At 73.1% G+C, this 56,393-nt stretch carries 49 protein-coding genes (2 of these 49 only partly in view); 19 read left to right on the forward strand and 30 right to left on the reverse strand.

Annotated features, from left to right (window positions below; all coding sequences use genetic code 11):
• The 5 genes from CNQ36_RS02095 to CNQ36_RS02115 all read right to left on the reverse strand — a co-directional run.
• Positions 1-139, reverse strand: partial view of a glycoside hydrolase family 64 protein gene (locus CNQ36_RS02095; RefSeq protein WP_121544692.1) — the start only. It extends 1,067 nt beyond the left edge of the window; only the first 139 of its 1,206 coding nucleotides appear in the window; it begins with the start codon at positions 137-139; the stop codon falls past the left edge of the window.
• 201 nt (positions 140-340) lie between these two features.
• Complete coding sequence (locus tag CNQ36_RS02100) at positions 341-1,720, reverse strand: GH1 family beta-glucosidase (RefSeq protein ID WP_121544693.1); 1,380 nt, start codon at positions 1,718-1,720, stop codon at positions 341-343.
• A 31-nt stretch (positions 1,721-1,751) separates the two neighbouring features.
• Complete coding sequence (locus CNQ36_RS02105) at positions 1,752-2,579, reverse strand: carbohydrate ABC transporter permease (protein ID WP_040908908.1); 828 nt, start codon at positions 2,577-2,579, stop codon at positions 1,752-1,754.
• A gap of 5 nt (positions 2,580-2,584) precedes the next feature.
• The gene (locus tag CNQ36_RS02110; protein ID WP_121544694.1) at positions 2,585-3,538 is read right to left on the reverse strand and encodes a carbohydrate ABC transporter permease; all 954 of its coding nucleotides are present in this window, start codon (positions 3,536-3,538) and stop codon (positions 2,585-2,587) included.
• An 11-nt stretch (positions 3,539-3,549) separates the two neighbouring features.
• Complete coding sequence (locus CNQ36_RS02115) at positions 3,550-4,809, reverse strand: ABC transporter substrate-binding protein (RefSeq protein WP_121544695.1); 1,260 nt, start codon at positions 4,807-4,809, stop codon at positions 3,550-3,552.
• Positions 4,810-5,103: 294 nt separating this feature from the next.
• Here CNQ36_RS02115 and yicI point away from each other — a divergent pair, with 294 nt between their 5' ends.
• Positions 5,104-7,374, forward strand: coding sequence for an alpha-xylosidase (yicI, locus tag CNQ36_RS02120; RefSeq protein WP_121544696.1), 2,271 nt, complete (start codon positions 5,104-5,106; stop codon positions 7,372-7,374).
• A gap of 6 nt (positions 7,375-7,380) precedes the next feature.
• Here yicI and ppk2 read toward each other — a convergent pair whose 3' ends face one another.
• Complete coding sequence (gene ppk2, locus CNQ36_RS02125) at positions 7,381-8,379, reverse strand: polyphosphate kinase 2 (protein ID WP_004935930.1); 999 nt, start codon at positions 8,377-8,379, stop codon at positions 7,381-7,383.
• A 173-nt stretch (positions 8,380-8,552) separates the two neighbouring features.
• Here ppk2 and CNQ36_RS02130 point away from each other — a divergent pair, with 173 nt between their 5' ends.
• A complete protein-coding gene (locus CNQ36_RS02130) occupies positions 8,553-9,347 on the forward strand; it encodes an SDR family NAD(P)-dependent oxidoreductase (RefSeq protein WP_121548331.1) in 795 nt (264 codons plus the stop codon).
• A gap of 28 nt (positions 9,348-9,375) precedes the next feature.
• On the opposite strand, the gene CNQ36_RS02135 is transcribed toward CNQ36_RS02130, so the two are convergent.
• On the reverse strand, positions 9,376-10,137 hold the full coding sequence (locus CNQ36_RS02135; RefSeq protein ID WP_121544697.1) for a sulfite exporter TauE/SafE family protein: 762 nt from the start codon (positions 10,135-10,137) through the stop codon (positions 9,376-9,378).
• 222 nt (positions 10,138-10,359) lie between these two features.
• Positions 10,360-11,352, reverse strand: a complete 993-nt coding sequence (locus CNQ36_RS02140; protein WP_040908005.1) for a LacI family DNA-binding transcriptional regulator — start codon at positions 11,350-11,352, stop codon at positions 10,360-10,362.
• A gap of 364 nt (positions 11,353-11,716) precedes the next feature.
• Between CNQ36_RS02140 and CNQ36_RS02145 the strand changes: the two genes are divergently transcribed.
• From CNQ36_RS02145 to CNQ36_RS02170, 6 genes are all read left to right on the forward strand, one after another.
• Positions 11,717-12,643: a carbohydrate ABC transporter permease gene (locus CNQ36_RS02145; protein WP_121544698.1), complete on the forward strand. Its 927-nt coding sequence runs from the start codon at positions 11,717-11,719 to the stop codon at positions 12,641-12,643.
• A gap of 4 nt (positions 12,644-12,647) precedes the next feature.
• The gene (locus tag CNQ36_RS02150; RefSeq protein ID WP_004935916.1) at positions 12,648-13,595 is read left to right on the forward strand and encodes a carbohydrate ABC transporter permease; all 948 of its coding nucleotides are present in this window, start codon (positions 12,648-12,650) and stop codon (positions 13,593-13,595) included.
• Between the two features lie 76 nt (positions 13,596-13,671).
• Complete coding sequence (locus tag CNQ36_RS02155; RefSeq protein ID WP_121544699.1) at positions 13,672-15,009, forward strand: ABC transporter substrate-binding protein; 1,338 nt, start codon at positions 13,672-13,674, stop codon at positions 15,007-15,009.
• A 73-nt stretch (positions 15,010-15,082) separates the two neighbouring features.
• Complete coding sequence (locus CNQ36_RS02160) at positions 15,083-17,125, forward strand: beta-galactosidase (RefSeq protein WP_121544700.1); 2,043 nt, start codon at positions 15,083-15,085, stop codon at positions 17,123-17,125.
• A 122-nt stretch (positions 17,126-17,247) separates the two neighbouring features.
• A complete protein-coding gene (locus CNQ36_RS02165) occupies positions 17,248-19,287 on the forward strand; it encodes an RICIN domain-containing protein (RefSeq protein WP_121544701.1) in 2,040 nt (679 codons plus the stop codon).
• Between the two features lie 117 nt (positions 19,288-19,404).
• Entirely contained in the window at positions 19,405-19,998 is a 594-nt protein-coding gene (locus CNQ36_RS02170) for a sugar O-acetyltransferase (RefSeq protein ID WP_121548332.1), read from the forward strand.
• Positions 19,999-20,015: 17 nt separating this feature from the next.
• On the opposite strand, the gene CNQ36_RS02175 is transcribed toward CNQ36_RS02170, so the two are convergent.
• The 3 genes from CNQ36_RS02175 to CNQ36_RS02185 all read right to left on the reverse strand — a co-directional run bounded on the left by CNQ36_RS02175 (position 20,016) and on the right by CNQ36_RS02185 (position 24,001).
• Positions 20,016-21,302, reverse strand: a complete 1,287-nt coding sequence (locus CNQ36_RS02175; protein WP_121544702.1) for a vWA domain-containing protein — start codon at positions 21,300-21,302, stop codon at positions 20,016-20,018.
• Positions 21,299-22,522 (reverse strand): AAA family ATPase, encoded by a 1,224-nt coding sequence (locus CNQ36_RS02180; RefSeq protein WP_121544703.1) that lies wholly within the window; start codon positions 22,520-22,522, stop codon positions 21,299-21,301. Before CNQ36_RS02180 ends, CNQ36_RS02175 begins: the two co-directional genes overlap by 4 nt.
• Positions 22,523-22,633: 111 nt before the next feature.
• Positions 22,634-24,001: a hypothetical protein gene (locus CNQ36_RS02185; protein WP_121544704.1), complete on the reverse strand. Its 1,368-nt coding sequence runs from the start codon at positions 23,999-24,001 to the stop codon at positions 22,634-22,636.
• 242 nt (positions 24,002-24,243) lie between these two features.
• Between CNQ36_RS02185 and CNQ36_RS02190 the strand changes: the two genes are divergently transcribed.
• On the forward strand, positions 24,244-24,696 hold the full coding sequence (locus CNQ36_RS02190; RefSeq protein ID WP_121544705.1) for a phospholipase: 453 nt from the start codon (positions 24,244-24,246) through the stop codon (positions 24,694-24,696).
• Between the two features lie 74 nt (positions 24,697-24,770).
• Here the strand turns inward: CNQ36_RS02190 and CNQ36_RS02195 are convergent, their stop codons facing one another.
• From CNQ36_RS02195 to CNQ36_RS02215, 5 genes are all read right to left on the reverse strand, one after another.
• Positions 24,771-26,837, reverse strand: a complete 2,067-nt coding sequence (locus CNQ36_RS02195; RefSeq protein ID WP_121544706.1) for an iron ABC transporter permease — start codon at positions 26,835-26,837, stop codon at positions 24,771-24,773.
• Positions 26,838-26,841: 4 nt separating this feature from the next.
• Positions 26,842-27,819, reverse strand: coding sequence for an ABC transporter substrate-binding protein (locus CNQ36_RS02200; protein ID WP_121544707.1), 978 nt, complete (start codon positions 27,817-27,819; stop codon positions 26,842-26,844).
• The gene (locus CNQ36_RS02205) at positions 27,816-28,670 is read right to left on the reverse strand and encodes an ABC transporter ATP-binding protein (RefSeq protein ID WP_121544708.1); all 855 of its coding nucleotides are present in this window, start codon (positions 28,668-28,670) and stop codon (positions 27,816-27,818) included. The genes CNQ36_RS02200 and CNQ36_RS02205 overlap by 4 nt, the downstream gene beginning before the upstream one ends.
• An 80-nt stretch (positions 28,671-28,750) precedes the next feature.
• Complete coding sequence (locus tag CNQ36_RS02210) at positions 28,751-29,929, reverse strand: spore photoproduct lyase family protein (protein WP_121544709.1); 1,179 nt, start codon at positions 29,927-29,929, stop codon at positions 28,751-28,753.
• A 323-nt stretch (positions 29,930-30,252) separates the two neighbouring features.
• Positions 30,253-30,477 carry a hypothetical protein gene (locus CNQ36_RS02215; protein ID WP_004935889.1) on the reverse strand — a complete coding sequence of 75 codons (225 nt, stop codon included), beginning with the start codon at positions 30,475-30,477 and terminating at the stop codon, positions 30,253-30,255.
• Positions 30,478-30,653: 176 nt separating this feature from the next.
• On the opposite strand from CNQ36_RS02215, the gene CNQ36_RS02220 reads away from it, so the two are divergent.
• Positions 30,654-31,127: a carboxymuconolactone decarboxylase family protein gene (locus CNQ36_RS02220; protein ID WP_121544710.1), complete on the forward strand. Its 474-nt coding sequence runs from the start codon at positions 30,654-30,656 to the stop codon at positions 31,125-31,127.
• 42 nt (positions 31,128-31,169) lie between these two features.
• Here the strand turns inward: CNQ36_RS02220 and msrA are convergent, their stop codons facing one another.
• Positions 31,170-31,682: a peptide-methionine (S)-S-oxide reductase MsrA gene (gene msrA / locus CNQ36_RS02225; RefSeq protein WP_004935880.1), complete on the reverse strand. Its 513-nt coding sequence runs from the start codon at positions 31,680-31,682 to the stop codon at positions 31,170-31,172.
• A 118-nt stretch (positions 31,683-31,800) separates the two neighbouring features.
• On the opposite strand from msrA, the gene CNQ36_RS02230 reads away from it, so the two are divergent.
• Together CNQ36_RS02230 and CNQ36_RS02235 are read left to right on the forward strand one after the other, a co-directional pair.
• Positions 31,801-32,739 (forward strand): phosphotransferase family protein, encoded by a 939-nt coding sequence (locus CNQ36_RS02230; protein WP_121544711.1) that lies wholly within the window; start codon positions 31,801-31,803, stop codon positions 32,737-32,739.
• A gap of 81 nt (positions 32,740-32,820) precedes the next feature.
• Positions 32,821-35,505 (forward strand): SpoIIE family protein phosphatase, encoded by a 2,685-nt coding sequence (locus CNQ36_RS02235; protein ID WP_121544712.1) that lies wholly within the window; start codon positions 32,821-32,823, stop codon positions 35,503-35,505.
• 30 nt (positions 35,506-35,535) lie between these two features.
• Here the strand turns inward: CNQ36_RS02235 and CNQ36_RS02240 are convergent, their stop codons facing one another.
• Complete coding sequence (locus tag CNQ36_RS02240) at positions 35,536-35,979, reverse strand: ATP-binding protein (RefSeq protein ID WP_004935873.1); 444 nt, start codon at positions 35,977-35,979, stop codon at positions 35,536-35,538.
• Positions 35,980-36,301: 322 nt separating this feature from the next.
• On the opposite strand from CNQ36_RS02240, the gene htpG reads away from it, so the two are divergent.
• Positions 36,302-38,200 (forward strand): molecular chaperone HtpG, encoded by a 1,899-nt coding sequence (gene htpG, locus CNQ36_RS02245; RefSeq protein WP_121544713.1) that lies wholly within the window; start codon positions 36,302-36,304, stop codon positions 38,198-38,200.
• Between the two features lie 17 nt (positions 38,201-38,217).
• On the opposite strand, the gene CNQ36_RS02250 is transcribed toward htpG, so the two are convergent.
• A complete protein-coding gene (locus CNQ36_RS02250) occupies positions 38,218-38,748 on the reverse strand; it encodes a DUF2269 domain-containing protein (RefSeq protein WP_121548333.1) in 531 nt (176 codons plus the stop codon).
• A gap of 276 nt (positions 38,749-39,024) precedes the next feature.
• Here CNQ36_RS02250 and CNQ36_RS35690 point away from each other — a divergent pair, with 276 nt between their 5' ends.
• The 3 genes from CNQ36_RS35690 to CNQ36_RS02260 all read left to right on the forward strand — a co-directional run bounded on the left by CNQ36_RS35690 (position 39,025) and on the right by CNQ36_RS02260 (position 41,278).
• The gene (locus tag CNQ36_RS35690; RefSeq protein ID WP_323135671.1) at positions 39,025-39,357 is read left to right on the forward strand and encodes a hypothetical protein; all 333 of its coding nucleotides are present in this window, start codon (positions 39,025-39,027) and stop codon (positions 39,355-39,357) included.
• A 57-nt stretch (positions 39,358-39,414) separates the two neighbouring features.
• The gene (locus CNQ36_RS35695; protein ID WP_323135672.1) at positions 39,415-39,933 is read left to right on the forward strand and encodes a hypothetical protein; all 519 of its coding nucleotides are present in this window, start codon (positions 39,415-39,417) and stop codon (positions 39,931-39,933) included.
• A 169-nt stretch (positions 39,934-40,102) separates the two neighbouring features.
• Positions 40,103-41,278 (forward strand): S1 family peptidase, encoded by a 1,176-nt coding sequence (locus CNQ36_RS02260; protein WP_121544714.1) that lies wholly within the window; start codon positions 40,103-40,105, stop codon positions 41,276-41,278.
• A gap of 265 nt (positions 41,279-41,543) precedes the next feature.
• On the opposite strand, the gene CNQ36_RS02265 is transcribed toward CNQ36_RS02260, so the two are convergent.
• Positions 41,544-42,077, reverse strand: coding sequence for a snapalysin family zinc-dependent metalloprotease (locus tag CNQ36_RS02265; RefSeq protein WP_121544715.1), 534 nt, complete (start codon positions 42,075-42,077; stop codon positions 41,544-41,546).
• Between the two features lie 224 nt (positions 42,078-42,301).
• Between CNQ36_RS02265 and mgrA the strand changes: the two genes are divergently transcribed.
• Both mgrA and CNQ36_RS02275 read left to right on the forward strand, forming a co-directional pair.
• On the forward strand, positions 42,302-43,345 hold the full coding sequence (gene mgrA, locus CNQ36_RS02270) for an L-glyceraldehyde 3-phosphate reductase (RefSeq protein ID WP_121544716.1): 1,044 nt from the start codon (positions 42,302-42,304) through the stop codon (positions 43,343-43,345).
• A gap of 92 nt (positions 43,346-43,437) precedes the next feature.
• Positions 43,438-43,920 (forward strand): MSMEG_6728 family protein, encoded by a 483-nt coding sequence (locus tag CNQ36_RS02275; protein WP_121544717.1) that lies wholly within the window; start codon positions 43,438-43,440, stop codon positions 43,918-43,920.
• Positions 43,921-43,984: 64 nt separating this feature from the next.
• Here CNQ36_RS02275 and CNQ36_RS02280 read toward each other — a convergent pair whose 3' ends face one another.
• The 9 genes from CNQ36_RS02280 to CNQ36_RS02320 all read right to left on the reverse strand — a co-directional run bounded on the left by CNQ36_RS02280 (position 43,985) and on the right by CNQ36_RS02320 (position 54,932).
• Complete coding sequence (locus tag CNQ36_RS02280) at positions 43,985-45,271, reverse strand: ABC transporter substrate-binding protein (protein WP_004935855.1); 1,287 nt, start codon at positions 45,269-45,271, stop codon at positions 43,985-43,987.
• The gene (locus tag CNQ36_RS02285) at positions 45,268-46,407 is read right to left on the reverse strand and encodes a branched-chain amino acid ABC transporter permease (protein ID WP_121544718.1); all 1,140 of its coding nucleotides are present in this window, start codon (positions 46,405-46,407) and stop codon (positions 45,268-45,270) included. Before CNQ36_RS02285 ends, CNQ36_RS02280 begins: the two co-directional genes overlap by 4 nt.
• The gene (locus tag CNQ36_RS02290) at positions 46,400-47,296 is read right to left on the reverse strand and encodes a branched-chain amino acid ABC transporter permease (protein WP_121544719.1); all 897 of its coding nucleotides are present in this window, start codon (positions 47,294-47,296) and stop codon (positions 46,400-46,402) included. The genes CNQ36_RS02285 and CNQ36_RS02290 overlap by 8 nt, the downstream gene beginning before the upstream one ends.
• Positions 47,293-48,093, reverse strand: a complete 801-nt coding sequence (locus CNQ36_RS02295) for an ABC transporter ATP-binding protein (protein WP_121544720.1) — start codon at positions 48,091-48,093, stop codon at positions 47,293-47,295. The genes CNQ36_RS02290 and CNQ36_RS02295 overlap by 4 nt, the downstream gene beginning before the upstream one ends.
• Complete coding sequence (locus CNQ36_RS02300) at positions 48,090-48,872, reverse strand: ABC transporter ATP-binding protein (protein WP_121544721.1); 783 nt, start codon at positions 48,870-48,872, stop codon at positions 48,090-48,092. Before CNQ36_RS02300 ends, CNQ36_RS02295 begins: the two co-directional genes overlap by 4 nt.
• A 313-nt stretch (positions 48,873-49,185) precedes the next feature.
• Positions 49,186-50,457, reverse strand: coding sequence for an RsbRD N-terminal domain-containing protein (locus CNQ36_RS02305; RefSeq protein WP_121544722.1), 1,272 nt, complete (start codon positions 50,455-50,457; stop codon positions 49,186-49,188).
• A gap of 146 nt (positions 50,458-50,603) precedes the next feature.
• Positions 50,604-53,309 carry a helix-turn-helix transcriptional regulator gene (locus CNQ36_RS02310; protein ID WP_121544723.1) on the reverse strand — a complete coding sequence of 902 codons (2,706 nt, stop codon included), beginning with the start codon at positions 53,307-53,309 and terminating at the stop codon, positions 50,604-50,606.
• A 160-nt stretch (positions 53,310-53,469) separates the two neighbouring features.
• Positions 53,470-54,372, reverse strand: coding sequence for a bis(hydroxyethyl) terephthalate hydrolase (gene bdeA / locus CNQ36_RS02315; protein WP_121544724.1), 903 nt, complete (start codon positions 54,370-54,372; stop codon positions 53,470-53,472).
• 350 nt (positions 54,373-54,722) lie between these two features.
• Positions 54,723-54,932: a hypothetical protein gene (locus CNQ36_RS02320; RefSeq protein ID WP_004935836.1), complete on the reverse strand. Its 210-nt coding sequence runs from the start codon at positions 54,930-54,932 to the stop codon at positions 54,723-54,725.
• Between the two features lie 139 nt (positions 54,933-55,071).
• Between CNQ36_RS02320 and CNQ36_RS02325 the strand changes: the two genes are divergently transcribed.
• The gene (locus tag CNQ36_RS02325) at positions 55,072-55,254 is read left to right on the forward strand and encodes a hypothetical protein (RefSeq protein ID WP_228312901.1); all 183 of its coding nucleotides are present in this window, start codon (positions 55,072-55,074) and stop codon (positions 55,252-55,254) included.
• 21 nt (positions 55,255-55,275) lie between these two features.
• On the opposite strand, the gene CNQ36_RS02330 is transcribed toward CNQ36_RS02325, so the two are convergent.
• Positions 55,276-56,393 carry the 3' portion of a hypothetical protein gene (locus CNQ36_RS02330; RefSeq protein ID WP_121544725.1) on the reverse strand. It continues 568 nt past the right edge of the window, so the window shows 1,118 of its 1,686 coding nt (coding positions 569-1,686); the start codon falls outside the window, past its right edge; its stop codon occupies positions 55,276-55,278.

Below are 56,393 nucleotides of genomic sequence, written 5' to 3' on the forward strand. Positions count from 1 at the left end.
TGGTGATCTGCAGGGGGATGGTGTCCGGGACCGCGGCGTGGGCCGGGGACGGGACGCCGGTGGCGAGCAGTGAGCCGCCCAGCACCGTGGCGATGCTCAACCCGATCGCCGTGGCCCGGCGTTTGAGTGTGCGCAGCATGCTCCTTCTCCGTTCAGCTGTGGGGGGAGTCGTTCTGAGAGCGCTCTCAGCGTCCCGCCCTGGTATGGACCTGTCAACGGTTGGGAGCATGCGATTCCGCGGGGCGCCGTCGAGCGGCCCCCGGCGCCTCAGCCGGACGGGGCGTCCGGGCGGTGCCTTCCACGACCGCGGAGGCACCGCCCGGACCGACGGCCCCGCCCCTCAGGGACGCTGGGCGGCGATCAGGCGCCGGTACCAGTGGTAGCTGTCCTTCGGGACGCGCCGCTGGGTGTCGTAGTCGACCCGGACGATGCCGAAGCGCTTGTCGTAGCCGAAGGCCCATTCGAAGTTGTCGAGCAGGGACCACACGTAGTAGCCGCGCACGTCCACGCCCGCGTCGACGGCGGCCCGCAGCGCGGCGAGGTGATCGCGCAGGTACGCCACCCGGCCGGTGTCGTGCACGGCGCCGTCCGCGCTCACCTCGTCGTCCTCGGCGGAGCCGTTCTCGGTGATGTACACCGGCGGCAGGGCGTCGCCGTACTGCTCCTTGAGGTCCACCAGGAGGTCGGTGAAGGTCTCCGGGGCGACCGGCCAGCCCATCGCGGTGCGCCGGACACCGGGCATCGCCGTCTCGGCGTAGCGGTTGTCGGTCGCCACCCGCAGCGCGGGGTCGCTCTCGCGGTGCGGGGCGCCGGCGACGACGATCGGGCGGTAGTAGTTGATGCCGAGGAAGTCCAGGGGCTGGGAGATCACCTCGAGGTCGCCGTCGCGGCGGAAGTCCTCCCCGGTGATCAGCTCCCCCCAGGTGTCCTCCTCGGTGTCCGGGTAGCGCCCGGCGAGGATCGGCTCCGTCCACACCAGGTTGTGCAGGGTGTCGGCGCGCACCACGGCCTCCCGGTCGGCGGCGGAGCCGGTGGCGGGCAGGTGGTGGTCGAGGTTGAGGGTGATGCCGGCCTCCCGGACCCCGGCGGACCGGAGCGCCTGGACGGCCAGTCCGTGGCCCACCAGCAGGTGGTGGGCGGCGGCCAGCGCGCCCCGGCCCTCGCGGGCGCCCGGGGCGTGACGGCCGACGGAGTAGCCGAGGAAGGCGCTGCACCAGGGCTCGTTGAGGGTGATCCAGCGCGGCACCCGGTCGCCCAGGTGCCCGGCGACGACGGCCGCGTACTCGGCGAACCGCTCGGCGGTCTCCCGCACCCGCCAGCCGCCGCGGTCCTCCAGGGCCTGCGGGAGGTCCCAGTGGTAGAGGGTGACGGCGGGTTCGATGCCGGCGGCGAGGAGTTCGTCGACCAGACGGGAGTAGAAGTCCAGGCCCTTGGGGTTCACCGGGCCGGTGCCGTCGGGCACGACGCGCGGCCAGGCGACGGAGAAGCGGTACGAGCCGACGCCGAGGTCGCGCAGCAGGGCCACGTCCTCGGGGTAGCGGTGGTAGTGGTCGCAGGCCACGTCACCGGTGTCGCCGTTCACGACCAGGCCGGGGGTGTGGCTGTAGGTGTCCCAGATCGACGGGCCGCGGCCGTCCTCGTAGGCCGCGCCCTCGATCTGGTACGAGGCGGTCGCCGCGCCGAAGACGAAGCCGGGCGGGAAACCGGGGAACTCACTCATGCGTATCGGTCCATCTCGAGACGTGCGGTGTTCACTTGACGGAGCCGCCGGCGATGCCGGCGGCGATGTACTTCTGGGCGAGGACGAGCAGGATCGCCGCCGGGACGGCGGAGAGCACGGACGCGGCCATGACCGAGCCCCAGTCGCCGACGTGGGCGCCGATGTACTGGTAGATGCCCAGCGTGACCGGCTTGACGTCGTCGGTGGTGTTCAGGGTGAGCGCGAACATGAAGTCGCTCCACGCGAACAGGAACGCGAACAGTCCGGAGGTGATCAGCGAGTTGCGGCTCATCGGGAGCACCACCCGCAGGAAGACCCGCACCGGCCCCGCGCCGTCGATCTCGGCGGCCTCGAGGACCTCGCCCGGGATGGACACCATGAAGGAGCGCATCAGGACGATGGAGAACGGGATGCCGAGCGAGGCGTCCGCGAGCATCAGGCCGAAGTAGGAGTTCACCAGGCCCAGGTCGACGTACGAGTTGTAGAGGGCGTTGGCGATCACGATGCCGGGCACCATCTGGGTGATCAGGGTCCCGAAGACCATGGTGCGCGAGCCGCGCAGACCGAACCGGGCCAGTCCGTACGCCGCCGGGGCCGAGACGGCCAGGCAGATGGCGACGGCGCCGAACGAGACCAGCAGCGAGGTCAGCAGGTGACCGCCCTGGTCGCTGAGGGCCTTGGAGAACCCGGACAGGTCGAGTCCGCCGGGCACCGGGTCGACCTGGAGCAGGCCGGACTCGGGCTGGAGTGCCGTGTTGAGCATCCAGTACAGCGGGAACAGCATCACGCCCAGGACGAGCACACCGGCGACGGTGGAGCCCCAGCGGCGCCGGGACGCGGTGGGAGTGTCGGCGGCCATGTCGGTCACTTCCCCTCGGTGCGGTTGGCCCGCAGGTAGAACACCGCGAACACCGCGGAGATGACGATGAGTACGTTGCCGACGACCGCGCCGGCGCCGAAGTCCAGCTCCACGAAGGAGTTCTGGTAGGTGAGCGTGCCCAGGGTCTGGGTGGCGTCGGCGGGGCCGCCGTCGGTGAGCGCGAGGATCAGGTCGAGGATCTTGACCGTCGACATGAAGCCCAGCACCAGGACGACCGTGATCACCGGCTTGAGCAGCGGCAGGGTGACGGAGCGGAAGGTCCGCCAGGCCGAGGCGCCGTCCAGGGCGGACGCCTCGTACAGCTCCTTGGGGATCTCCTGGAGGCCGCCGTAGAGGATGACCATGTTGAACGGGATGCCGATCCAGATGTTGACCAGGATCACCGACAGCAGCGCCATGTCGGGGCTGGTCAGCCACGGGGTCTGACCGCCCAGGCCCACGGTGTCGAGGAAGGTGTTCAGTACGCCGGTGTCCTGGTCCAGAATGCGGCGCCACACGATGCCGGACACCACCATGGGCACCAGCCAGGGCAGCAGGATCAGCGACCGCAGGACACCGTTCAGGGGGAACCTGCGGTTGAAGAAGACGGCGAGGGCGAGGCCGATGCAGAACTGGCCGAGCAGGGAGCCGGCGGTGAAGACGAGGGTGTGCCACAGGGCCTTGCCGAACAGGACGTCCTGGAAGACGGACGACCAGTTGTCGGCGCCGTTGAACGGGGCCTCGCCGGTGAAGAACGTCTTCGGCGTGTAGTGCTGGAAGCTCATCACGATGTTGCGGACGAGCGGGTAGCCGAAGAACAGCAGCATGAAGACGACGGCGGGGGCGACGAAGCCCCACTGGGCGAGCCGGCGGCGCAGGCGCCGGCGGGCCGGGTCCGGCGCGGCGGCCTTCCGGGCGGTCTTCGCGGACGCCGGAGCGGTGACGGTGGACGTGGTCATGGGCGCGTACCTCAGTTCCCGCTCGTGGCCCGCTGCTGGGCGCGCTTCAGGGCGGCCTCGCTGGACTGGCCGGTCAGGGCGGACTGGAAGGCGCTCTGCAGGGCGAGCGAGACACCGGACCAGCCGGCGCCGAGCTTGGCGGTGCGGGACCGGGCGGCGGCGACCTGGTCGGCCAGCGCGTCCAGTTCGGGCACCTCCGCGCGCCACTTCGCGGCGGCCTTCTCGTTGGCGGGGACCATCCAGCTGTTCAGGGCGTAGGTGAGCTGCTCCTTCTCGCCCGCCAGGCAGCCGACGATCCGGCCGGCGGTCTTCTCGCGCTCGGCGTCCCCGGTGTTGGGCACGGTGAGCACGGCGCCGCCGAGCGGTCCCACCGACTCGGCGCCGGTCTCGGGCACGGGGATCTGAGCGATCTCCCAGTGCAGCGACTTCTTGGTGTTGAGGGTCTCGACCTGCCACGGGCCGTTGATCATCATGGCCGCGTTGCCCGCCATGAACTGGTCGTTCACATCGGCCTGTGTCCAGTTGACCGTGGACTTGGACAGCGAGCCGTCCTGGAGCAGCGCCTTCCAGTAGTCGAGCGCGCCGACGACCTGGGGGCTGTCGAGGTCCGTCTCGTCGCCGCCGTTGGACCACATGAAGGGCGTGAACTGGAAGACGCCGTCCTCGGCGCCGCCGGCGCTCAGCGCCAGGCCGTACCGCTTGCCCTGGGTGAGCTTCTTCGCCGTCTCCCGCAGCTCGTCCCAGGTGGTGGGCACCTGCACGCCCGCCTCGTCGAGGACGTCCTTGTTGTAGAAGAGCGCGAGGGTGTTCACGGAGCGGGCCGCGCCGTAGTAGGTGCCCTTGTAGGAGCCGAAGCCGACGATGCCCTCGGGGACGTCCTCGGTGGTCAGTCCCAGGGTGCGCAGGTCGACGAGCCCGCCGGCGTCGGCGAAGGTCGGCATCTCGGAGGCGTCGAACTGCACGATGTCCGGCAGCGACTTCGACGAGGCCATGCGCAGCGCCTTCGTCATCACCTGCGCCGCGGGGACGCTCTGCTGCTCGATGGTGACGCCCAGCCGCTTGCCGCAGCGGGCCATCGCCTCGGCGTCCCAGCGGTGGTAGGTCTCGTCGGTCGAGGAGTTCATCACGGTGTACACGTCGCTGTCTCGCTGTTCCGCACAGCCGGTCAGCGCCGCTCCGGAGACGAGGACGGAGACGGCGGCGAACGACGTGACGGCTCTGCGCGAGCGTCCGCGCGGACGAGGTGCGGCAACCGGAGGATGTGCTGTCACGGTGGGTGCCCTTGCGTGGGGACCGGCCCAGCCTGCGCTGAGCTGGTGACTCTTTCGGGAGGCAGGTGAAGCGCTTCGACTTGTGGCGGCTCTTGCCAAGGTGTTGCCTGACGCTGCACCGGGTGTAATTTGTTTTGCCTGATTACTAATACGCCAGCGGAACCGGGTCGCGCTAGACCCCGAGCGATACGATCTGCTCGCACCAGGGCGTGACAGGCTTCGCGTCTCCTGTCATAGTTCCTGGTCAGAGCCTCCCCCTCACCTCCCCGCCGCCCTCCCCCTCCGAGGAAGATCATGAAATTCACTGACGGGTTCTGGCGCATCCGCGACGGTGTCCAGATCGCGTACGCCACCGAAGTGCGTGATGTGCGTCCGGAATCGAAGCGCTTCACCGGGTATGCCGCCGTGAAGAAAGTGACACGCAGGGGCGACACCCTCAACGCTCCGCTGATCACGGTCGAGTGCTTCTCCCCCGCCGAGGGCGTCGTCGGCGTCCGGGTCACCCACCACGCCGGCAAGTACCGGCCGGGCCCCGACTTCGCCCTCACCGGCGACGCGGACGGCGCCGGGTCGGTGCGCCGGGACGGCACCGTCACCGAGCTGACCAGCGGTCCCCTGACCGTCCGGCTGGACGGGTCGGGCCCCTTCGGTCTCGGCTTCCACGACGCGGACGGACGCGAGCTGACCCGCGCCGGCGTCAAGAGCACCGCCTTCGCCACCACCGGCGAGGGGGCCCACCACGTGCTGAGCCGGCTGTCGCTCGGCGTCGGCGAGCAGATCTACGGCCTGGGCGAGCGGTTCACGCCGTTCGTGAAGAACGGCCAGACCGTCGACGTGTGGCAGGCCGACGGCGGCACCAGCAGCGAGCAGGCGTACAAGAACGTCCCGTTCTACCTGTCCTCCCGCGGCTACGGCGTCTTCGTCAACCACCCCGGCGCCGTCTCCTTTGAGGTCGGCTCCGAGTCCGTCGGACAGGTGCAGTTCAGCGTCGAGGACCAGGCGCTGGAGTACTACGTCATCGCCGGGCCCACCCCCAAGGAGGTGCTGGGCCGCTACACGGCACTGACCGGACGCCCGGCCCTGCCGCCGGCCTGGTCCTTCGGCCTGTGGCTCAGCACCTCGTTCACCACCTCGTACGACGAGGGGACGGTGACGTCGTTCGTCGACGGCATGGCCGAACGCGGCATTCCGCTGTCGGTGTTCCACTTCGACTGCTTCTGGATGCGCGAGTACCAGTGGTGCGACTTCCAGTGGGACCCGGAGGTCTTCCCGGACCCGGAGGGCATGCTGGCCCGGCTCAAGGAGAAGGGCCTGCGGATCAGCGCCTGGATCAATCCGTACATCGCGCAGAAGTCCCCGCTCTTCGACGAGGCCGCCGCGCTCGGGCACCTGGTGCGCCGGGCGAACGGCGACGTGTGGCAGTGGGACCTGTGGCAGGCCGGCATGGGCCTGGTCGACTTCACCAGCCCCGACGCGCGCGCCTGGTTCCAGTCGAAGCTCAAGGCGCTGCTCGACCAGGGGGTGGACTCGTTCAAGACGGACTTCGGCGAGCGCATCCCCACCGATGTCGTCTGGCACGACGGCTCCGACCCCGAGCGGATGCACAACTACTACACGCACCTGTACAACCGGACCGTGTTCGAGCTCCTGGAGAAGGAGCGCGGACAGGGCGAGGCGGTGGTCTTCGCCCGGTCCGCGACCGCGGGCGGCCAGCAGTACCCGGTGCACTGGGGCGGCGACTGCTGGTCGTCCTTCGAGGCGATGGCCGAGTCGCTCCGGGGCGGTCTGTCCCTGTCGCTGAGCGGGTTCGGCTTCTGGAGCCACGACATCGGCGGCTTCGAGGGCACGCCCGGCCCCGAGGTGTTCAAGCGCTGGCTCGCCTTCGGGCTGCTGTCCTCGCACAGCCGGCTGCACGGCTCCACGTCGTACCGGGTGCCGTGGGAGTTCGGCGAGGAGGCCGTCGACGTCGCCCGGCAGTTCACCCTGCTCAAGCACCGCCTCATGCCGTATCTGTACGGCGCGGCCGCCGAGGCCCACCGCACGGGCGTGCCGGTGATGCGGCCGATGCTGCTGGAGTTCCCGCGGGACCCCGCGTGCCGCACGCTCGACCGCCAGTACATGCTCGGCGGTGATCTCCTCGTCGCCCCCGTGTTCGACGCGGACGGCGAGGTGGAGGTGTACCTCCCGGAGGGCACCTGGACCCACCTGCTGAGCGGCGAGCGGGTCACCGGCCCCGGCTGGCGCACCGAACGGCACGGCTACGACAGCCTTCCGCTCTACGTCCGCGAGGGCGCCGTGCTGCCGCTCTCCGGGGACGACTCCCGGCCGGACGCCGACTGGCTGGACGGTCCGGTCCTGCTGGTGCACCCGGCCGCCGCGCCCGACTACACGGCCGAGGTCACGGTGCCGGACGCGGCGGGACTGCCGGCCGCGACGTTCCGGGTCCGGCGGGACGGCGACGTCCTGCGGGTCACGGCGTCCGGGACCGACCGGCCGTTCACCGTCCGGGTGCCGGGCGGGGCGGAGGCCCGGGGCGCGGGCGAGGTGACGCTGCCGCTGGGGTGACCAGGGTCAGGCGCCCGGGTGACTGCCCGGGCCGTGGCCGGGACCCGCGAGCGGGGTCGGTGAGAGGACCGCTGGTTCCTCACCGGCCTCCAGCAGGGTGTCCGCCGAGCCCACGATCAACGGGTCCGGCTTGCCGAGGGCCTCGTGGTCCTTCGCGGGGTAGTCACAGCGGTCGAGGAGGCTGCGCATGGCCTCCAGACGTCCCCGGCGCTTGTCGTTGTTCTTCACGACCGTCCACGGGGCGTGGGGAGTGTCGGTCGCCCGGAACATCTCGATCTTGGCCTTGGTGTAGTCGTCCCAGCGGTCCAGCGAGGCGAGGTCCATCGGCGACAGCTTCCAGCGCCGCACCGGGTCGACCTGGCGGATGGCGAACCGGGTCCGCTGCTCGGCCCGCGAGACGGAGAACCAGAACTTCACCAGCATGATGCCGTCGTCGGTGAGCAGCCGTTCGAACATCGGCGTCTGCGCCAGGAACTGGCGGTACTCGTCCTCCGTGCAGAACCCCATGACCCGCTCGACGCCCGCGCGGTTGTACCAGGAGCGGTCGAAGAAGACGATCTCGCCGCGGGCCGGCAGGTGGGCCACATAGCGCTGGAAGTACCACTGCCCCGCCTCCCGCTCGGACGGCTTCTCCAGGGCGACGACGCGGGCGCCACGGGGGTTGAGGCGTTCCATGAACCGCTGGATGGTGCCGCCCTTGCCGGCCGCGTCGCGGCCCTCGCAGACCACCACGATCCGCTGGCCGGTGTCCTTCACCCAGCGCTGCATCTTCAGCAGCTCGATCTGCAGGATGCGCTTGGTCCTGTCGTACTCCGCCCGCTTGATCCTGCGGTCATAGGGGTGGTTCTCGCGCCAGGTCTCGATGGGGGTGCCGTCGGCGTCGAGCAGCACGGGACGCTCCGGGCGCCGGTCGTCCACCTCCAGCCCGTCCAGCAGACCGTCGCCGGTCCCGTCGCCCGTGCTCCCCGTCCGGCCGTCCGGCGCGTCCGCGTTCTCGGCGGTCACATCGCCTCCCGTCTCTCCGACTGCGCTACACCGAGCGTATGCCCACAGGACGCGTCACGATGATTCGAGAAGGGAGGGTCCGGGGAAGTGGCAGGACCGGGCGGACGGCGTGCGTGTGCGACCGGTGCACGGGCCGCGCCTTCCGCCGTCGCATCCGGTCGGAGGAGCACGACGTGCACATCGATCTCACGGGCCGCACCGCGCTGGTCACCGGCTCCACCCAGGGAATCGGCGCGGCCATCGCCGCCGGGCTCGCGCGGGCGGGCGCCCGGGTCGCCGTCAACGGACGCTCCGCCGAGCGGGTGCGGGCGCACGCGGCCGCCCTCGAGCGGGAGGTGCCGGGCGCCGACGTGGTGCCGGTGGCCGCCGACGTGACCACGGAGGCGGGCGCCGAGCAGGTCGCCGGGGCGCTGCCCCGGGTGGACGTCCTGGTCAACAATCTCGGTGTCTTCGGCTCCGCGGACCCGCTGGAGATCACCGACGACGAGTGGCGGCGCTACTTCGAGGTCAACGTCCTGGCCGCCGTGCGGCTGACCCGGCTCTTCCTGCCGGGGATGACCGGACGCGGCTGGGGCCGGATCCAGTACATCGCCAGTGACTCGGCGGTCGTCACTCCCGCCGAGATGATCCACTACGGGATGTCGAAGACGGCGCTGCTCGCCGTGAGCCGGGGGTTCGCCAAACAGGCCGCGGGCACCGGCGTCACGGTGAACTCGGTCATCGCCGGCCCCACCCGCACGGGCGGGGTGGAGGAGTTCGTCTACGAACTGGTGGACCGCGAGCTCCCCTGGGAGGAGGCGCAGCGCGCGTTCATGCGCGCGCACCGGCCGCAGTCGCTGCTGCGACGGCTGATCGAGCCCGAGGAGATCGCCAACATGGTCGTCTACCTCAGCTCCCGCCAGGCGTCCGCCACGACGGGCGGGGCGCTGCGCGTCGACGGCGGCTACGTCGACGCGATCCTGCCCTGAGACGTGTGCCCGGCGGGAGCGGAAGCGGTCAGCGGACCAGCTGGACGAGGGCGAGGGTGCCGATCGTGACGATCAGGGCGCGGAGCACGGCGGGGCTGAACCTGCGGCCGGTCTTCGCCCCGAGCTGGCCGCCGAGGGCGGAACCGGTCGCGATGAGCGCGACGGCCGTCCAGTCGAAGTCGGCGACGAAGAGGAAGAAGGCCGCGGCGACCGTGTTGACGATCGCCGCGAGCACGTTCTTGACGGCGTTGAGGCGTTGCAGCGGCTCGTCGAGGAGCAGTCCCATCAGGGAGATGTAGATGATGCCCTGGGCCGCGGCGAAGTAGCCGCCGTAGACGCTGGCCAGGGACAGGCCGGCGGAGAGCGGCCATCCGCCGTCGGGACGGGACGAGTGGCCCTTCGCGCGGCGGCTGCGCACCTTCTTGGCGATCAGCGGCTGGAACGCCACCAGGACGAGGGCGAGTCCGACGAGGGTCGGCACGATGGTCTCGAACGCCCTGGCGGGCAGGGCGAGCAGGAGCGTCGCGCCGCAGAGCCCGCCCAGCGCGGCGCCGATCGCGAACTTCCGGACGCGCCGGCCCTGACCGGCGAGTTCCCTGCGGTAGCCGATGGCGCCGGTGACGGAACCGGGGATCAGGCCGAGCGCGTTGGAGACCGTGGCGGTGACGGGGGGCAGCCCGGTGGCGAGCAGCACGGGGAAGGTGATCAGGGTTCCCGAGCCGACGACCGCGTTCATGGCGCCGGCCCCGGCGCCCGCCGCGAACACGCCGGCCATCTCCAGGGGCGTCACGCGACGGCTCCGGTCGTGTCGTCGCCGTCCGGTGACGCCGGGTGCCGGCCGCGGTCCGAGGAAACGTTCATGTGAGGACGCTAGCCTGCGCTCGGTCCGACGCTCACCGAAGGGTGCGCGCGCGACGGCACGGCACGGCACGCCGGATCCCCGGCCGGATGTGCCTGAAGAACGTCAGGGGTCGCAGACCGGCTCCCGCGCGGCAGGCACGGCGCCCTCCCGTCAGCCGGGTTCCGGGGGCGGCGCCGTGCTGGCGCGCGGCACCAGCCGGGTGGGAACCAGGGTGGTGCCCCGTTCCGGGCGGCCCTGGCGCACCTTGCTCAGCACCGCCCGGACGCAGAGCCGGCCCACCTCGGCGAAGTCCTGGTGGACGGTGGTCAGCGGGGGCAGGAAGGACGACGCCTCGGGGATGTCGTCGAAGCCGATGACGCTGACGTCCTCGGGGACGCGCCGGCCGTGCTCGTGCAGGGCGCGCAACAGCCCCAGCGCCATCTGGTCGTTGGCGGCGAAGACGGCCGTGCACTCCCGCCTCGCCGCGAGTTCGAGGCCGGCCCGGTAGCCCGAGTCCGCCGACCAGTCGCCGCGGACCAGCGGCGGCGGCACCCGGCCGGCCTCGGTGAGCGCGGCGCGCCAGGCGTCCGTACGGCGCTGGGCGGCGAAGGAGCCCTCGGGGCCGCCCAGGTGCCACACCGTGCGGTGGCCGAGGCCGAGCAGGTGCCGCACCGCGGTGCGGGTGCCCCCGCCCTGGTCGGTGTCGACGACCGTGTAGTGGTCGCCGGCGTCGGAGTCGACGACCACCACCTGGACGTGCGGGGGGAGTTGGATCATCGCCGCGTCCAGCAGGTGGACCTCCATGATGACGATGACGGCGTCGACGGCGAGTTCCTCCAGCCGGGAGAAGGCACCGCGCACCTCGTCCTGGGTCGGCACGGCGACCGGCAGCAGGGTCACGGCGTAGCCCTCGTGCGCGGCGGAGGTGGCGATCGCCTCCAGGGTGCGCACATTGCCGGTGGTGGACAGCGTGAAGGTGATGACGCCGATGGTGCGGAACTCGCCGCGTTTGAGGGCGCGGGCCGCGCTGTTGGGCCGGTAGCCGAGCTCCTTCATGGCGGCCAGGACCTGGCGGCGGGTCTCCTCGTTCACCCCGGCGTAGCCGTTGGAGACGCGGGAGACGGTCTGCGAGGAGACTCCCGCGAGCCGGGCGACGTCGGCCATCGACGCCGTGGTGCGGGCACGGGCACGGGCACGCTTCCTGACGGGGGCGCCGGCGGGTGTGCCCCGCGCCGTTCCGGCCGTCCCCGGGCCGGTGCCGGGCACCGGCGCTCTGTCAACCGTGTCCACTCGCCGTCAGCCGCCTTCCTGTCGCCGCTCGCGTCACGGTTTCCCCCTGGGACCCTTGACCCTCGTCCTCGGGGCAGTGTAAACATGCCGCCATCGGATGTTTACGTAAACATAACAGCTCACCCGAGCTTCCGCGGTGCGTGATGTTTGCGTAAACATCACGCATCGGAGGCCGGCCGCCGGCTCCGCGCCGGGGGCAGGGTCACCGGTTCCGGAATGTTGACGAACGAGGAACGACATGACGACGCTGCAACCGCCGGTGGCCGCCGGGCCGCGGCCGGCCCCTCCCCCGGTGAGACGGGACCGCCGGTCCTGGAGGGGGTGGGGCTTCATCGGACCCTTCGTGGCCGTGTTCGCCCTGGTCTTCCTGGCGCCGATCGCGTACTCGCTCTATCTGAGCCTCTTCCGCGACCAGCTCATCGGCGGGACCACCTTCGTCGGCCTCGACAACTACGAACAGGCGCTGGGGGACGACCGGTTCTGGGCGGCCCTCGGCCGGGTCTCGCTCTTCCTGTGCGTCCAGGTGCCGATCATGCTCGGCATCGCGCTGCTGGTGGCACTGGCCCTGGACAGCGGCCGGCTCTACGGCAAGAGCTTCTTCCGGATCACCATCTTCCTGCCGTACGCGGTGCCCGCCGTGGTCGCCACCCTCATGTGGGGCTTCATGTACGGCACGAAGTACGGCCTGGTCGGCGACATCAACGGGGCGTTCGGCGTCTCGCTGCCCGACCCGCTCTCCCCCGACCTGGTGCTGGCGTCCATCGGCAACATCGTCACCTGGGAGTTCGTCGGCTACAACATGCTGATCTTCTACTCGGCGCTGCGCGTCATCCCGCACTCGCTGTACGAGGCGGCGGAGATCGACGGCGCCGGACAGATACGCGTGATCACCGCGATCAAGCTGCCCGCGATCCGGGGCGCCCTGGTCATCGCGACGATCTTCTCCATCATCGGCAGCTTCCAGCTCTTCAACGAGCCGAACATCCTGCGTCCGCTCGCCCGCAACGCCCTCACCACCGACTACACGCCGAACTTCTACACGTACTCGCTGTCCTTCAACGGCCAGCAGCACAACTACTCCGCGACGGTGGCCATCATCATGGGCCTGATCACGATGGTGATCGCCTACGCCGTGCAGCTGCGCGGCATGCGCAAGGGAGCGTGACCCGATGAGCAGCCCCCTCACCACCGCCTCCCCGGCCGCGCCCGCCAGCACCTCCGGCGCCGGCCGCGGCGCGCCGCGGCTGCGCGGGACGCGTCGGCACTCCCCCGACAGGCCCAGGCGCAGCCTGCTGCTGACCGTGCTGACCTCGCTGATCGTCCTCTACACCGTCGTACCGCTGGTCTGGCTGGTCATCAACGCCACCAAGACCCAGGCGGGCCTGGCCGACTCGTCCGGGATGTGGTTCGCCGACGACTTCGCGCTGTGGGACAACATCCGCGACACGTTCACCTACCACGACGGCGTGTTCACGCGCTGGCTGCTGAACACCCTGCTGTACGTGGTGCTGGGCGCCGGCGGGGCCACCTTGCTCGCGGTCCTCGGCGGCTACGCGCTGGCGAAGTTCGACTTCCCCGGCAAGCGCGGCGTCTTCGCCACGGTCATCGGCGCGGTGGCGGTGCCCGGCACGGCCCTCGCGGTGCCCACCTTCCTGATGTTCAGCAAGATGGGCCTCACCGACACCCCGTGGGCGGTGATCATCCCCTCGCTGGTCTCGCCGTTCGGCCTGTACCTGATGTGGGTGTTCGCCACCGAGGCCATCCCCGCCGAACTCCTCGAGGCCGCCCGCATCGACGGCGCCGGCGAGGCGCGCACCTTCTTCACCGTCGCCCTCCCGCTGCTCGCCCCCGGCATCGTGACCGTGCTGCTGTTCACCACGGTCGCCACCTGGAACAACTACTTCCTGCCGCTGATCATGCTCAAGGACCCGGACTGGTACCCGCTGACGCTCGGTCTGAGCGCGTGGAACTCCCAGGCCGAGACCGTCGGCGGCGAGGTCATCTTCAACCTGGTGATCACCGGTTCGCTGGTCACCATCCTGCCGCTGATCGCCGCGTTCCTGCTGCTCCAGAAGTACTGGCAGTCGGGTCTCGCCGCGGGCAGCGTCAAGGAGTGACCGCGCGGCTCACCGGCCCCGCACCCCGTACCACCACCTCATCCCGTCCCGCCCACGAAGAAGTGGAAGCACCCTCATGCGCAGAAACACCGGCCGCCTGCTGCGCGGCATCGCCCTGCTGTCCGCCGTGGCCCTGGGCGCCACCGCCTGCGGCGGCTCCGACGACGACTCCACCGACAAGGCGGTCTCCGCCTCGGACGTCGAGGCGGCCCTGAAGAAGGGCGGCACGGTGACGGTGTGGTCCTGGGAGCCCACGCTGAAGACGGTCGCCGCCGACTTCGAGAAGAAGTACCCGAAGGTCAAGATCAACCTCGTCAGCGAGCGGTCGGGCGACAAGCACTACACCGCGCTGTCGAACGCGATATCGGCCGAGAAGGGCGTCCCGGACGTCGCGCAGATCGAGTACTTCGCGGTGAACCAGTACGCGCTCGGCAAGGGCCTCACCGACCTGGCCCCCTTCGGCGCCGACAAGCTGGCCTCCCGGTACACGCCCGGTCCGTGGAACGCCGTGAGCGAGGACAAGGCGGTCTACGGCCTGCCGATGGACTCCGGCCCGATGGCGATGTTCTACAACAAGAAGGTCTTCGACAAGTACGAGATCGCCGTCCCGACCACCTGGGACGAGTACGTCGACGCGGCGCGCAAGCTGCACAAGGCCGACCCCAAGGTCTTCATCGCCAACGACGCGGGCGACGCCGGTTTCACCACCAGCCTGCTGTGGCAGGCCGGTTCGCGCCCGTACAAGGTCGACGGCACCAATGTGAAGATCGACTTCAGTGACGCGAACGCCAAGAAGTACACGGACACCTGGCAGAAGCTCATCGACGAGAAGCTCCTCGCCCCGGTCAACGGCTGGACCGACGAGTGGTACAAGGGCCTGGGCGACGGAACCATCGCCACCCTGACCACCGGTGCCTGGATGCCCGCCAACTTCGTCAGCGGCGTGCCGAACGCGGCCGGCGACTGGCGGGCGGCCCCGATGCCGGCCTGGACCAAGGGCGACAAGGCCAGCGCGGAGAACGGCGGCAGCTCGCTGACCCTGCCCTCGCTCGGCAGGAACAAGGAACTCGCCTACGCCTTCGTGGAGTACGCGAACTCCGGTGACGGCGTCGGGACCCGCGTCGAGCAGGGCGCCTTCCCCGCCACCAAGGCGGAACTGCAGTCCGCCGACTTCCAGAGCACCAAGTTCGACTACCTCGGCGGCCAGGAGGCCAACAAGATCTTCGCCGAGTCCGCCGCGAACGTCGCCAGCGACTGGTCGTACCTGCCCTTCCAGCAGTACGCCCACTCGATCTTCAACGACACGGTCGGCAAGGCCTACGTCTCGGGCACCAAGCTCGCGGACGGTCTGAAGGCCTGGCAGGACGCCTCGGTGAAGTACGCCGAGGAGCAGGGCTTCACCGTCGAGAAGTAGGACGGCACCAGACGCAGGGCGGCGCGGACGGACTCCGCGCCGCCCCCGTGCACCACACCTCGGAAGGACCGCCATGATCTCCACCCTCCTGTCCCGCGCCGGCGGGGCGGACGGTGATCCCGCCCCCCGTCTCGTCTACGGCGCCGACTACAACCCCGAGCAGTGGCCCCGCGCCGTGTGGGAGGAGGACGTCCGGCTGATGAGGGAGGCCGGCGTCAACCTCGTGTCCGTGGGGATCTTCTCCTGGGCCCGGCTGCAGCCGGCCGAGGACACCTGGGACTTCGCCTGGCTCGACGAGGTGATGGACCTGCTGCACGAGGGCGGCGTCGGCGTCGACCTCGCCACCGCCACCGCCTCCCCGCCGCCCTGGCTCACCACCGCCCACCCGGAGATCCTCCCGGTCACGGCCACCGGGGAGACGCTGTGGCCGGGGGCGCGCCAGCACTGGCGGCCCACCTCGCCCGTCTTCCGGCGGTACGCGCTGCGCCTGGTCCGGGCACTCGCCACCCGCTACGCCGGCCACCCCGCGCTCGTCGCCTGGCACGTCAACAACGAGCTGGGCTGCCACAACGTGTACGACTACTCCGACGACGCGGCCCGTGCCTTCCGGGACTGGCTGCGCGCCCGCTACTCCACGGTGGACGCCCTCAACAGCGCCTGGGGCACGGCCTTCTGGTCGCAGCGGTACACCGACTGGGAGCAGATCCTGCCGCCGCGGCTGGCCGCCTCCCATCCCAACCCCACCCAGCAGCTGGACTTCAAGCGGTTCTCCTCGGACGCGCTCAAGGACCATCTGCGCGCGGAGCGGGAGGTCCTGCGGGAACTCACCCCGGACATCCCGGTCACCACCAACTTCATGGTGATGGGCGGCACCAGGGGCATGAACTACCCGGACTGGGCCGACGAGATCGACTTCGTCTCCAACGACCACTACGTCCACCCCGGCCCGCAGGACCGCGACGAGCTGTCCTTCTCCGCCAACCTCACCAGCGGCATCTCCGGCGGGCGGCCCTGGTTCCTGATGGAGCACTCCACCAGCGCCGTCAACTGGCAGCCCGTCAACGTGGCCAAGCGCCCCGGCGACCTGGTCCGCGACTCGCTGCTGCACGTCGCCCACGGCGCCGACGCCGTGTGCTTCTTCCAGTGGCGGCAGTCGGCGGCGGGCGCCGAGAAGTACCACTCGGCGATGGTGCCGCACGCCGGTGCGGACAGTGAGCTGTTCCGCGCCGTGGCAGGCCTCGGCGCCACCCTGGAGAGCCTCGCCCCGCTCGCCGGGTCCGAGCGGGAGCCCGCCCGGGTCGGCATCCTCTACGACTGGGAGTCGTGGTGGGCGAGCGAGCAGGACTCCCACCCCACCTCGCTGCTCGACTACCGGCAGGAGGCGCTCGACTGGTACTCGGCGCTGCTCGCCCTCGGCATCCGCGCCGACCTCGTCACCACCCGGGCCGACCTGCACCGCCACCAGGTGCTGATCGCCCCCGTCCTGCACGTCGTCCCCGCCGACCTGGCCAAGACGCTCACCCGGTACGCCGAACAGGGCGGCCATCTGATCACCACGTACTTCTCCGGTGTCGTCGACGAGCACGACCACGTGTGGCTCGGCGGCTATCCGGGAGCCCTGCGGGACCTGCTCGGCATCCACATCGAGGAGTTCGGCCCGCTGCTCCCCGGCGACAGCGTGGAGCTCGACGACGCCACGACCGGCACCCTGTGGACCGACCGGATCACGGTGACCGACTCCGGGACGGAGGTGCTGGCCCGCTACCGCACCGGCGAACAGTCCGGCAGGCCCGCCGTCACCCGGCGGCCGGCGGGCGGCGGCTCCGCCGCGTACGTCTCCACCCGGCTCGGGGTGGAGGGGCTCACCTCGCTGCTGCCGCGGCTGCTGGAGCCGGCCGGGGTGGAGAGCGAACTGCCCGCCGAGGCGCGGGGTTCGGTCGAGCCGGTCGTCCGCCGGGGCGCCGGGGGCCGGTTCCTGTTCCTGGTGAACCGGACCGACGACACCGTGCAGGTGCCCGGCCTCGGCGGTGACGTGCTCGTCGGCGCCACCGGCGCGGACGGCACCCTCACGCTCGGGCCCCGGGCCGTCGCCGTACTGCGGCAGCCCGTCGCCTGACACCTCCACAGGCGCCCGGAACGTCACGCACCCGTTCCGGGGGCCGTCCCCTCCCGCCGGCCGCCACCGCGGCGGGAGGGGCCACCGAAGCGCGACCACACCTCACCGTTGGGAGCACACCGATGGCACGCCGCACCCGCAACAGACGGTTGCTCACGGCCGCCGGGCTCACCGCAGCCCTGGCCACCGGAGCCGCCCTCGTTCCCGGACCGACCTCCGCCGCAGAGACGGCGGACACCCCCTCCGTCACCGTCCGGCCCGACCCCTCCTACCAGCAGGAGGAGTTCGAGGGCTGGGGCACCAGCCTGGTCTGGTTCGCCAACGCCACCGGCGACTATCCGCCGGAGATCCGGGAGAGGCTCGCCCGGCTCCTGTTCGGCGACGACGGTCTCGCCCTCAACATCGCCCGATACAACGTCGGCGGCGGCAACGCCCCCGACGTCAAGGACTACCTGCGCGCCGGCGGCGCCGTGGAGGGCTGGTGGAAGGCGCCCGCGGGCACCACCCGCGAGGACACCGGCTGGTGGGACGCCGAGAACCCCGCCCACTGGAACGAGAACGCCGACGCCACCCAGCGCTGGTGGGTGGACCGCATCAAGAAGGACATCACCCACTGGGAGACCTTCAGCAACTCCCCGCCCTGGTTCATGACGGTCAGCGGCTATGTGTCCGGCGGCTTCGACGCCACCGCCGATCAGCTGAGGACCGAGTCGGTCGACGACTTCGCCGCCTACCTGGCCGGCGCCACCAAGCGGCTGGAGAAGGCACACGGCATAAAGGTAGACACCGTCGATCCCTTCAACGAGCCGAACACCGACTACTGGAGCACCCGGCTGGGCGCGGACGGCGAACCCGTCGGCGGACGTCAGGAGGGCGCGCACATCGGCCCCCAGCTCCAGCAGAAGGTGCTGCACGCGCTCGCCCCGGCGCTGAAGAAGGCGAGGACCGGGGCGGAGATCTCCGCCATGGACGAGACCAACCCGTCCCTCTTCGCGCAGAACTGGAACACCTACACGCCCGAGGCACGTGCCCTGGTCGGCCAGATGAACGTCCACACCTACGGCACCGGCCGGCGCACCACCGTCCGTGACATCGCCAAGGCCGAGGACAAGCGGCTGTGGATGAGCGAGGTCGAGGGCGACTGGGGCGACGGTCAGAGCTTCACGGACATGCGCCCGGGGCTCGGCCTGGCCCAGCGCATCGTCGACGACCTGCGTGAACTGGAGCCGCGCGCCTGGGTGTTCTGGCAGCCCGTCGAGGACCACGACAACATGAAGCCCGGCGGGGAGTCCGCCAAGGGCGGCAACTGGGGCGAGATCCAGCTCCCCTTCGGCTGCACCTCCGGGGACACCCTCGAGACCTGCCCGATACACACCAACACCAAGTTCGACACCGCCCGCAACTTCACCCACTTCATCAAGCCGGGCGACCGGCTGATCAAGGTGGACGACACCTCCAGCGCGGCGGCGGTGACGAAGAACGGCAAGGGCGCCTCGCTCGTGCACGTCAACGGCACCACGGCGGCGCGCGCCGTCACCCTCGACCTCTCCAAGTTCCGCACCGTCGGCCGCGACGCGACCGTCACGCCGGTCGTGACCAGCGCCGACGGCAAGCTGGAGCGGCACGCGCCGATCGGGGTCACCGACCGGAAGGCCACCTTCACCGTGCCCGCCCAGTCGGTGACGTCCTTCGTCGTCAGCGGTGTCTCCGGTGTCGCGAAGGACGCCCCGCTGCTGCGCAAGGGCCACACCTACACCCTGACCGGGGTGCAGAGCGGCAAGGCGGTCACCGTCCCGTCCGGCGGCTCGAACCTCGTCATCGCGTCGGGCGACGGCTCGGCCTCCCAGCAGTGGCGGCTGAGCGCGGTGCGCCCCGGCGACGGCGTGCGCGAGCGCTACGAGTTCACCAGCCCGGCGGACGGCAGGCGGCTGGCCGTACGGGACGACGTGCCGGTGGCCGAGCCCGGCACCGGCAGGCGCGACCCGGCCGCCGAGTGGATCATGTCCACCACGGGCGACGGCACCTGGACCCTGGTCAACGCGGCCACCGGACGGCTCCTCGAAGTCGGCGGACAGGCCACGCACGAAGGCGCCGCGGTCACCACCTGGCAGCCCAACTCCGGTTCCAACCAGCGCTGGACGATCACGGACGTCACGCCCTGACCGGTCCGTCCCGCCCGGCCGCACCACCGCCCGGTGGTGCGGCCGGGCCGCTTCCACGACACCCAGGGAGAACCAGTGGCACACGACGACGACGCCGAGCGCGAGGTGCGCCGCCGCATGGCCGCCCACGAGCTGTACACCGACGCCGTACCCGGCCTCGAACGGCTCGAGGAGGAACGGCTGCGCGGCAAGGAACTCGCCGCCGAGTACAACGCCACCGGCCCGCGCGACCAGGAGACCCGCCGCGCCCTGCTGGTCCGGCTCCTCGGCTCGGTCGGCCGAGGTGTGTGGATCGAGCCGCCACTGCACGTCGCCTATGGCACGAACACGCACCTCGGCGACGACGTGTACGTCAACTTCGGCCTCACCCTGGTCGACGACGTCGAGGTCTTCGTCGGCGACCGCGTGATGTTCGCACCGCATGTCACGATCACCAGCACCGGACATCCCGTCCACCCCGAACTGCGGCGGGACGGCAGCCAGTTCTCCGCGCCGGTGCGCATCGGGGACGACGTGTGGATCGGGGCCGGCGCGGTGCTCCTGCCCGGGGTGACCGTCGGGCGGGGCTCGGTCGTCGGCGCGGGCAGTGTGGTGACCGCCGATGTGCCGCCGATGACCGTGGTCGCCGGGACCCCGGCCCGCGTGCTGCGTCCGATCACCGACGCGGACCGGGAGTGGAGCTACCGGCCGCCGGGCACCGCGCGCGGCTGACCGGGGCGCGGCGCCGTTCACCGGGCTCCGGGTTCGGCGCCGATGGTCACCACGCGGGCCCAGTCGGGCGGTGTGTCCGGTACGTAGTCGGGGTCGTCCTCGTCCCAGGACGCCCCCACCCGGGGGAACAGGCCCACCACCGTCCGGCAGGACGGCCGGGAGTCCGGCCAGGGCGTCTGTCCGTCGGTGAGGACCACGACGACGTCCGGCCGGGGCCGGGACCCGAGGGCCTTGGCGAAGCCGCTGCGCAGATCGGTGCCGCCGCCGCCCGTCAGGGGGATGCCCTCGCCGCGGCACAGCCGGTGCACCCGGCCGGCCGCCGCGTCGCAGGACACCACGGACACCATGTCGCGGCGGCCGCCCACGGCCCGGGAGATCGCTGTGACCTCCAGCAGCGCGCTGCCCAGTTCGGCGTCGCTGACCGAGCCCGAGGTGTCGATGACGACCGACACCCTGGGCGGCGTACGCCGCAGGCTCGGCAGGACCGCGCCGGGCACCCCGGCCGAGCGCCGGGCCGGCCGTCCGTAGGTGTAGTCGTCGCCCGCGCCCGAGCCGGAGACCGCCGTGCGCAGTGCCGCGCCCAGCAACTCCCGCCAGGGCTGCGGCGGATGGAACGCCTCCTCCGCCCAGCGCCGCCAGCCCTGCGGCGCGTCGCCCGGCCGGGCTCTGATGCCCTGCGCCACACGGAACCGTACGGCGTCACGCTCCTGTTCGCTGAGCCCGTGCGCGCCGTCCGGGCCCAGGTCCCAGTCCCGTTCGAGTCCGTCGGCACCGCTGCCGCAGTCCAGCCAGACCATGCCCCGGGTGTAGGGGCCGAGCGTGAACTGGCGCAGATAGTCCTCCATCAGCTCCCCGGCGGTGAGCCCCAGGGTGCTCGGCAGCACCACGTCGCCGGGGCGGGCCAGCCCGTCGCCGTAGATGTCGTCGTTGATCTCGCAGTCGGCGGCGATGTTCATCCGCAGCCGCTCCCCCGCGCCGTGCAGTCCGCGTTCGCGGGCGACGCGGTCGCCGCGTCCGTGGTGGTCGCGCAGCAGATGCGACACCTCGTGCACCCAGACGCCGGCCAGTTCCTCCTCCGGTGTGGCGGCCACGAACGCCGGTGAGACATAGCAGCGCCAGTGCCGGTCGACGGCCATCGTGGGGACGCGCCGGGACTCGACGGGGTGCAGTGCGAACAGGGCGGTGGCGAGGTAGGGGCGGGCGCGGGCGGCCTGCAGCCGGGCGGTGAGCAGCTTGTCGAGGTCGAGGGCGGGGGCGGGGGCGGGGGCGGGGGCGGCCGGTGTCTCCGGCGGGTGCGTGGTCATCGGCCGGCCGTGACGCGGGCGGCGGCGTGGTCCGCGCGCCGCGAGAGGGCCACGGCGGAGGTGAGTCGTTCGATGGTCGGCGGTACGTCCCACTCCTCGCGGCGCAGCGTGGCGAGGGTGGTGGCGGGGACGACGACCAGGTCGGGCGCGCCGGTGTCGGCGGCGTGGGCGAGGAGGGCCCAGGCGGCGTCCCAGCGGGACCGCTCGGGGCGGGCGCGCACGGCGGCCACCACCGCGTCGAGCACGGCCTGGCGCAGATCGCCCCGCTGGGGCAGTTCGGCGCCGGCCGGGTCGGCGAGCAGCAGTTCGGGGTCGGGGAGGTCCAGCCGGTCGAGGCTGGCCAACAGTTCCAGGCCGGGCCCGTCGCCGACGGTGCCGCGGACCAGCAGGGAGAGGACGTCGCGGTCGGAGCCGGCGGCGGTCGCGAAGGCGATCAGGGTCAGGGTCATGTCCCAGCTGCGCGGGGAGGGCCAGGGGCCGCCCCGACGGGTCTCGCTGCTGGGCAGCCGGTGCACGAGCGGGGGCCGTGCGGTGAGGAAGGCGCACACCGCACGGCGGGCGAACTCCACGGCCGCGGTGAGCCGGTCGGGGTCGAGGCGGGGCAGGGTGGCGCGGGGCCAGGTCCCGCCGAGGCCGCGGACGACGACCTCGGGGTCGTGGGTCCAGCTCAGGTGCACGAACCGGTTGGCCAGCGGCGGGCTGAGCTCCCAGCCGTCGGCCGCCGAGGCGCGCGGGTTGGCGGCGGCGACGATCCGTACGCCGGGCGGCAGCCGGAGGGCGCCGATCCGGCGTTCCAGCACCAGTCGCAGCAGGGCGGCCTGGACGGCGGGCGGCGCGGTGGACAGTTCGTCGAGGAAGAGCAGGCCCCGGCCGGCCCTCACCAGGCGTACGGCCCAGTCCGGCGGGGCCATGGGGACGCCCTGTTCGGCGGGGTCGTCGCCGACGACGGGCAGCCCGGAGAAGTCGGACGGCTCGTGGACGCTGGCGATCACGGTGGTCAGGGGGAGGTCCAGGGAGGCGGCCAGCTGGTTCAGGGCGGCGGTCTTGCCGATCCCCGGCTCGCCCCACAGCAGGACGGGCAGGTCGGCGGCGACGGCCAGGGTGAGTGCCTCCAGCTGGACGTCGGGGCGGGGTTCGGTGGAGGTGTCGCGCAGGAGGGTGAGCAGGTCACCGGCGACGTCGAGTCGGGAGGGAGGGGTGGCGAGGGCGTGCGAAGACATGGGTGATCACCTGTGGGTGTGCGGGACGTGGGCCCCGGCGGGTTCGGTCGACGGGGACGGGTGTCCCCGTGGGGTCGGTCGAGCGTGGCGGGGACATGGGTCCCCGTGGGGTCAGTCGACGGTGGCGTGGCGGGGGTGGGCGCGGCGGTCGTCGGGGCGGGGGCGGGCCGGGTAGAGCCACGCCGGTGCGGGGCCGCTGAGGCCCGACCGGTAGAGCCCGTAGGTGATCCGCCGGTGTGCGGCCGCCTCGAGTTCGTCCCGCAGCGGCCCGCCGCGCAGGCGCGCGTTCGGGCCGAGCAGGTTCTCGACGACGGCGAGCGCCCCGGCGATGTCGCCGTGGTCGAGGCGTTCACGTACGCCCGTGAGGCAGTCCGGCCGCCGGTGGGCGCGGTCGATGACCCGCAGACAGGGCAGCGGCGTGCCGGTCAGTGCGGCCAGCAGCTCCTCCCGCCTGATCTCGTCCGGGGAGTGGTCCAGGGGGACCAGGACGCCGTGGACCAGCCCGATCCGGTGGCGTGCGCCACGGCATTCCACGATGTGGGGCTGCCCGGTCCGCTCCGCTGCCGGGGGCGGGCCGGTCGCCGCACGGTCCGGTGCCAGGGCGGCCGCCACCAGCGGATGCAGCCGCTCGGCCTCGATCGCTCCGGTGCGGAGCAGGTCGAGGTCGGGCAGGACATGGGTGGCCGCCTCGGGGAGGACGGGCAGGGGCGGGGCGGACGCGGCGGGGCCGGTCGGCGTGATCCGCGGCCCCTCGTCACCGCCGTCGTCGGCGACGGTCAGGAGCAGCCGGTGTGCGGCGTCGATCCGGACGGTGACGGTGCCGGCCGTACGCCCCGCGTCGTGGAGGACGATCCGGGCCTCGTCGGCCCAGCGGTCCACCGCGCAGTGGTGTCCGGGCGGGAGGAGTTCCGGTCCGGGCGGCTCGGGTCCGGTCGTCGGCCGGCCCACGCCGGTGCGGGCCCTTAGTTCGCCGGTTCTGCGGGCGTCCCACAGATGGCGGTGCAGGTCCAGGCGGAACCGGGGAGCGGGACGCGGATGCGGATGGTGCCGGGCGGCCGCGCCGAGCCGGCCGGTGTCCCACAGGGCGAGGCTGATCCGCTGGCCGCCGTCCGCCCACGCGGGTGGCGTCCGGACCACGAGGTGCACCGGATCCTCGTGCCCGTAGCGGGCCAGGGCGACGGTGAGCCCGGGGCGCAGCAGTCCGTCGGGAGCGACTCTCGGCATGTGCCAGCGCAGCAGATCGGGCGCCAAGTGCCGTAGATCCGACCTGACTCGGGCCGCGAGGTCACGTCCGTGGGTGCGGGCCAGGGTGCGCAGTCGGAGGTCGACGTCGATACCCGCTGCGGCGCAGGCGCCGGCCCAGTCGCCGGTCCCCCGGCGGGCGGTCGCGGTCTCGATCATGGAGGGCGGCACGGCGTACTCGCGTACGCGCCGCCAGAGGGAAAGGCGGGGATTCCCGTTCGCGGTGTGTGGGTGCATCAGCACTCACCTTGCGCGGACGGGACCCCCGATCTGAGGACGGAGTGAGTGGTCATCGCGGCGAGGTTAGCCCGCCGCTCCACGGCCTGTCAGGTGCTTTACCGCTCACCGGTCGAGAAAGGGGTCGCTACGAAGAGTTCACGGCTCGTTGGCCACGCGTGGTGTGAAAGGCCGGCCCGCATGGGCATCTTGTCATGAACCTGCGGTCCGATGGCCGGGCCGCGGACCCATGGAGGTCACAGATGCACCGCAGACTCGCCACCGCGCTCGCCGCCCCGGCCGTGGCACTGGCCAGTGTCGTCGCCACGGCCACGACCGCCGGCGCCGTGCCCGCCGACAAGCCCCAGGTCCTCTCGAGCTGGACCCAGACCAGCGCGTCGAGTTACAACGCCTGGAACACGGCCCGCGCCAACAAGTCCGCCTGGTCCGCCTACCAGTTCGACTGGTCCACCGACTACTGCTCCTCCTCCCCGGACAACCCCTTCGGCTTCCCGTTCTCGGGCGCCTGCGCCCGCCATGACTTCGGCTACCGCAACTACAAGGCCGCGGGCTCCTTCAGCGCCAACAAGTCACGGCTAGACAGCGCCTTCTACGAAGACCTCAAGCGCGTCTGCAACGGTTACGGCGGCGCCACGAAGACCACCTGCAACAGCACCGCGTGGACGTACTACCAGGCCGTCAAGGCCTTCGGCTGAGCCTGCCGCAGACCGCGCCGCCGCCGGGCCCGAGGGGGCCTGGCGGCGGCGCCCGGCGGTGCGTCCCCGCGGGGCTACCGGCGGCTGCGCACCAGCACGTACAGGAAGTACGGCGTGCCGATCACGGCCGTCATCAGACCGGCGCCCAACTGGGCAGGCGCGATCACGGTGCGGCCCAGCAGGTCGGCCGCGCACACCAGTACGGCCCCCAGGAGCAGCGCGACCGGGAGGACACGGGTGTGCCGGCGCCCCACGAGCGCGCGTGCCGCGTGCGGGGCGACCAGGCCGACGAAGCCGACGGTGCCGGCGGCGGCGACGGCGGAGGCGCTGAGCAGCACGCCCAGCACCAGGAACCCCAGCCTCCCGCGTGCCGGGTCGAGTCCGAGGAGCCGGGGGGTGTCCTCGTCGAGGGAGACCAGGTCGAGTTCCCTGTGCCGCACCCCGGCCGCGGCGACGCCGACGGCGAGGACGACGGCGAGGGGGAGGACGTCGGGCATGGTCCGGCCGTAGGTGGAACCCGACAGCCAGGTGAGGGCCTTGGTGGCGTTGAACGGGTCGGTGAGCACGATCAGCAGGCTGATCAGCGCCGTCGTACCGGCCGCGACGCCGACGCCGACGAGCACCAGCCGGTTCTGCTGGTAGCCGCCGCGCGCGGCGAGGCCGAACACCACCACCGCGGTGACCGCCGACCCCGCGAAGGCCGCCCCGGCGACGCCCCAGGCACCGGCGACGGGGACCGTCGTCACGAGGATCACGGCGCCGAGCGCGCCGCCGCCGGAGACGCCCAGGACGGCTGGTTCCGCCAGCGGGTTGCGGGTGACGGCCTGCACCAGGGTGCCGGCCAGCGCGAGCGCCGCCCCGGCGAGAAGCGCGGCGAACACCCGCGGCATCCGGGTGTCCAGCACGAAGGAGACCGTGCGACCGGCCCTGCCCTGCGCCCAGTTGACCACGTCGCCCAGCAGCAGTTTGCTGTCGCCCAGCAGGACGGCGGCGATCGTGACGCCGGCGAGCGCGAGCACTAGCACGACGACGGTGGTGAGGAAGACGGCGCGGCTGCGGATGCGCAGCCGGTCCGGCGCGGCGGCGCCGCCGGTGCCGCGGAGCCGGGCCGCCATCACGACCAGGAACACCGCGCCGACGAGGCTGGTGACGACGCCGGTGGGGACGGCGACCGCGGTGTCCGCGTCGACGAACGCCCGCAGCAGCACGTCCGCCCCGAGCACCAGCGCCGCACCGACGAGTCCCGCCACCGGCATCGCCGACCGCAGCCGCCGCAGCCCCCGGAACCAGCGGGCGAGCGGGCGGGCGAGAGCGGGCGCGCACAGGCCGACGAAACCGATCGGGCCGGCGAGGGTGACGGCCGCGGCGGAGAGCAGCGTCGCCAGCACGACGGCGGTGACGCGCGTGGCGCGCACCGGGACGCCGAGTCCACGGGCCGTGTCGTCGCCGAGGGCTAGGGCGTCGATCCGGCGGGCGACGAGCAGCAGGCCGACGATGCCGGCCACGGCGACGGGCAGCATCCCGAGGACGCCGTCGAAGCCGTTCTGGCCGATGCTGCCCTGGTTCCACTGGTAGAGGCCCTCGGTCTGCTGCGGGAACAGCAGGAGCAATCCCTCGGTGACGGCGGTGAGTCCGAGGGCGAGCGCGGTGCCGGCCAGCACGAGGCGCACGGTGCCCGCGCCGAGCCCCGACAGTCCGAGGACGACGGCCGCCGCCGCGAGTCCGCCGGCGAAGGCGACGCCCGAGGAGGCGAACAGCGGCAGCGACACCCCGGTGACGGCGGCGATGCCGAGGGCGAGGTAGGAGCCCGCGTTGACGGCGAGGGTGTCCGGTGAGGCGAGGACGTTGCGGCTGACGGCCTGCAGGGCGACGCCGGCCACGCCGAGCGCCGCGCCGACGAGCAGCCCGGCGGCCGCCCGGGGCAGCCGCGAGGCGACGACGACGGACGCGTCGGCCGGGTCGGCCCGTCCGGTGAGGGCCTTGAGGACCTCGGCCGGGCCGACCGCGGCGGTGCCCTGGGTGATGTCGACGACGGCGAACGCGGCGACCAGGAGCACGAGCGCGGTCGTCACCGCGGCCGCGCCCGTCCGGGACGACACCGTCGCCGGACGGGCGGTGGGAGGGGTGGCGGTGACGGCCATCGCGCTACTTCGTCAGCGACGCGACGAGGGCGGCGGCGTAACGCTCCATCGAGCCGGTGCCGCCGAACATCCAGATCCCGTCGTCCAGCCGGTGCACGTCACCGGACTTCACGAACGGCAGCGACTTCCACACGGAGTTGCCGGCGAGCTCGTTGGCGAAGGGGTCGCTGCTCTCGTCGCCGTCGTTGCCGATGTAGACGAACTGGACCTTGCCCAGGCCGGTCAGTCCCTCGACGTCGGTGGAGGCCAGGCCGTAGGCCTCGTCGCCCTTCTGCTTCCAGGCGTTCTTCAGTCCGAGCCGCTCGTTGACGGCGCCGATGAGCGAACCGGAGGTGTAGGGGCGGAGGGAGACCTGGTTGGAGGCGACGTAGCCGTCGGCGAAGGCGATCTCCGCGCCGTCCAGGCCGGCGTCCGCGAGGGCCTTCCGGCCCTCGGCGAGCGTGGTCCCGAAGTCCTTCTTCAGCGTCGCCGCGCGCTCGGTGGTGCCGGTGGCCTCGGCGATGAGGTCGACGTTCTCCAGCATCCGCCCGATGGGGTCGGCGGCGTCGGCGGACTTCACCTCCAGGACGGGGGCGATCTTGCGCAGCTGCTTCAGGGCGTTGGGCTGGAGGTCGGTGGTGGCGACGATGAGGTCGGGCTTCAGCGAGGCGATGGTGTCCATGCTGGGCTCGCCGCGGGTGCCGATGTCCTTGGGCTCGTTCTTCAGCGGCACCGCCGCGTCCCAGGTCTTGTAGCCCTTGACGTCGGCCACGCCGACGGGGTCGACGCCGAGCGAGACCAGGTGCTCGACGACGTTCCACTCGGTGCCGACGACCTTCTCGGCGGGGCCGTCGAGTTCCACCTCGGCGCCGGAGGCGTCGGTGAGGGTGATGGCCTCCGTGGACTCCTTGGCGTCGTCGGCGGCGGGTTCGGTGGTGCCGCAGGCGGCCAGCACGAGGGCGGCGGCGGTGGCCAGGGGTGCGGTGAACAGGAGGCGTCTCATGAGGTGGTGCTGAGCCTTTCGCTTCGGGTGTGGTGGCGGCCGAGCGCGCGGGTGCGCAGCCGGCCGGTGAGGGGGTCGGGGTCGACCTCGACGCGGATCCCGTAGACCTCGGTCAGGAGTTCCGGGGTGAGGACGTCCTCGGGTACGCCCTCGGCGACGACGCGTCCGCCGGCGAGGAGCACGATCCGGTCGGCGACGGCCGCCGCCTGGTCCAGGTCGTGCAGGACGACGCCGACGGCGATGCCGTGGTCGTCGGCCAGGTCGCGCATGAGGTCGAGGAGTTCGACCTGGTAGCGCAGGTCGAGGTAGGTGGTGGGTTCGTCGAGGAGGAGGACGCCGGTCTCCTGGGCGAGGCAGCCGGCCAGCCACACGCGCTGGAGCTGTCCTCCGGAGAGGTGTTCGGCCCCACGGTCGGCGAGTTCGGCGACGCCGGTCAGGGCGAGCGCGCGGTCCACCGCGGCCCGGCCGCCGGGGTCGGCGCCGCCCCAGCGGCCCCGGTGCGGGTAGCGGCCGAACTCGACGACGTCCCGCACGCTGAGGCCGCTGGGTGTGGGGCGCGCCTGCAGCAGCAGGGCGACGCGGCGGGAGAACTCCCGGGGGCCGAGCGCCAGCGCGTCCGTGCCGGCGTCGAGCGTGAGCGTGGCGCGGCGCGCGTGCTGCAGCCGGGCGACGGTGCGCAGGAGCGTCGACTTGCCGCTGCCGTTCGGGCCCACCAGGGCGGTCACTTCGCCGGGCCGCAGGGTCAGCGCCGCGTCGTGCACGACGTCCGCGCCGTCGTACGCCACGGTCACGTCGGTGGCCGTCAGTTCGTGGCCACGGGGGTGCCGTGCCGCGTCTTCACCAGGAATCACGAGGCAAGGTTAGCCTACCCTTAATTCATGTTGTCCAGGGGTTACCTGCGGAAATGCGGGAAGGCGTTCCGGCCGGTCCCTCAGAACGCGTACCGGATGCCGAGCCACGGCGCGTGGCGGGCGACCAGGTCGCGGAGCTCCGACAGCGCCCGGCGCTTGGTGCCGGCGCGGTAGCGGAGGTTGAGCGCGCCGTTCTGGGAGCGCTTGGTCTCCTGCTCGGCGGGCCGCCACAGCGCGTCCTCGCCGCGCGGATGCCAGCGGAGGTTGACCTCGTGCAGGTCCGCGTTGTGGGTGAGCATGATGACCTCGGCCAGCGCCTGCCGCTGGACGCGCCGCGGCAGCACGTCGTCCATGTGCCGCAGCAGTTCGGCCCACGCGTCCTGCCAGCCGGGGCGGATGACGACGGGTGAGAGGTTGAAGTGCACCTCGTAGCCGGCGTCGAGGAAGTCCGCGGCGGCGGCGATCCGCCGGTCGACCGGGCTGGTGCGCAGGTCCAGCAGGCGCGAGTCCTCGGCCGGCATCACCGAGAACCGCACGCGGGTACGGCCGCGCGGGTCGAGGTCCAGCAGATCGGGGTTGACGAACTTGGTCGCGAAGGACGCCTTCGCGGTGGGCCAGTCGCGGAAGGCGCGGACCAGGTCGGCGGTGTTGTCGCAGACGAGGGCGTCCACGGAGCAGTCGCCGTTCTCCCCGATGTCGTACACCCAGGCCTCGGGGTCGCACTGGTTGGGCTCCGTCTTGGGGCCCTGGGCGGCGACATGGCGTCCGAGGTGGGCGATGATCCGGTCGATGTTGGTGAAGAGGGTGATCGGGTTGGCGAAGCCCTTGCGGCGGGGCACGTAGCAGTACACGCAGGACAGGGCGCAGCCGTTGGACGGGCCGGGGGCGATCCAGTCGGCGGAGCGGCCGTTGGGGCGGGTGGTGAGGGTCTTCTTCACGCCCAGCACCAGCGTCTCCCGCTTGATCCGCATCCAGCGGTCGGCGCTGCCCTCGTTGCCGTGCAGCTCGGGGATGCGCCAGTGGGAGTCCACCTCGATCAGCCGGGCCCCGGGGAACCGGGCGAGGATCTGCTGTCCGCGGGGCGAGGCGGCGGCGGCCGGTTCGGCGTGGATCTCCCGGATCGCGAGCAGCCGGCGTGCCTGCGCGGAGTCCCGGAAGGCCGAAGTTCCGGCCGGTTCGGCCCCGGCCGCCCGCGGCAGCTCGTCGAGCCCGAAGAGCGGATCCTGGGGGCCGTGGTCGGAGGAGGACCGGTGGCGCATGTGCTGGTCGCCTTCTCGGGCACGGAGACGGTACGGAACGCCCGCCCCGGCCGGATTCCCCCGAACCCGGCCGGCCACGGCCGTCCTCGCCACTGTACGGCGGCCGGGGGTGCCGGCGGCGAGACGCGGCCGGGCGGCCCGCTCCGCGCCCCCGTTGGCTCGCCGCCGCGGCGGCCGGGCGGCACCTCCAGGTGATCTCGCTCGGCGGCAAGGGGCAGTACCGCCATGTCATCAACGACACGGGTGCGCCCACGTCGGGGACGAACACCGTCCCGTCCAAGGTGACGCGCTTCCCCTGAGCGTGACGGGGCCCCGCGCCGGTCTCAGAACAACTGCCCCTGCTCGGCGGGGGCGGTCCGGCGCGGGGCGCCGCGGGAGGCCGGGCGCCGCGCGGGGGCCTCCTCGCCGAACAGCGGCTCCGTGCCGTACTCGTCCGGCTCGGCCGGCACCACCACGGGGCCGGTTCCCACGTTGAGGCAGAGCGGGGCGTCGCGGTCGAAGTCGCCGGGCGTCATGTCCGCCCAGTCGCGTTCCCGACGCTCACTCACCTGCGCTCCGCTCCCCGTCCATCCGGCCAGGTTATCGGTCGTCAGGCACCCCGGGAACGTCACGCCGCACAGGGCCGCGAAGGAGGGAGACGTAGGTCACACCCGTGTTCCGGTCACACTCGGCGGGGCCCGTCCGTCAGTGCTGCGACACCGTAGGAACCGACCAGGGAGACCCCATGGAAGCGCGACTCGACTTCTTCGCCAACCCCCTCGCGGCCAAGGTGCTGAGGCACATCAACTCGGCGGGCAGGGCGGTCACGGACTCCGGACTGCCGCACGCGACGCAGGAGCTGGTGAAGATCCGCGCCAGCCAGATCAACGGCTGCGGCTTCTGCACCGACATGCACACCAAGGACGCCGCCGCGGCCGGGGAGACCGCGGTGCGGCTCCATCTGGTCGCCGCCTGGCGGGAGGCCACGGTCTTCACGGAGGCGGAGCGCGCCGCGCTGGAGCTGACGGAGCAGGGCACCCGGATCGCCGACGCGGCGGGCGGCGTGGGCGACGAGGCGTGGGCCGACGCCGCCAAGCACTACGACGAGGACCAGCTGGCCGCACTGATCTCGCTGATCGCCGTCATCAACGCCTACAACCGCATCAATGTGATCAACCGGCAGCCGGCCGGCGGCTACCGGCCCGGCCAGTTCGGCTGACCTCCGGCCCGGCCGCCCCGCCCGGGGCGGCCGGGAACCGGATCAGGCCTGCGCGCGCTTCGGCAGGCGCCAGCCGGGGCGCACGAAGTGGCAGGTGTAGCCGTCCGGGTAGCGCTGGAGGTAGTCCTGGTGCTCCGGCTCGGCCTCCCAGAACGGGCCGGCCGGCGACACCTCGGTCACCACGGCGCCCGGCCACAGCCCCGAGGCGTCGACATCGGCGATCGTCTCCTCGGCGACGCGCTTCTGCTCGTCGTCGGCGTAGAAGATCGCGGAGCGGTAGCTCGTCCCGATGTCGTTGCCCTGCCGGTTCTTCGTGGTCGGGTCGTGGATCTGGAAGAAGTACTCCAGGATCGTGCGGTAGTCGGTGACGGCGGGATCGTAGGTGATCTCGATCGACTCGGCGTGGGTGCCGTGGTTGCGGTAGGTCGCGTCCGGCACGTCGCCGCCGCTGTAGCCGACCCGCGTGCGCACCACGCCCGGGAACGTGCGGATCAGTTCCTCCATGCCCCAGAAGCAGCCGCCCGCCAGCAGCGCCCTCTCCTCGTTCCTGGTCATCTCGTCTCGCCCTTCTCCCGGATGTCCTGCGGCGTCCACCACTGAGAACCGCGCCGGGAACACCATTGTTCCGGCCGGGCCCGCCCGGCCGGACGGCGGGCCGGATAGTCTCCCCCGCATGCTGACGGACACCACGCGGGTCTGGGTACAGAAGGCGCTCACCGCGGGAGAGCGCGTCGAGGACGTGGTGCGGCTGCGCGGCGGCTGGACCTCTCAGATGCGCCGGCTTGACATCGCCGGGCCCGCGGGACGGCGGTCCCTGGTACTGCGGTCGTTCGTCAAGCCCTTCTTCGTACGGCACGCGGAGGGGCTGCTGAACCGTGAGGCGGACGTCCTGACGCTGCTGGCGGACACCGCGGTGCCCGCCGCCGAACTCGTCGCCGTGGACGCGACGGCCCGGCACTGCGACCACCCCTCCCTGCTGATGTCCCTGCTTCCCGGGACGGTACGGATGGACGACGAGGGCGCGGACGAGCGGGCCGGGCTGCTCGCCGGCCAGCTGGCCGGCGTCCACCGGGTACCGGTGACCGGCGCGGCCAGGCCCCGGCGCTACCAGGCGTGGACCTCTGCCGAGCGGGTCACCCCGCCCGTGGACACCCGGCGGCCGGAGCTGTGGCGGCACGCCGTCGACGTCATCCGCCGCGACCCGCCGGAGTACCGGGGTGTCTTCCTGCACCGGGACTTCCACCCCGGAAACGTGCTCTTCTCGGACGAGGCCGGCGAGAGCCCGCGGATCAGCGGGGTCGTCGACTGGGTGGAGACGTCCTGGGGGCCTGCCGACCTGGACGTGGCGCACTGTTCGACGGCCCTCGCCCTGCTGCACGGCGTCCCCGCGGGCATGCGCTTCGCCGACCGGTACACCGCCGCGGGAGGAACCCTGGCCGAGGACGGCCGCGCCCACCTCCACTGGCGGCTGCTGGACGCCCTGGCCTTCGCCCCCGACGCGGAGAAGGTCGCCGTGCCCTGGCGGGAGCTGGGGCGCACCGATCTGACGGCCGGGGTCCTGGCGGACCGGCTGGAGACCTACGTGGCGGCGCTCCTCGAGCGTTACGGCTGACGGCCGGCCCGCGCCGCCGCGACGGCACCGGCTCCGCCGAAGCGTTCGCGCCCTCCCGCAAGGCGGTGCTAGAAAAGGGACATGGCCGGATTCTTCGGCCGCATCCGCACGGCGGTGACCGCGCGTCCCCTGGCCCAGCAGGTCTTCGCCCTGCAAGTGGTGATCGTGCTCCTCCTCGCCCTCGCCGCGGCGGCGGCCCTCCTCCTGCAGGCGCGCGCCGACACGGACCGTGAGGCCCGCAACCGGGTCCTCGCCGTGGCGCGGACCTTCGCCCAGGCGCCGGGCGTGCGGACGGCGCTGTCCGCCGAGGACCCCAGTGCCGTGCTGCAGCCCCGGACCGAGGCCGCGCGCAAGGCGTCCCACGTGGACTTCATCGTGGTGATGACCCCGGAGGGCATCCGCTACACCCACCCCGATCCGGCCCAGATCGGCCGGCGCTACATCGGCAGCATCGGGCCCGCGGCGCGGGGCGGCACGGTCCGGGAGACCGTGACGGGCACGCTCGGGCCGTCCACACGGGCCGTGGTGCCGGTCACCGCCCCCGACGGCGCCGTGGTCGGACTGGTCTCCGCCGGCATCACCGTCCAGCGCGTGAACGACACCGCCCACGGCCAGGTGCCGCTCCTGCTCAGCGCGACGGGCGTCGCCCTCGGTCTGTCCGTGCTGGGCACGGGCCTGGTCAGCAGGCGATTGCGACTGCAGACCCACGGACTGGAACCGGCCGAGATGACCCGGATGTACGAGCATCACGACGCCGTGCTGCACGCGGTGCGCGAGGGGGTACTGATCGTCGACGGTGACGGACGGCTGGTCCTGGCCAACGACGAGGCGCGCCGGCTGCTCGACCTCCCCGCGGACGTGGAGGGCCGCACGGCGGCCACGGCCGGCGTCGACCCCGAGCTGGCCCGGCTGCTCACCGAGGGCCGCAGCGCCACCGACGAGGTCCACGTCGCGCGGGGCAGGCTGCTGGCCGTGAGCCAGCGTCCGACCGGCCGGGAGGGCGGGCCGTCCGGGACCGTGGCGACCCTGCGGGACACCACCGAGCTCCAGGCGCTGGAGGGCCGGGCAGTGGTGGCGCGGCAGCGCCTGCGGCTGCTCTACGACGCCGGCCTGCGCATCGGCAACCGCCTCGATGTCGTGTACACCTGTCAGGAGCTGGCGGACTTCGCCGTGCCGCGGTTCGCCGACTTCGTCGCCGTCGAACTGTCGGAGCCCGTGCTGCGGGGCGAGGAGCCCGCACGGGCGGACACCTCGCTGCGCCGGGTCGCCTTCCGGGGCGTCCGCGACGACGTGCCGTTCTTCCCGCTCGGCCGGCTGATCCACTTCACCCCCGCCACGCCCCAGGCCGCCGGTTTCCGCTCCGGCAGGTCGGTCCTGGAACCGGACATGACGCGCTTCGCCGGATGGCACGAGCCGGACCCCGAGCGCGCCCACAAGCTCGTCGAGGCCGGTGTCCACTCGATGATCGCGGTGCCGCTGCGCGCCCGCGGCGTCGTCCTGGGAGTGGTCACGTTCTGGCGCTCGCGCAGGCCCGAGCCGTTCGAGACGGACGACGTGGCGCTGGGCGAGGAACTGGTGGCCCGCGCCGCGGTCAGCATCGACAACGCCCGCCGCTACACGCGTGAGCACGCCATGGCGGACACCCTGCAGCGCAGTCTGCTGCCCAGCGCGCTGCCGGAGCAGAACGCCCTCGATGTCGCGCACCGCTATCTGCCCGCGCAGAAGGGGCACGGCGGGGTCGGCGGCGACTGGTTCGATGTCATCCCGCTCCCGGGCGCCCGGGTGGCCCTGGTGGTGGGTGACGTGGTCGGTCACGGGCTGCACGCCGCCGCCACCATGGGACGGCTGCGCACGGCGGTGCACAACTTCTCCACCCTCGACCTGCCGCCCGACGAACTGCTGGGGCACATGGACGAACTGGTCACCCGGATCGACCTGGCCGAGAACGCGGAGGGCGAGGCCGCGCCGGTCACCGGGGCGACCTGCCTGTACGTCATCTACGATCCGTCGACCCGCTGGTGCACGTTGGCCCGCGCCGGGCACCTCCCGCCCGCCGTCGTCGGTCCGGACGGACGGGCCGGCTTCATCGACGTGCCCGCGGGCCCGCCCCTCGGGCTCGGCGGCATGCCGTTCGAGACGGCCACACTGCGGCTGGAGCCGGGCAGCAGCCTGGCGCTGTACACCGACGGGCTGGTGGAGGACCGGCGCCGCGACATCGACGACGGCCTGGAGCTCCTGCGGCAGGCCCTGGTGGACGCCGGTGATCCGGAGGAGACGTGCGGCAGGGTGCTGCGGGCGCTGCTGCCCGAACGTCCCCGGGACGACGTCGCGCTGCTGATCGCCCGTACCCGCGCCCTGGGCGGCGGGCGCACCGCCGCGTGGGACGTGCCCCCGGATCCGTCCGCGGTGGGCACGGTGCGCTCGGCCGTCACCCGGACGATGGCCGAGTGGGGCCTGGAGGAGGAGTCCTTCGTCACGGAGCTGATCGTCAGCGAGCTGGTCACCAACGCCATCCGGCACGCCTCGCCGCCCGTGCGCGTGCGGCTCATCCGCGACCGCGCATTGATCTGCGAGGTGTCCGACGGCAGCAGCACCTCCCCGCATCTGCGCCGCGCGACGACCACCGACGAGGGCGGGCGCGGACTGTTCCTGGTGGCCCGGTTCGCCGACCGCTGGGGCACGCGGTACACGGCGGACGGCAAGGTCATCTGGACGGAGCAGCCGCTCCCGGCGGCGGACCGGGCGGCCGGGGACGGCACCGGGTGATCCGGGGACCTCGGGCCGGGCCCCCCGGGCTCAGGCGAGCAGGGAGATACGGGCCGTGATGCTCTTGCCGGCCGGCTCCTGCCGGACGTCCAGGGCCAGGGCGACGGCCATCACGATCTCCAGGCCGTGCTGGCCGACCCGGCCGGGGTCGGCGGCCCGGGCGGTCGGCGGCGACGGGTTGCCGTCCCGTACCACCACTTCGACGGCGTCGCCGGTGACCCGGAGGTCCAGTCCGACGGGGCCCGGCGCGTACTTCCGGGCGTTGGTGACCAGCTCGCTGACCACGAGCTGGGTGACCTCCACCGCGCGGGTCGACACGGCCAGGCCGTCCTCGGCCCGCACCCGGGTCAGGAACGCGGCGGCGAGATGTCGCGCCTGCGCTATCCAGGAGCCGTCGTCCTGCAGCGCGTAGGACGCCCGCAGCCGCGGCGCGCCCGGCACCGTGTCCCCCTCGTCGACTGGAACTGGTTCCATCCGGTCCTGCCTTCACTCACCCGATCACACCGCGCGACTACCCGCATCGCTCCCCCGCACGCCATTGAAGTGTGACAGGTGACTCCGACAACGGGAGCCGGTGGTCCGCGGGAAGCGAGGGAAGCCGGGGACCCGCCCTGCTCGGAGGGGTGGCGGAGGCCCCGGGGAGACGACGGACACGCCCCCGGTGGGAGCCGCTCGGGGCGTGTGGCGCGATCCCGTCCGGACGCGGCGGCGAACCCGGCCGGCCCGCCCCGCGCATTTACTAGAGTGAGCGCGCCAGTATCCGGCGATCACTGGATCAGTGAGGGAATCGCGAATCATGCCGACCGAAACGTTTGAGTTCCAGGTAGAGGCCCGTCAGCTCCTCCAGCTGATGATCCACTCGGTCTACTCGGACAAGGACGTCTTCCTCCGTGAACTCGTCTCCAACGCCTCCGACGCGCTCGACAAGCTGCGTCTGGCCAAGCTGAGGGACGACTCGCTCGACGCCGACGTCTCGGACCTGCACATCGAGCTCGAGATCGACAAGGACGCCCGCACCCTCACCGTGCGGGACAACGGCGTCGGCATGTCGTACGACGAGGTCGGGCAGCTCATCGGGACGATCGCCCACTCGGGCACCGCCGAGTTCCTGCGGGAACTGCGGGAGGCGCAGGACGGGGCCGGGGCGGAGGGGCTGATCGGCCAGTTCGGCGTCGGCTTCTACTCGGGGTTCATGGTCGCGGACGAGGTCACCCTGCTCACCCGGCGCGCGGGCGAGCGGCAGGGCACCCGCTGGACGTCGCGCGGCGAGGGCACCTACACGCTGGAGACGGCCGACGACGCGCCGCAGGGCACCTCGGTCACCCTGCACCTCAAGCCGGCCGACCCCGACAACCGGCTGAACGACTACACCTCGGTGTGGACGGTCAAGGAGATCGTCAAGCGCTACTCGGACTTCATCACCTGGCCGATCAGGCTCGTCGGGGAGACCGGCGACGGTGACGGGGCGGCCGGGCCCGAGACGCTCAACTCGATGAAGGCCCTGTGGGCGCGCTCCCGGGACGAGGTGTCCGAGGAGGAGTACCACGAGCTGTACAAGCACATCGGTCACGACTGGCGCGAACCGCTGGAGACGATCCAGCTGAACGCCGAGGGCACCTTCGAGTACCAGGCCCTGCTGTTCGTGCCGTCGCACGCCCCGCACGACCTGTTCAACCAGAACTTCAAGCGCGGGGTGCAGCTCTATGTGAAGCGCGTCTTCATCATGGACGACTGCGAGGCGCTGCTGCCGCCGTACCTGCGTTTCGTGAAGGGCGTCGTCGACGCCCAGGACCTGTCGCTGAACGTGTCCCGCGAGATCCTCCAGCAGGACCGGCACATCGCGATGATGCAGCGGCGGCTCACCAAGAAGACGCTGTCCTCGCTCAAGGCGATGAGGGCGAACGACGCCGAGCGTTACGCCACGTTCTGGCGGGAGTTCGGCGCCGTCCTGAAGGAGGGGCTGATCACCGACCCCGACAACCGTGACGCCCTCCTCGCGGTGGCGTCGTTCACGACCACGCACGAGGACGGCGCGACGGTCACGCTGGGGCAGTACCTGGAGCGGATGCCGGAGGGGCAGGACGCCATCTGGTTCGTGACCGGCGAGTCCCGGGAGAGCATCGACAACTCCCCGCACATGGAGGCGTTCCGTGAGCGCGGCATCGAGGTGCTGCTGCTCACCGACCCCGTCGACGAGGTGTGGGTCGACGCCGTGGGCGAGTACGAGGGCAAGCCGCTGCGGTCGATCGCCAAGGGCGAGATCGACCTCGGCGCCCGGGAGGAGGACCGGAGCGAGGGCGAACGGGAGCAGCAGGCCGAGGAGTACGCGGGTCTGCTCGGCTGGATGCGGGAGCGGCTGGACGAGGAGGTCAAGGAGGTGCGGCTGTCGACGCGGCTCACCGTCTCCCCTGCCTGTCTCGTCGCCGACGCGAACGATCTCACCCCGGCGCTGGAGAACATGTACCGGGCCATGGGCCAGGAGGTACCGCGTGCCAGGCGCATCCTCGAACTCAACCCGGACCACGCGCTGGTGAAGGGCCTGAACGAGGCGTACGGGGAGCGCGAGGACCGCTCGGAGCTCACCGACACCGCCGAACTCCTGTACTCGCTCGCCGTGTTGGCGGAGGGCGGCCGGCCGAAGGACCCGGCTCGCTTCGTCCGGCTGATGGCGGACCGGCTGGAGCGCACCCTGTGACGTGACGGCGCCCGCGCTCAGCGCCGCGCCGGTGCGGCGGTCCGCGGCCTCCGGGCTTCCGCCCGGAGCCGCCGGCCGCGGCGGGTGGGACCCCACGGCTTGAGCACCGAGAGCACCGTCATGAACACATAGGCCGCCAGGGAGACGAGGGGTCCCATCAGGACGTCTCCGCCGTCGGGCAGCGGATGCCCGGCGGCCGCGGCGGCGGCTGCCGCGTCCACGCCGGGCCGCAGCGCGAAGGCGGTGGCGGTGGTCGTGGCCAGGGTCAGCCAGAACTTGGTCCACACCCAGCGGTGCCTGGCCAGTCCCCACGGCGTGCCCAGGGACAGCACGAGTCCGCCGGCGAGCGTCAGGAACGCGACCGGCAGCAGGAGCCAGTCCGCGAAGAGCTTCATGGCCCGGACGGACGCTCCCGCCATCGCCGGGGACCCGGTGGTGTTCGCGGTGATGCCGAGCGCGAGCAGCCCGGCGGTGAGTCCGAGCCAGCAGGCGGAGGCGAGGACGTGGACGACGAGGTGGGCCCGGCGTGCGGGGCGGCTGAGTCTCACCCGCCCCACGGTGCCGGGCCCGGCCGGTGCGGTCATCCCACGGCGGGAGTAACCCCGCGTACCGACACGGGCGTACGCCGGACGGGGTCATCGCCCGCGCGGCCCGCCCCCCGTCAGGGTGCGCCGGGCCGCGTCTGCCAGCAGGGGGTCCCCCCCGCACATGTGCGCCCGGCACATCTCCCCGTAGCGCCGAGCGCCGCCCGCCGCGGCAAGTCCTCCGCACCGCGCGGGCCGGCCGATGTGCGCCGTCCCGCCGTTCGGTGGAGCCTTGGGATCATGCGGCGCGAGGACGGACGGGACGGCGGGGACGGCGAGGTGGAGGCGGTCCTCGACGAGCTGTACACGCTGCCGCCGTCCGACTTCGTCGCGCGGCGCGAGGAGCGGGCCGCCGCCGCCCGCACCGAGGGGCGGGCCGACGACGCACGCCGCCTCCACGCGGCACGCCGGCCCACCCTCGCGGCGTGGGCGGCGAACCTGCTGCGGCGCTCCCGGCCCGACGAGGCACGGCAGTTCCTGGAGCTGGGCAGGGCGCTGCGGGAGGCCCACGCCACGCTGGACCCGAGCGCGCTGAAGGAGTTGTCCGCGCAGCGGCGGCGTATCGTCTCGTAGCTGTCCCGGCAGACCGCGGGGCTGGCCCGGGAGGCCGGGCATCCGCTCTCGGACGCGGTGCGGCGGGACGTCGAGACGACCCTGCGCGCGGTGCTCGCCGATCCGGAGGCGGCCGCGCTGTGGGACTCGGGCCGTACGGAGAGCGCGCTCACCCCTCCGTCGGGGTTCGCCGCCACCGCGGAGAGCCCGGCGCGAGAGGCGCCCCGCGCGCCGTCCGCCCCGGCGCGGCGGAGGGACGAGCCGGCCGAGCGGCGTGCGGAGCGGCAGCGGCGGCTCGACCGGGCCAGGGAAGCGGCGCGGGAGACCGAGGAACGGCTCCACGACCGCCGCACGGAGCACGAGGACGCCGGCGCCTCGCTGGAGCGGGCGCGCGAGCGGCACCGGGAGGCCGGGCGGCGGGTGTCGGCCCTGGAGGAGCAACTCCGTGAAGCACAAAGGGAGTTCGAGCGGGCGGAACGGGAGCGGCAGGAGGCCGGGGCCCGGGAAGGGGCGGCCTCGGAGGCCCTGGAGCGGGCCGGGCGCGAGGCGCGCGAAGCCGTACGGGAGGCGGAGAGGGCGGCGAAGGACGCGCGGTGACCGGCCCCTGCGGTCGTGGCGGCCCGGGCGGGCGCGCCGAATTGGGTGCCGCATTGGCATAGACCTGACACCGCCAGCTCGCTAAGCTCTGCTCGACTCACCTTGAGAGCGCTCTCACAGTGCGGTTGTTCCACCCCCACCTTGTTGGAACGACGAAGGGCAACCTTCCATGAGACGCACCCGACTCACGCATGCCTGCGTGGCCGCCCTGCTCATGATCGGCAGCTGGACCGCGGCCGGCACCCTGCCCGCCGCCGCGCAGGACGCCCCCGACTCCCCCGCCTCCCGCACCACCGACTCCGCGCCCGCCTCCACCGCCCTGCTGGAGGCGATGCAGCGGGACTTCGGGCTGAGCCGCGCCGAAGCGGTGGACCGGCTGGCCGCCGAACAGGAGGCCACCGACCTCGCGCCCGAGGCACGCAAGACCGCCGGATCCGCCTACGGCGGGGCCTGGTTCGACACCGGGACCGAGAAACTGACCGTCGCCGTCACCGAGGACGCGGGCGCCTCGACGGTCAGGGCCCTGCGCGCGTCCGGCGCCGCCGTCCGCACCGTGGAGCACAGCGCACGGCAGCTCGACGCGGCCAAGGCACGTGTCGACCGCCTCGACGCGCCCTCCGGCGTCAGCAGCTGGTCCGTGGACCCGGCCGCCAACACGGTCGTGGTGAACGTCGTCGGCGACCGGCGGGGCGACAACGATGTCCGCGCCTTCGTGGCCAAGGCCCGCGAGGCAGGCCCGGTCACCGTGCGGACGGTGCGCGCCCAGGCCGAGACGTTCGCCGCAGGCACCGTGGGCGGTGACCCCTACTACACCGGCAACGTCCGCTGCTCCATCGGCTTCTCGGTGCACGGCGGCTTCGTCACCGCGGGGCACTGCGGCGGGGCGGGCCAGCAGGTGAGGGGCTGGGACGGCTCGTACATAGGCAACTTCCAGGGCTCCTCGTTCCCGGAGAACGACTACGCCTGGGTCAACGTGGGCAGCGGCTGGTGGACGGTCCCCGTCGTGCTCGGCTGGGGCACGGTGTCGGACCAGCTGGTGCGCGGTTCGGCCGAGGCCCCGGTCGGCGCCTCGATCTGCCGCTCCGGCTCCACGACCCACTGGCACTGCGGCAGGGTGCTGGCCAAGAACGAGACCGTCAACTACAGCCAGGGCGCGGTGCGCCAGATGACGAAGACGAGCGTCTGCGCCGAGGGCGGCGACTCGGGCGGCTCGTTCATCAGCGGCGACCAGGCGCAGGGGGTCACCTCCGGCGGCTGGGGCAACTGCTCCAGCGGGGGCGAGACCTGGTTCCAGCCGGTCAACGAGATCCTCAACCGCTACGGGCTGACGCTGCACACCGCCTGACCGACCGCCACGACGCGAACGGGCCCGCCGGACGACGGGGGGCCCGTTCCCGTGCCTCCCCCAGCCGCCGGCAATGCCGCGAGCCCCGTCCCGGATTCCGGGACGGGGCTCGTGAAATGAGCGCCGGGCAGGCCTTGCACCTGCATCTCCCCGCAGGAAGCGGGGCGTCTTTCCTTGGACCACCAACGCACAGCCGGGCTCGGGAGGCTTCCTTCGCCGTGACCTGGGACCACCATAGCGGTAGTCGTCCCATCAGTCACATCGGTCACATGAGCACCCCGGCGCGGGCGTTCTCGAAGTTCTTCTCGACCTGCGCGCGCTCCGCCGCGCTCGGGTAGGGGTTCGTGCACGAGAGGCCGGCGCTGGCGCCCGACATCAGGCTGGAGCAGGGGCCGGGCTTGCGGTCCGGCAGGCCCAGCATGTGGCCGAGTTCGTGGGCCGTCACGCGGACCGTGTAGTACCCCTGGTCCATGGCCTGGCGTCCCAGGTAGACGGTGCCGCCGCCCAGGGAGGAGGGCAGGGAGCGCGGCCAGCCGTTGTCCGCCACGATCCGTACGTCGGCGCGCTGCCCGGACGCGGCCGGACGCAGTTCGACGGACTCGACGCTCTTGTTCCAGATCGCCGCGCCCCGGTCGACCGCGGCCTTGAACTCCGCGGCGCCGCTCGTGTCATAGGTGATCACCCCGGCGGCCGCCGGACCGGTGTCTCCGGACGGGACGGCCTCGGCCGGACCGGTGAGGGCGGGGCCGGAGAGCACGAGAACAGCGGCCAGGCCGCCGGTCAGCGTACGGAGATGCATGGTCGACCTCCTTGTGGGGGCAGGGCGGTCTCGCTCTTGCCGTTGCCGCCTCGACTGCCCCCCGGCGCGGTCTCCAATCCCGCGTCCCGGCCGCCCGCCCATTCAGAAGCCGTGCTGCTGAATGCCATGGCGGGGATCGGTTGGACTTCCCGATCGGGCGGGGGCACTGTGGCAAGGATCAACACGTTCCCCCCGGCCCCACTCGCACCACCGGAGACCAGCCGATGAACCACCTCGCCCATCCCGACCGCTACGACGGCACCATGCGCTACCGGCGCACCGGCCGCTCGGGGCTCGACCTCCCCCTGCTATCCCTGGGCTACTGGCACAACTTCGGCGACGACAAGCCCTTCGAGACCCAGCGCGAGATCGCCCTGCGCGCCTTCGACCTGGGCATCACCCACCACGACCTGGCGAACAACTACGGTCCGCCCTACGGCTCCGCCGAGATCAACTTCGGCCGGCTGATGCGGCAGGACCTGGCGCCGTACCGGGACGAGCTGGTGGTCTCCACCAAGGCCGGCTGGGACATGTGGCCCGGCCCGTACGGCCAGGGCGGCGGCTCCCGCAAGTACCTGCTGGCCTCGCTGGACCAGTCCCTGAAGCGCATGGGCCTGGAGTACGTGGACATCTTCTACTCCCACCGGCTGGACGCCTCCACTCCGCTCGAGGAGACGATGGGCGCCCTCGACACGGCGGTCCGCCAGGGCAAGGCGCTCTACGTCGGCATCTCCTCGTACGACGCCGACCGCACCCGCGAGGCCGTGGCCATCCTCCGCGACCTCGGGACGCCGCTGCTGATCCACCAGCCGTCCTACAACATGCTGAACCGCTGGATCGAGACGGACGGCCTGCTGGACGTGGCCCAGGAGGAGGGCTTCGGGATCATCGGCTTCACCGCGCTCGCGCAGGGCATGCTGACCGGGCGCTACCTGGACGGCGTCCCGGAGGACTCCCGGGCGGCGGCGGGCAAGTCGTTCGACACGGCCTGGCTGACGGACGACATGCTGCGCAGGCTGCGCGCCCTCAACGACATCGCGGCCCGGCGCGGACAGACCCTCGCCCAGATGGCGCTGGCCTGGGCGCTGCGGGACCCGCGGGTCACCTCGCTGGTCATCGGCGCGTCCCGGACTGAGCAGCTGGAGCAGAACGTCGCCGCGCTGGAGAACCTCGACTTCGGCGCCGAGGAGCTGGCCGAGATCGACAAGTACGCCACCGAGGGCGGCGTCGACCTGTGGCGCGAGGCGCGTCTGGGCACGCTGGGCTGAGCCGACGGCGGGCCGCGCGGGTGTGGGCCGCCGCGGACGGGGAACTGCGGAGCGGTGAGCCCGGTGGGCACCCTCACAGTTCGGACGGTCCCATGCAGACCTTTCTGCCGTACCCCGACTTCTGCGAGTCGGCGCTGGCGCTCGACCGGCGCCGGCTCGGCAAGCAGCGGGTCGAGGCGCTCCAGGTGCTGCGGGGGCTGACCGTCCCGGGCTACGGGTGGCGCCGCCATCCCGCGGTGCGCATGTGGACCGGCTACGAGGAGGCCCTGGTCCGGTACGGCCTGGAGATCTGCCGGGTCTGGCGGGACCGGGGCCATCAGGACAGCTGTGCCGCCACCCTCGTGGCCGATCTCGCCGCCGTGCGGCCCGGCGCGCCGGTGCGCGGTCAGCGGGAGCTGGCCGACGCGGGTGAGCTGCCGCCCTGGCTGGGGGACGACGCGGTGCACCGCAGCCACCGCTCGGCACTGGTCCGCAAGGACCCGGCCGTCTACGCGGACCTCTTCCCCGGGAAGCCGGACGATCTGCCGTACGTCTGGCCGTCCTCCGACCGCGATCCGGAGGCGGCCGGGGACTGACCGGGGACTGACCCGCCCGGCCGGCGGGCGGGTCAGTCCCCGGCGTCCCGGCTCGCGGGACGTGTCAGTGCGCGGAGAGGTACTCCTCGACGCCCGGCGCCGCGTGCGCGTCCTCCGCGACGACCACACCGCCGACCGCCTCGGCGTCGGGCTTCAGCACATACGTCTCGACGCTCGCGGGGCGGTCCACGTCGGAGAAGTCCTGAGGGGTGCCGAGGCCGGTGTCCGCGTTCGTCTGCGCGCGGTGCGCCTTGACCACGTCCTCGCGGGAGAGGCCGCCCGCCTCGCAGGCCGCCTTCAGGTCGGCGCCCATGAGCTCGGCGGCGTTGTACCCGGACAGCACACCGGAGTCGACGGGCGAGTCCGGGTACTTCTTCCCGTAGGCCGCCACCATCCTCTTGACGCCGGGCAGGTCGGAGCTGACCGCGGGTGCGGCGCTGACCACGCTGAGCATCGCCGCCAGGGCGGGCGCGGCCGGGGTCTTCATCAGCTGGGGCGCGAAGCCGGGCGCGCTGCTGACGACGGGGACCTTCAGACCGCGGGAGGCGGCGACGCCGACCAGGGAGGCGGTCTGCGCGGGGCCGGCGCTGACCAGGATCGCCTTCACGCCCTCCTTGCGCAGGGCGGAGACCTGCGCCGACAGGTCGGTGTCCGTCGCCTTGATCTTCTGGCCCGCCACCTTCAAACCGGCCTTCCGGGCCGCCCAGGTGGCCCCTTCCAGCGCGTTGGCGCCGTAGTCGCCCTCGAAGTAGACGTGGCCGATCGTGTCGCCCTTCTTCAGGCCCTTGGTGCGGGTGAGGAACTCGACCGCGGCGATCATGTCGACGTCGTAGGTGGTGCCGAGCACCTGGATGGCGTCCTTGCCGAGCAGCGAGGCCGCCCAGGCCTGCGGGAAGGTGAGCATCTTGTCCCGCTCGATGTCGTCGAGCAGGGCGGCGACCACCGGGGATCCGATGACCTGGGGCAGCGCCACGACGTCCGGGGCGATGTCGGCGTAGGCGGTGACCGCCTTCTGCACGTCGTAGCCGTGGTCCTTGACGACGATCTCCACCTTGCGGTCGCAGATGCCGCCCTTGGCGTTGACCTCGTCGGCCCACATCTGCTGCGCCTGCACGATGCTCTTGCCCAGCGTGGCGTACGGGCCGGTCAGGTCGGTGAGGGCGCCGAGTCTGATGGTGTCGGCGCCGACGCCGGGGCCGGTGCGGACGCCGTCGGCGGCCTTCCCGCCCTTGTCGCCGTCGTCCGCCTTGGAGCTGCAACCGGTGGCCGCGAGCAGCAGGGCGAGGGCGCCGGCGAGGACGGTCCCGGCGGTGCGGTGCCGGTTGCGGTGCCTGTGGTGCGTGGTGTTCACGGGGTGTGCTCCTTGGGTCGCGCGGAGGGTTGCGGAGGCGTGGGTACGGCGGTCTCCGGGGCGGGGGTACGGGGGCGGCGGCGCCGTGCGCGGTCCCGGACCCGGCGGGCCAGGCCGTGCAGACCGTCGGGTGCGTACAGCAGGACCAGGACGATCGCCGCGCCGTAGAGGTAGCGGGCCGCCTCGGTGGGGCCCACGGCGCCCTCGGCGGAACCCGGGGCGGTCACCAGCGGGAGCTGGTCGGCGTACCGGGTCATCAGCAGCGGCAGCGCGGTGACGAAGACGGCGCCGGCGGTGGCTCCGGCGACGGAGCCGAGGCCGCCGATGACGATCATGGCGAGGTAGTCGACGGAGAGGGCGAGGGAGAAGTAGTCCGGGACGACGCGGCGGAAGGCGAGCGCGAGGAGCACGCCGGCGAGGCCGGCGTACATCGAGGACACCACGAAGGCCGCGGAGCGGTGGCGGGCGACGTCGACGCCCATCACGGAGGCGGCGGTCTCGCTGTCGCGCAGGGCGGCCAGCGCCCGGCCGGGCCGGCCGCGCTGCAGGCCGCGGGCGGTGAACCAGGTGAACGCGAAGAGGGCGAGGCCCAGGAACCACAGCCGCTCCTCCGCGCCGAACGGCACGCCCAGCACGGTCAGTTCGGGGTCGCTCTCCGTGAAGGCGAACCCGCCCAGGGTCAGCGGGGGCACGGAGCGGCCGTTGAAGCCGCCGGTGACGGAGTCCGCGGTCAGCAGGACGTGGTGGCCGAGGAAGACCAGCGCGAGGGTGGCGATGCCCAGGTAGATGCCCTTGACGCGGGCGGCGACGGGGCTGAACAGTCCGCCGGCCGCTCCGGCGAGCAGTACCGCGAGGAGCGCGGCGAGGGCCGGCGGAAGTCCCGGTCCCGGTTCGCCCGCGAGCCAGGCGTAGCCGTAGGCGCCGACGGCGAGGAAGAAGGCGTGGCCGAGGGAGAGCTGGCCGGCGGTGCCGCTGAGCAGGGCGAGGCCGACGGCGCCGATGGCCGCCGCCATGGAGAACAGTCCGATGCGCAGCCAGAAGGCGTCCAGGTAGAACGGCGGCAGGCAGAGGACGACGGCGAACAGCAAGAGCGCGGCTCTGCGGCGGGTGAGGGCGGCGAGGAGTCGGTCAGACACGGGCCGCTCCCTTCGCGCCGAACAGCCCGGTGGGCCGTACCAGGAGGACCAGCAGCATCACGGCGTACGGGGCGACGTCGCCGAAGCCCTCGCCGAGGATGTGGAGGTCGGACTGGTAGCCGACGACGAGCGCCTCGGTCAGGCCGATGATCAGGCTGCCCGCGAGGGCGCCGGCCGGGGAGGCCAGGCCGCCGAGGATCGCGGCGGGGAAGGCGTTGAGGGCGATCTGGCCGGTGGTGCGCTCCAGTCCGGGCGCGGGGAACGCGGCGAGGAACACGGCGGCCAGCGCGGCGAGCGCGCCCGCCAGGCACCAGGCGCCCGCGCGCACCCGGCCGAGCCGTACGCCCATCAGGGCGGCCGCCTCCAGGTCCTCCGCCGCCGCCCGCAGGGACAGCCCCCAGGAGGTGTACCGGAAGAGCGCGAACACCGCGCCGATGACCACGGCCGACACCACGATCGCGGCGAGCCGGCTGTCGGCGACGGTCAGCGGCCCCAGCCGGGTCACGGAGTCGCCCCACGGGTCGCCCAGGGACAGCAGGTCGCCGCCGATGCGCCGGGCCAGGTCGGTGAGCAGGACGATGTCGATGCCGATGGTGACGATGGTCTGCACATGGGCGGAGTGGGCGTCCTGGCCGCCGCGTTGCAGCAGGAAGCGGTCGAGGGCGCCCGCGAGGGCGGCGGTGGTGAGGACCGCCAGCGCGAGCGCCCCGGCGAAGCCCAGGTCGTCGTGCAGGACGGCGGTGAGGTAACCGCCGAACAGCAGCAGGGAGCCGTGGGCGAAGTTGAGGACGCCCGAGGCCTTGAAGATGACGACGAAGCCGAGGGCGACCAGGGCGTAGACCGCGCCGAGTGCCAGTCCGCCGAGGATGTTGTCGAGGAATGCCGTCATGCCGCGTCCTCCCCGGTCGCGTCGGTGCCGAGGTAGGCGCGCAGCACCTCGGGGTCCTGCCGGACCTCGTCGGGGGTGCCGTGGGCGATGGCCCGGCCGAAGTCGAGCACGGTGACGTCGTCGGCGAGACGCATCACGAGGCCCATGTCGTGCTCCACCAGCACGATGGAGAGGCCGAGTTCGGCGCGGAGTTCGCCCACCGTCTCGGCGGTGCGGGCGCGTTCGGCGGCGTTCATGCCGGCCACGGGTTCGTCGAGGAGCAGCACGCGGGGCTCCAGGCAGAGGGCGCGGGCGAGTTCGACGCGCTTGCGGTCGCCGTACGACAGCAGGCCGACGGGGCTGTCGAAGTGGGCGCCGAGACCGGTGAGTTCCGCGATCTCGCGGGCCCGTTCGAGGTGCTGGGACTGCTCGCGCCGGGCGCCCGGCAGGCGCAGGGCGGTGGCGGTGAAACCGGCGCGGGTGAGGGCGTGGCGACCGAGCATGAGGTTGTCGGCGACGGTGCCGTGGGTGGTGACGATGTTCTGGAAGGTGCGGGCCACTCCGAGCGCGGCGACGCGGTGCGGGGCGAGCCGGGTCAGCTCGGCGCCGCCGAGCGTCACCGTGCCGGAGGCCGGGCGGCGCAGGCCCGACAGCACGTTGAAGCAGGTGGACTTGCCTGCGCCGTTGGGTCCGATGAGGGCGTGCACCGAGCCGGGGGTGACGGTGAAGGAGACGCCGTCGAGGGCGGTGAGTCCTGCGAAGCGCACGGTGACGTCCCGCACGTCGAGCACGGGCGGCGCGGTGGTGCGGTCGGTCACGCCGCCCCCTGGTCCTCGGCCGGCTCGCCCAGGTAGAGGCGGCGTACGGCGTCGGTGCGGGCGAGTTCGGCGGCGGGGCCGGACAGGCGGGTCTCGCCGACCTCCAGGACGTGGGCGTGGTCGGCGAGGGAGAGCGCCATGCCGGCGTTCTGTTCGACGAGGAGTACGGCGGTGCCCTGGGTGTTGATCTCGCGGATCACCTCGGCGATCCGATACACCATCTGCGGCGCGAGGCCGAGGGACGGCTCGTCGAGGAGCAGCAGGCGGGGCGCGGCCATCAGGGCGCGGCCGATGGCGAGCATCTGCTGCTCGCCCCCGGAGAGCAGGCCGGCGGCCTGGTGGGTGCGTTCGGCGAGCCGGGGGAAGAGCGTGAAGACCCGGTCGCGGGCCTCCTGTACCTGGGTGCGCCCGCGCCGGCCGAGGCCGAGCCCGCCGGAGCGCAGGTTCTCTTCGACGGAGAGCCCGGCGAAGACCCGCCGTCCCTCGGGGACCTGGACGACTCCGGCGCGTACGGCCGCGACGGGGTCCTTTCCGTCGAGCACCGTGTCGCCGTAGCGGATGCGGCCTGCCGTGATCGCGCCGCGGTGCAGGCGCAGTGTGCCGGACACGGCCCGCAGCAGGGTCGTCTTGCCCGCGCCGTTGGCGCCGAGCAGCGCGACGACGGTGCCGGGCGGCACGGTCAGGGACACGGAACGGAGGGCGGACAGCGCGCGCCCGTACGCCACGTCGACGTTCTCGACGTGCAGCGCGGGCGGGGTGTCCGGTGGTGCTTCGGGCATCACGGCTCCTCGGGGCCGGGCCGCGCGGGGCGGCTGCGGCTTCGGGGGAAGGGATGCCTCACGACAACACGGGGCGGGCGACGGGTACAGGTTCCGGCGCCCGCACGCTGCGGCGTACCAACGGGGGCGGGCGGGGGTTGTGCGGGTGCCCATGCACGAACAGCGCCCCCCGACCTGCCCCTCACCGGCCCCGACAGCCCCCCATCCCGTCAGGAACACGCCTGCCCGCGGCTGCGTGCGGCTGGGCGCGGCATCGTGTCGGGGGTGGGGGGCTGCGTTCCGTCTCCTCGGCTGCTCGCAGGCGGGTGGTGGGTCAGGTTTGGCGGGGGTGGGGCAGGACGGTGCGGGCTGTCAGGGCGAGGCCGGCTTCGATCAGGTCGGTGGGGCGGGAGAGGGAGCGGCCCGTGAGCTGCTCGTAGCGGCGGAGGCGGTTGAGGACGGTGTTGCGGTGGCAGTACAGGCGCCGGCTCGCCCGCTGCGCCGAGCCGTCACAGGCCAGCCAGGTGGCAAGGGTGTCCAACAGGACCTCCGCGTCGGCGGGTTCGAGGTGGGCCAGCGGGCCCAGCAGCCGCTCGGCCAGCGCGGCCCCGAGGCCGGGACTCGACACCACCAGCGCCGCCGGCAGGTGCTCGGTCAGCCGGATCGTGCCGCCCGTGCCGGGGCACAGGCTCAGCGCGGTGTCCGCCAGCCGCCGCGCCTCCCCCACGGCGGACAGCCCCGCGACGACGCTGCTGACGCCCACCCGCACTCCGGGCGGCTGTTCCTCCGGCACGACCGGCTCCTCACCGTCCCCGACGGGGACGATGCCGTAGTCGGCGTCCACACCGGTGTGCCAGTGCACGCGCACACCCGGACCGAGGACCGCCTGGGCACCGGAACAACCGGTGGGCCCGCCGCCGGCGACCGCGACCACCGCGAACCGCCCGTGCTCCGGCAGGTCCAGCGCCTGCGCGGCCTCGGGCAGGTCGGCGATCCGGCTCGTGCCGTCCAGCAGCGCCGCGGCCAGCAGCCGCACCCTGTTCTCCCGCCGCCACGCCAGTTGCCGCTCGGTCTGCCGGTAGGCGTCCGCGACGAGGGTGCAGTGCTCGTCGACGAAGTTCCACACGTCGGACGCCACGTGCACCAGCAGCCGTACGTCCTCGGGCGCCGCCCTGGACGTCTCGTCGACCAGGCCCTGCCACACCAGCGAGCCGCCCAGCCGGAAGGCGTGCAGCAGCGCGTCCAGGGGCAGTCCCTGCTCGGCGCGCGTGGCGCCGATCTTCCAGGAGCAGCGGCGGGCCGCGTCCCGGGCGCCGCGCGGGTCGAGCAGCGAGGAGATGCTGTGCCGCAGCGAGCGGTGCACCTCCTGCCAGGTCGTGGTGGCGTCCCCCTCGATCGCGGCCCGGTAGGCGGGCTCCTGCTCCTGCAGTGCGGCGACCAGCCGGTCGGTGAGCTGAGGCAGGTCGTCCAGCAGCACACGGGCGGCCCGGTGCAGCACGCGCAGCGCGTCGGCGTCGATCAGCGACCGCACGCGCGGGGTCCGGGGCAGCGGTGCCGGCATGGGTCCGGAACGCGGCAGGGTACGTGGTCGTACGGCGTGTCGCATCGCGCATCTCCCCCAGGGTCGTCTTCCCGGCGGTGCCCGCGCGGCGGCGGTCCCCTTACCGGCGCCCGGCCGGTACGGGGAGCCCGTGGGCCGGCCGCCGTCGGACTCGTCCTGCCCCGAAGGATGACATACCGTCCGGTCGGTCCCTAGAGTTGTGCACCGGTCTTTTCCGTCTGGCCGACCAGGCGGACGAGTTCGACCCGGGAGCGGACGCCGAGGAGGGCGAACACGTTCCGCAGGTGGTAGTCGACGGTGCGGGTGCTGACGGACAGGCTCAGGGCCACCTCCCGGTTGGTGGCGCCCTGGGCGACGCACCGCGCGATCCGCAGTTGCTGCGGGGTCAGCCGGGACAGCTCCCCCGCCCCGGCGCCCGCCGGGGCCGCGCCGCCCGCCCGCAGCTCGGCGGCCGCCTGCTGCGCCCACAGGCGCGCCCCGCACCCCTCGAAGCCCCTGAGCGCCTCCCCGAGATGGGTCCGCGCCTCGCCCGGCCGGCGCCGGCGGCGCAGCCACTTGCCGCAGAGCAGTTCCGTGCGCGCCCGTTCGAAGTCGCCCGCCGTCTCCTCGTGACGGTCCAGGGCGCGCAGGTACAGCGGGCCGGCCGCGTCCGCCCCGGCCAGCAGCGCCCGGCAGCGCAGGAGTTGGGCGGGGGCCTGCGGGTCGGCCCCGCAGGCGGCCCACAGGGCGAAGTCCTCGACGGCCTCCGGAGCGAGGTCGGGCCGGCCGGCGAGCACGGCGGCCTCCACGAAACAGGGGACGGCGAGCATCCAGACCGCGAAGTGGCCGCGCCGGGCACCCGGGCGGACCAGCGGGCCGAGCCGTTCCGCGGCCTCCCGGGGACGGCCGGCGCCCAGGTCGGCGCGGGCCGCGGCCCACTGGGCGAGCGTCGCGGCCTGGGACAGTCCGTGCCGGCGGGCGGTGCACAGGGCCGCCGCCACATGGTCGGCGACGACCTCCTTCTCTCCCTCGATCGACGCGGCGAGCGCCAGTACCGCGTGGTGGTGGGCGGCCGTGTTGCGCTGCCCGGTCCGCCGTGCGGTGCGCAGTCCCTCCTCGGCGTGGGTCCGGGCGAGCTGGTGCCGCCCGGACCGCAGTTCGGCGTACGCCAGGTACTCCAGGGCCCTCGGTTCGAGGGCGGCGGAACCGGCGGTGCGGGCCGCGGCGAGAGCCCGTGCTCCCGCCCGGCGGGCGGCGGTCGTGTCGCCGAGCATGAGGGCGGCGGAGGCGGACCGCAGCAGCCGCTGGGGTTCGTCGCAGGCCAGTCCTCGCTCGACCACCCGCCGCAGCGGCCCGGCGGCCCGGTCGAACCGCCCCAGCAGCACGGCCCGCATTCCCTCCTGGTGATCACGCAGCACCGAGCGGGGGCCGCCTGCCGTCGGCCCGGAAGGGGGCGCCCCCGTGGGGGCGAGGGCGCGCAGGCAGGACGCCGGGTCGCCCGCGGCCCAGGCCGCGTCCGCCGCCCCGAGGGCGGCGGTGCCGGCGGCCTCGTCGTCGGCACCCGCCAGCAGACCCGCGGCGAGCAGGAAGGACTCGCGGGCGTCGTCCACCGGCCCGTCGGCGAGGAGGACCGCGCCGCGCAGGAGTTCCGCGCTGCCGCGGGACGGGGCGGGCGCCGGACGGCTCCGGGCGGCGTCGAGCAGCCGCAGGGCCTCCGGCGAGTGCCCGGCGAGGACGGCCTGTTCGGCGGCGGCGGTGTAGCGGTGGGCCCGCTCCGCGCCGTCCGCCGTCAGCTCGGCGGCGCGGGCGAGCGCCCTGCGGCGCGGGCCCGGCGGCAGCGCGGTGGCCGGGTCCGACGCTGCCGCCGCCAGTGCCGCCGCGAGGGCGGGGGCGGGACCGGTGACGGCCCAGGAGCGGTGCAGCAGCGCGTGCACGCCGTCCACGCCGGTGTCCGGCAGACACCCGGCGAGTGCGCGGTGCGCGGCACGGCGCAGGTCGGGCGGGGCGCCGGCGTACACCGCCCGGCCCAGCAGCGCGCTGCGGTACCCGATCCGGCCCTCGGAGAGGACGAGCGCCTCGGGCAGCGGTTCGTCCCCGCCGGCCCCGGCTGCCCGCCGTACGAGGTCCGCGGCGGCGTCCGGCTCGCCGGTGGCGCGGGCGGCGGCCGCCGCCGTCAGCAGCAGGCCGGCCCGGTCCGGCGGTACGCCCGTCAGGGACCCGCCGGCCACCCCGGCGAGGACCTCCCCGTCGGCCAGCGGGCGGGGCAGCGCCCGGCGACCGCCGAGCTGGGCCGGGGACAGCCGGCCGACCAGCGCCAGCAGCAGGGCGGGGTTGCCCTCCGCCGCCGTCACCAGCTCCTCGCGGACGTCGGGGTCGACCGCGCCGTCGGTCGTGTCGTCGACGAGCCGTGCCGCCTCCCCGGGGGCGAGGGGACCGAGCCTGAGCAGCGGCAGTTCCGCCAGCTCCGGGTCGACGGGCCGGTGTCCGGCGACCGTGAGGAGCAGTCCCGCCCGGATCCCCGACGCCCGCACCCGCAGGGCCGCCTGCCCGAGCGCGGCGCGGGACGCGGCGTCCCACAGGTGCGCGTCGTCCACGCACACCAGGGGCGGCGCCGCGCCGGCCGCCGCGCGCAGGACGTCGAGCAGCGCGTCCCCCGCCATGGCGCCCCCGGGGGCGGGCCCGGAGCGGCCGGCGGCGCGCAGCAGGGTGCGCAGACCGCTCAGCGGCGGCGCGCATCGCCCGGAGCCCGCGCGGACGTGCCACACGGGCCCGCCGCGGAACGAACGGGCGGCGTACTCGAGGAACGCCGTACGTCCGCAACCGGGTTCGCCGGTCACGACGTGGACGCCGCCGTCGGTGCGCAGCCCGTCCAGGAGCCGGTGGACCGCGTGTCGTCGTGGGGTCGTCTGTCCGGTCATTCACTCGACGTTACTCACGCGTAAGGAGAGGTGGAGGGAGCGCGTCCACCTGTGTGCCGCGGCCCAGGGCGGCCGGGGTGCGGCGGTGCGCCCGCACAACGCCGGTGGCGGCCCGCGTCGTGCGCGGACCGCCACCGGGCCGTTCGTTGTGGCCTTGTCGTCAGGAGGTGTGCGGGCAGTTGCCCCGGGACTCCTCGATCGTCAGGCTCGGCCGGGGCAGCGGGCACAGGAACTGCTCGTAGCGGGTGTCGTTGTCGATGAACCGCTTCAGCCAGGAAATGCTGTACTTCGCGATCGTCGTGTTCGACGAGTTGGGGGTGAAGTGGGTGGCGCCGTTCAGCTCCAGGTAGGCCCGGTCGAGGGAGGACGGCAGGCCGGTGTACAGGGGTTCGGCGTGGGTGGCGACCGGGGCGACCGTGTCGCCGTCGGCGCCGAAGAGAAGGGTGGGGGTGCGGACCTCGGGCCAGGTCTTGTCGAGGTTCCAGGGCGTCAGCGGGATCGCCGCCTGCAGCGAGGGCCTGTCCTTGGCCGCCTCGAGGGTTCCGCCGCCGCCCATGGAGTGGCCCATGACGCCGAGCCGGCTGCTGTCGATGCGGCCGCGGACCGCGCTGCGCTGGGTGAGGTAGTCCAGCGCGGCGAGGAGCTGGTCGCCGCGGGAGGCGGGCTGGTCGAGGGTGGTGTTGGTGTCGATGGTGAAGACCACGAAGCCCTGGGAGGCCAGGCGCGGGCCCAGCCAGGCGATGGAGGACTGGTAGGCGGTGAAGCCGGGCGAGACGGCGATCGCCCCGAAGGTGCCGTCGGCGGTGCTGGTCGGGTAGTAGATGGTGCCGCCGCCGAAGCCGGTCACGGAGAGCGAGGAGACCGAGGTCTCCGACACGGCGTAGGGGCCGCGCAGCGCCTCGATGCTCGATTCGGTCGGCGCCGGGCCGCGCTCGTAGGGGTTGTCCGCCGCGTGGGCGCCGGGGCCGCCGAGGGTGGTGAGACCGACGACCGCGGCGACGGCCGCGGCCAGTGCGGCGAACCGGCCGGTCCGGCGTCCGCCGGTGTGGGGGTGCTGCTGCACGACGAGTGGTCCTCTCTGTCGCGGCGAGCCGCCGGCCGGCCGGTGCACGGGGGTCCTGGCGTGGGTTGGGGCCGTGCCCGGCCGGGGGCGCCGCCGATGGGCTGGCGGTGCCACTGTCGGAGAGGAGAGGGGGCGCGGGCACCGGCAATGTCACCGGTCTCGTGCGCCGCGCCGGGCCGCGCACCCCCGCCCCCGGAACCGCGTCGGCGGTCCGGGGGGCGGGAACAGGCGTGACTCACGCACCGCGTGCGGGGGCGTGCCGGGGAGGAGAGGACGGGCTCGCGGTCACCGTCGGAGTCGGCCGGGAGGTGACCGCGCTGAGCGGGGGCGGGCCCCGGGCCCGGCCGGCGCTAGGCCGCGTCGTAGACGTGGGCCCTGCCGCCGACCCACTTCACCCAGGCGGGATCGTCGAGCAGCTGCTCGCTCTCCGGCAGTCCCGCGCGTCGCAGGAACTCCACGACGTCCCGGTCGGAGTTGGCGAGGCCGACGATCTCGCCGCGCACCGTCACCCGCCGTCCGCCCGATCCGAGCGGCGGGTGGACCACGATCGGCGCCTTCATCCTTCCAGGATCCCGCCGGCGCGTCCGCTATGCATGTCGGACCCGCACATCACCCGACTGGCGGGCCCGGACGAGCCGTCCGGGCCCGCACCGTGCTCGTATGGAAGCGGCCCCCATACCTACCAGGAGGGAGCTGGCAATGCACGAGATGTGGTGCGGTGCGGACATGTCGGGGGAACCGGTGTGGCATGTCCTCACGCCCGACAAGACGTCCACGCTCTGCGGAGTGGAGAAACAGGAGGAGGCGGCCCGGCGGCACACGACGGACCGGCACTGCTTCTCCTGCATGAAGTCGTTCCAGCTGGTGGTCGAGTCCCATTGAGCCGTCCGGCGGGACACGGCCTCAGTGGCAGGGGCGGCCGTCGTCCGATTCCATCGGGCGGCGGGGCTCCAGCCGGCAGAAGCACGAAGCCTCGACCGGGACGTCCGCCAACGCGGCCGCCTGCTTGAGCTGTTGAGCGATGATCGCGGCCTCACCCAGCTTGCCGGTCCGCGTCAGACACTCGTGGAAACCGTGCAACGCCCAGACGTTTCCCGGGTGTTGCAGGGGACGGGGCAGGGTGCCGTCGAGGCCGAGGTCCGCGCGGTACACCGCCTCGGCCTCCGCGACGCGGCCCTGCTCCAGCAGCAGCGCCCCGTAGGCGTGCCGGGTGGGCTGCATCCAGCCCCAGGGCTCGTCGTAGGGCAGGTTGTCGTCGAGTGCGACGGATCGCTCCAGCGCGGCGAACGCGATGGCGTACTCGCCCTTGCGGTAGGCGAGTTCACCGTCCAGCATCGCGGACGCGACGGCGAGGATGTCGTGGCAGGTGTTGTTGAACAGCATCCGGGTGCCGGGTACCCGGTCCACGGCCGCGCGGAAGCTGTCCCGTTCCGCCTCGGCCCCGTCGAGGGCGCCGGTCGCGGAGAGGGCGACGCCACGGGCGTAGTGGAGCATCGCGGTGGTCACGCAGTGCAGTTCCGGGTCGGCGGGGAACGGCAGCGCGAGGATGTCGTCCCAGCGGCCGAAACGGATCAGGACGTGGACGCGCATCGCCAGGAAACCCTCGAGCCAGTCGGCCATGGGCGGACTCTGCACCCGGAGCAGCTTCTCGGGGATGGCGGCCTCGAGCCGCGCGGCGGCGTCCAGGGCGATCCGCGACTGGCCGGCGAACATGGCGCCGTAGATCCTGAAGTGGTGGTTGTGGGCGCGGTAGAGCGTGTAGAAGTTCATGGCGCCGGCCCGCTCCAGGTACTTCTCGTCGGCGGCGATGGCGGCGGTGTTGTCCGACACGACCCGGCGGTAGTCGCCGCACAGCACCTCCAGGTGCGAGGGCATGTGGCGCAGGTGCCCGGCGTCGGGCACGGCGCCGCGCAGCCGGTCGGCGACGGTGAGGGCCGCTTCCGGGGTGGGGGACATCTCCATCAGGTGGACGTACAGGTGGAGGACTCCGGGGTGGCGGGCGCCGGCGTCGGTGGCGAGCG

Origin of the sequence: Streptomyces fungicidicus, assembly GCF_003665435.1 — a bacterium.
In the GTDB taxonomy this organism is placed as follows: domain Bacteria; phylum Actinomycetota; class Actinomycetes; order Streptomycetales; family Streptomycetaceae; genus Streptomyces; species Streptomyces fungicidicus.

Excerpts from the sequence above, each read along its gene's own strand:
- yicI (WP_121544696.1), top strand. The coding sequence starts at position 5,104 with ATGAAATTCACTGACGGGTTCTGGCGCATCCGCGACGGTGTCCAGATC.
- CNQ36_RS02170 (WP_121548332.1), top strand. The coding sequence starts at position 19,405 with ATGGCCGCCCACGAGCTGTACACCGACGCCGTACCCGGCCTCGAACGG.
- CNQ36_RS02305 (WP_121544722.1), bottom strand. The coding sequence starts at position 50,457 with ATGCGACACGCCGTACGACCACGTACCCTGCCGCGTTCCGGACCCATG.
- CNQ36_RS02290 (WP_121544719.1), bottom strand. The coding sequence starts at position 47,296 with ATGACGGCATTCCTCGACAACATCCTCGGCGGACTGGCACTCGGCGCG.
- CNQ36_RS02195 (WP_121544706.1), bottom strand. The coding sequence starts at position 26,837 with ATGGCCGTCACCGCCACCCCTCCCACCGCCCGTCCGGCGACGGTGTCG.
- CNQ36_RS02260 (WP_121544714.1), top strand. The coding sequence starts at position 40,103 with ATGAGACGCACCCGACTCACGCATGCCTGCGTGGCCGCCCTGCTCATG.
- CNQ36_RS02140 (WP_040908005.1), bottom strand. The coding sequence starts at position 11,352 with ATGGCCGACGTCGCCCGGCTCGCGGGAGTCTCCTCGCAGACCGTCTCC.
- CNQ36_RS02210 (WP_121544709.1), bottom strand. The coding sequence starts at position 29,929 with ATGCGCCACCGGTCCTCCTCCGACCACGGCCCCCAGGATCCGCTCTTC.
- CNQ36_RS02190 (WP_121544705.1), top strand. The coding sequence starts at position 24,244 with ATGCACCGCAGACTCGCCACCGCGCTCGCCGCCCCGGCCGTGGCACTG.
- msrA (WP_004935880.1), bottom strand. The coding sequence starts at position 31,682 with ATGACCAGGAACGAGGAGAGGGCGCTGCTGGCGGGCGGCTGCTTCTGG.
- CNQ36_RS02110 (WP_121544694.1), bottom strand. The coding sequence starts at position 3,538 with ATGACCACGTCCACCGTCACCGCTCCGGCGTCCGCGAAGACCGCCCGG.
- CNQ36_RS02275 (WP_121544717.1), top strand. The coding sequence starts at position 43,438 with ATGCAGACCTTTCTGCCGTACCCCGACTTCTGCGAGTCGGCGCTGGCG.
- CNQ36_RS35690 (WP_323135671.1), top strand. The coding sequence starts at position 39,025 with ATGCGGCGCGAGGACGGACGGGACGGCGGGGACGGCGAGGTGGAGGCG.
- CNQ36_RS02105 (WP_040908908.1), bottom strand. The coding sequence starts at position 2,579 with ATGGCCGCCGACACTCCCACCGCGTCCCGGCGCCGCTGGGGCTCCACC.
- CNQ36_RS02175 (WP_121544702.1), bottom strand. The coding sequence starts at position 21,302 with ATGACCACGCACCCGCCGGAGACACCGGCCGCCCCCGCCCCCGCCCCC.
- CNQ36_RS02155 (WP_121544699.1), top strand. The coding sequence starts at position 13,672 with ATGCGCAGAAACACCGGCCGCCTGCTGCGCGGCATCGCCCTGCTGTCC.
- CNQ36_RS02160 (WP_121544700.1), top strand. The coding sequence starts at position 15,083 with ATGATCTCCACCCTCCTGTCCCGCGCCGGCGGGGCGGACGGTGATCCC.
- CNQ36_RS02320 (WP_004935836.1), bottom strand. The coding sequence starts at position 54,932 with ATGAAGGCGCCGATCGTGGTCCACCCGCCGCTCGGATCGGGCGGACGG.
- CNQ36_RS02200 (WP_121544707.1), bottom strand. The coding sequence starts at position 27,819 with ATGAGACGCCTCCTGTTCACCGCACCCCTGGCCACCGCCGCCGCCCTC.
- CNQ36_RS02300 (WP_121544721.1), bottom strand. The coding sequence starts at position 48,872 with ATGCCCGAAGCACCACCGGACACCCCGCCCGCGCTGCACGTCGAGAAC.
- CNQ36_RS02100 (WP_121544693.1), bottom strand. The coding sequence starts at position 1,720 with ATGAGTGAGTTCCCCGGTTTCCCGCCCGGCTTCGTCTTCGGCGCGGCG.
- CNQ36_RS02185 (WP_121544704.1), bottom strand. The coding sequence starts at position 24,001 with ATGCACCCACACACCGCGAACGGGAATCCCCGCCTTTCCCTCTGGCGG.
- htpG (WP_121544713.1), top strand. The coding sequence starts at position 36,302 with ATGCCGACCGAAACGTTTGAGTTCCAGGTAGAGGCCCGTCAGCTCCTC.
- CNQ36_RS02230 (WP_121544711.1), top strand. The coding sequence starts at position 31,801 with ATGCTGACGGACACCACGCGGGTCTGGGTACAGAAGGCGCTCACCGCG.
- CNQ36_RS02180 (WP_121544703.1), bottom strand. The coding sequence starts at position 22,522 with ATGTCTTCGCACGCCCTCGCCACCCCTCCCTCCCGACTCGACGTCGCC.
- CNQ36_RS02325 (WP_228312901.1), top strand. The coding sequence starts at position 55,072 with ATGCACGAGATGTGGTGCGGTGCGGACATGTCGGGGGAACCGGTGTGG.
- mgrA (WP_121544716.1), top strand. The coding sequence starts at position 42,302 with ATGAACCACCTCGCCCATCCCGACCGCTACGACGGCACCATGCGCTAC.
- CNQ36_RS02240 (WP_004935873.1), bottom strand. The coding sequence starts at position 35,979 with ATGGAACCAGTTCCAGTCGACGAGGGGGACACGGTGCCGGGCGCGCCG.
- CNQ36_RS02310 (WP_121544723.1), bottom strand. The coding sequence starts at position 53,309 with ATGACCGGACAGACGACCCCACGACGACACGCGGTCCACCGGCTCCTG.
- CNQ36_RS02145 (WP_121544698.1), top strand. The coding sequence starts at position 11,717 with ATGACGACGCTGCAACCGCCGGTGGCCGCCGGGCCGCGGCCGGCCCCT.
- CNQ36_RS02150 (WP_004935916.1), top strand. The coding sequence starts at position 12,648 with ATGAGCAGCCCCCTCACCACCGCCTCCCCGGCCGCGCCCGCCAGCACC.
- CNQ36_RS02220 (WP_121544710.1), top strand. The coding sequence starts at position 30,654 with ATGGAAGCGCGACTCGACTTCTTCGCCAACCCCCTCGCGGCCAAGGTG.
- CNQ36_RS02165 (WP_121544701.1), top strand. The coding sequence starts at position 17,248 with ATGGCACGCCGCACCCGCAACAGACGGTTGCTCACGGCCGCCGGGCTC.
- CNQ36_RS02235 (WP_121544712.1), top strand. The coding sequence starts at position 32,821 with ATGGCCGGATTCTTCGGCCGCATCCGCACGGCGGTGACCGCGCGTCCC.
- CNQ36_RS02265 (WP_121544715.1), bottom strand. The coding sequence starts at position 42,077 with ATGCATCTCCGTACGCTGACCGGCGGCCTGGCCGCTGTTCTCGTGCTC.